Raw genomic sequence first — 57,671 nt, 5'->3', positions numbered from 1 at the left:
TAACCGCGATGATTATCCGGTTATCGTTGATCTTTATAATAAGCTCTATTTGGAGAAATACTCGCAGCACAACCCGCAATTTAGTGAGAAGCTGATTGAATATTGGCATAAAAATCACTTGCTAACGATGTTTGGCTTGAGAGACCAAGCTGGTGTTTTGCAAGGGATTATCGGCATTTTTGAAAGCGAAAAAGTCATTACTGCGCCCCTGGTTGGATACAACACTCATCTACCGAATCAAAACGCACTGTATCGAATTTTGATCTATTTGATACTCGATTATAGTGAGAAAAAGGGATGCTGTTTAAATCTAAGCTCTGGTGCCTCGGAGTTTAAATTATTACGTGGCGGTCAACCCTTCATAGAATATTCAGCGATCTACATCAAGCATTTACCACTTTATAGACGGTTCACCTGGAAAGCCATAAGGGTGCTATTAAATTGGCTCTTTGTCCCCATTGTGAAAAGGTACAAATTATGAACTTATCGCAATTAAAAACCCAATGGTTGCCAATTGGGCCTGTCAAAAAAATTTCCTCTCGTCCACAGCGCTTTTTATTGCTTGGGATCCCCTTGGTTATCTTCCGTGTGAAGGAAAAAATTGTTGCCTTGCAGGATTTTTGTCCGCACCGCGGTGCGCCTTTATCCGCCGGCAAATTGAATGGTGAAGTACTGCAATGTGCCTATCACGGTTGGCGTTTTAATACTTCTGGCGACTGTATCGATGTTCCGGGTTTGGCTAAAGCAAACTGCACCAATAAACGTGTACCCGCTTATCCCACGCAAATTCATTTAGGTTTGGTTTTTGTTTGCCTGGAAAAAAATGAGGATACCTTACCTCTTTACGAAATTCCTGCGCTACAAACAGAACGATACCATTTGCATTTGCTTCAATTAAAATTAGAAGGCGATGTATTAAACATTCTGGAAAACGTATTGGATGCGACGCATACTCATTTTGTCCATGCGGGATTACTCCGGCATGATGACCAAAGACAACCTGTCACAGCAACGCTGAATGTCAATCAAGTGAGTGCTGAAATTCGCTATGACAATGAATCGAAACAATCCGGTTGGATAAGCTCCCTTTTTGAAAAAAATCGCCAATTTTCCATCGGGCGTTTTCATTTACCCTTAATTGCTGAACTTGAATACCACGGCCATCAGCATTTAACGGTTGCCTTTACCTTTTTCTTAAGCCCGATGACTTCCACCGATGAATATCAGGTTTTCTTCCTTATCAGTTATCGAAAAAACTGGCTCCCTGGCTGGATTAAGAAGTTATTTTTCCTACCGTTTGTGAAACTGGCACTCAAACAAGATAAAGCAATATTAAAGAAACAAGCGGAGAATCGTAGTTATTTTCCTGATAGTCGTTTTAAATCAACGGAGCTAGACATTATACGCCCGCATATCGAACGGCTATTGGATGGCAAAGCCATAGATTATCAGAAAGTATTTAAAATTAATTTATAGGTCTATTGAGAATTTCATAAATTTTTGATTATGCTGCCAAGCCATATCAGGATTTTCTCTAAAATTTGGGTTTCGGGGTCGTGGACTCCATTTCTGATTCTTCAGGTCCATCTTGCCGCTCCCCTGTCTTTTTAGTAGGTATTGGACCTACTCCTAGCAGTTTCATTGACTCGGCTTCCTTGCCCTGTGCCAACAAATCCCATGCTCTCTCTCCCTTAGCCCTATCGTTAGGATCGTCACTAAGTAATAACTTATTAGCGGCTTTACAATACGCCCCTGCTGTAGCGAAATCCATATCAACAGGAATACAGACGGATCCGCGACAAATTGCTAAGGAAAATATCGGCTCCTCTTCCTTTTTCTCTTCCTTATTGTTTCCTTTTTTCTTAGATTGAATATAGAATTCGTCCTGCATGGGTAGTTTGGATTTGTCGACTTCCTCTTCTTTTCCTTTCACTGGTTGGAGGATAGATGGGTTTTTAACTATCTCATGACCATATTGGGCTAGAAGTTGGTTATATTCCTCATTCTGCTGTTGATCTCTTTTTTCATTTTCTTGAAGTAAAATAAATTTCTTAAGATCCTCTTCTTTTTTCAGTTGCTTTTCTAAATCTTCTTTTGAAGTGCCCATGCCTATCTCTATCGTTCCTATCATTATTCTTGCAATATAACATTGTTTTTTTCAATCGGATTCAGGCTTAATTGGAATTTACATAATTTTTTCAAAAGCCATCTTTATGTACTATTAAGAGTACGCTGATTAAGTCAGTCCCTAAGCGCTCTATAGTAGATTGACCCATCATGGAAAGACGTTGTTTGATTTTACAAAATTTTTTAAAGTGTTTGATTACAGAAATAGTCAGTGAAAACTATGTGGTTGGATAGTAAGCCAATCTACAATACTATATGATTTTAGTTTCATTATTTATCGAGAATTATACCCAATGTTTAGCAAAGCGTTATTAAATGCAACCTATAAAAATGGCAAACCCGGTCAACTTACTGCGGAACATGAGCGGGCTGAGCATCACCATTTTAAATCGGAGTATCTGTTTAAAAATAAAAAGATACCCAAGGATTTATATGCCTCACGATTGATCCAACAATTTTTGATTATCAAAGCTATAGAGACAAAATTACAGAGACTGGCAAACGCAGACAAAATAGAGATTAGTGCATTTTTTGCGTTATCTTATCTTGGGCAATTATGGCGTACTCCAGCCATGGAAGAGGATTTAAGACAATTAGGGGTTAATCCTGATGAAATTTCCAGGGACGAGATAACAGAAACAACTGAAAAATATCTTGGGGACATAGAAAAATTAACACCCAAAACCCTGCTCGCACATTTTTTAGTGCATGTTGCCGGTTTTATGCATGGCGGGTACATTGTTCAATCGAAATATATTAATCCCAGTAATCGTTTAACTGCTTATCAAATACCGGCAAAACAATATGATTTTTCCTCTTCGATTCCCTTTTTATCCACAGGAAAACGGTCCTCATTAGGACTTTATCAGGACATGATGGAACACGTCGATAAGATAGAGATAAATGGTGATGAGTATGTAGAGGTTTTTACTCAATGCAAGGGTATTTATGCAACCATGGCAAGTATCTATGATAATTTGTGTGATATGCATGCTCAGCAGCCAACACTATCGACTCGTTCCATTGCTGTTTTTGGTACCAGTCTCCTGGTTCTTGCAGTAATTATAAAATTACTGGCAGATTTCCTAAATCCAATGACAAATCATATTTCCTATGATCTTAGGCCAGCCCCGTAAATTGGTTGGCTCTCTGTCTACCCACTTGCCAGATTCCGCAGTTAAATTGAAGTAAACGAATTTGAACCTGCGGGATCGTTTTTATTATTGATTCAATGTTAATTTTAAAGAAAAAGCATCGCGAGACGCTCTATTTTCACCATGAATGAAATTCCTGCCAGTGATAATATTGATCGTTTGATTTTGAATAAATGCATGAGCAAAACTGCCATCAATTGTAATTGTTTCAGAGAAGTCATAACCCATTGATGCGCCTGCAATAATCCCGTTACCCGTGGTTATCTGATAATGACTGTTGCCTGGAGTTTGATTGTAATTCGCCGCAACTCTGATGACCCATTTGGGCGTTATACGATAGTGGCTACCAATCGTAAAAAGCCAGGTATCACGAAAATGATAAGGTACTTTGGCATTTAAAATAGTTGGCGTAGCACCCGCTCTTGCGGCTATGCCACGAACATCTATTTCATTGAATATACTCCATTGAATACGTTGAACAGTACCGATAAATCCTAGAGAAGGTGTTACAAAGTGATTGATAGAAAGCACACCTCGCGCTGGAGTCCAAAAAGTAAACGAATAATCATTAGAAACAATGTCAGGATTGCCTGCAAGGACACTTCTGCCGCGGAAGCGATAGGTAACAGAACTGCGGTAATTAAATCCAATCAGGGTTGCTTTGTTTGGCTTTAGTAAAAAACCAATATCTCCTCCCAAACCATAACTATTCGCTTCATTATGATTTTGCGCATCAGGGATGTTTAAACTTGGAAATCCAAAAATGGGCTTTAAAATAAAATTCACATGGGATAGCGAGACCCCTAAACCGACTGAAAAAAATTCATTGAGCTTCAATCCTAATGCGGGAACCACATCGATGTCCTGAATCCTATTACCGGATTGGGCATAGCGTAAAATGGAGTGTTCTTCGATATTCCTGTTAAATGAATTCGATAAAACAGCAACGCCAAATGTCAGCTTCTTTTTAGTGGGTAACCCTGAATAAAAAGAAGGTAAATAATAATTTGTTTGGGTGGCCGAGCTACCAGATTGAGTGAATCCTGTTGCTGCTTGTATTGACTGGCCCGTAAAATGAGTATGAAAAGAGGCAGCTGAACCCAGTGCTATCAATTGAAATTTGCTTAAAAGTGTTAAAGCGGCTGGATTGTAATAAGCCGCCGTCGCATCATTAACAACGGCTGTTCCAAGGGTTGATTCGATAAAAGAAGCATGGAGTGTTAAGGGTAATAACCACAGGTAAAGGAAAGGCTGGATTTTTATAACCCATTGGTTATACATGTAAATCCTTATACTAGGTTCATAAGTGTTACTAATACTCATATTAAATGCTTTGTTAAAAAGATGTAATAAATTTCTGGAAATATCAACAATAGATGCATTTTACTTGGTACTGATTTGGAGGGAGCAAAATTACTTGCCAAAATCTTAAGGCGGGCAATCGGTGCTGTTGCATTCCCATCAAGACTATTAAAGGATGCTGATACTGCGCTGTATCCGGCAAAAAAGCCTGGATGCAACCGATGGGAAGCCAAATAGTCCTACCACCAATTGGGAATGCAAATAGCAATCGAGTCTGTTGAGTAAAATCGGCCATTCGTGGAGGCTGCCAATGGCCAATTTAAGCTTTGTTTCTTTAGGATAACTTATGCAGCGGTTGCCTCCCTTCGCTGTGAAGAGTCAGTTTGTTATGTTCAATGCACCAGGATTCCAACATGCTTGTTCGCAGTGCTAATTGCTCTGCCATGACAGAGTTTGTGCTATCCACACCTGTTTGATTGATTGTTTTCATCGCATGCTCAATTAAATCGTTAAAAGAGATTGTCTTATCTTTTAGTTGAATTTTTGCTATTACATCCCCTCTGGTTAACGCAACACCAAAATGGAGCGTATCGAAAAGAAAATGAGAAATCCTGGGATTTAAAACATGCGTCGTTGAAAGAAAATCTTTCATGAATTGATCAAAAGATACTTCAGCGACTATCAACGTATTAGTATTTGGATTTATTCCAACATTCACACCGGGATAGAGCGCCTGAATGAGGAGCAATAAACCTTCCTTGACCTCAGAGGGAATATTAGGGTTGGCGCAAAAATCATCTTTACTAACAGGGTTATAGATAATTTCCAATCGAGACAGATAATCATCATCCTGCCATCGTTCGGGAGTGTAACGAGCATCATCAGTCATTACAAAGCCCTCAAGATTAATATCCGATTCGTAAGATTTACATAAATCGACTAGTGTTGCCTCAATCTTCAGAAGAAGTTTTTCTGTAAAGCATTTTTGTTTAATGTAGGATCTTAAGGCAAGCGCTTCATCAGGCTTATCGCATTTTGTATTGAGTGGACACGATGCAATAAAGGATTGTGGCAGCGCTAATGCACTGGATAAAATACTGCCGAGGGTGTAATGGATGATTTCACCAGACTGCTGACTTTTAGCACTGCGGATAAACGTGGCGTCACAAACTCCAGATTCGTTTTCTGCCTCAATTTCAAATGCCAGAATAGCAGCCAGCAAAGCCTGATTTTTTCCCGTTAGTGCAGCAATCACCTCAGGATTTGTCAGTATTTCCTGCATTTTGGCGTTATTACCGGTATATTGTACATTGGCATATAGCCCCCTTAGCTGATCACGCAGTGCTATTACTTCTTTCTCATAAGTTGCCATCAGTTGTTTACGCGTTGCGGCAAATTCATTCCCTGCCAATCTTATTTTCAAATGCGAAATTAATTCTGCCAGATCAAAATGCGTACCATGATGTCCACGTAAACTTGATTGCATCACTCTCTGTTTGAGATTTTTTGAATTTAGCGTATTCAGTTCAATTAAATTTTCTGTAAAGGATAAATAACTCGTTGGATAGATAGCGTCCAGTATTTGCGTGATTTCATGAAGGCGATAAGGTGGAGCCAGGGCCACGATTTCTCTCATCACAAAAGGCAGGTCTGAGAATTGCGGGTATTTCCTAAAGAACTCTTTAAAATCGCTGATATTCCCTTTTTCAATCAAGGCATACAATTCATCAACTTTGAAGGTTGTTTGAGTCTCAATAAAGTGGATTGAATCAATGTATTTGAAAGACAAAGGTAATCCGCCTGGAAAATCAATTTCCATATATTGATTAAGCGTTATGAAAAGAGAATCTAACTCGCCCTTCAATAATCCTTGTGCATCCAATTGAGCGAAATGCTCAATTATTTTTGATTTAATCAAGTTTCCCTCGGGAGTTGCCGGTATAGAATTTATGACATAGAAAAGATGGCAGAGACTTTCTTTAAATCCGTTGATACCATGGTAAATTTCATCCGATCCCGGGGTAGTAACAGTGACTGAGTGAAGGGTGCCACTTCCCTCTTTGTAAGTAAAAATATAGTTACACATTCCGTAGTTTTGATAATCATTGTCAAGTGTAATTTCCGGTGTTAATTGAATGTGTACAGGGACTTGCTGTCTCGCTACATAATCGCCTAACTTAATGACAACGTGGCGAAGATAGGATGGAGGTATCTTTCCCAGATTAAAATTGACACTGCAATAATGCTTTTCGGTCGTAAAGGCTGTTTTAAAGGGAGCGGTGCAAACCAAATCCTGATCTTGCATGGCCCTGTCTCTCTTATCAAGCTTGGTAGGCATATTATTCATTCCTACATTGGAGCGCGCTGTTTCTGACAGTAAATACGCAGTGCCCATAATACCCTGATAGTTTTCCTGTTTTTTGACATATTGACTTGTACCCTGGACTGGTAGAAAAAGGGGAACGCCATAGGGATAATCCGGGATATAGTGTAAGTCCGTATATTTGAGCGCCAGGTATGCCAAGCCAGGCGTTTTAAGAAGTTCGTCATAGCGTGCCTGGGGTTTTGCATGCATCCAATAATCATACTTTTCTTGTTTAGCAAAAAAAGTTGAATAGACGCTATTGGCTCTATTATATATTCGTAATGCACCCTGCAGATGGGTGATATCTTCAATTTCAACTTCAGAGTATAAGGGGTTATCCGCTTTATGTGCTTGAAGATGCTCATACAAGGCAGGATTGTTTAATTTTCTTGCCAGGAATACGTGGATATTAGTAACGATAAGGGATTGTTGATCCGCACTGTTTAAAAAAGAGTTTATAGTTTCTACGCTGAATTGACTGCCGGGGTAAGAGGCTGCAATTAACAGAATACTTAGCCAGTCATAGTTATTTTTAGTGGCTATTCCTTGAAGGACAACCGCCTCTACACCAGAAGCAAGTGCACAACTTAAAAATACGACACTATTATCGTTTGTAACTAATGAAGCTATTTCTTTACCCGTAAACGCTGCCAGACGCCTCATTATATTGGTTCTTGCCTGATCCGAGCAGATGAATAAATCCAGGAGCAAAGCATGATCCAGTAAATTTTTGAGCTCACGTCCAGCTACTGTGTTTACAAGCGCTTTGAAATCTTGGGGAAAATAAGTAATGATAAATTTAAGACTTTCATTGGTTAATGCTTCAAGAGAAAAAGTGGGCAATAGAAGGTTCGGATTTGTTTTGATCAATGCATAAAGTTTAGAATGAGGAATCTGTTTTGCACATAAATTAAGCAATTCATGGTCACTCATCATACCCAATTCTGTCATGCGCCGTGCGATAAGAAGAATCGCTGAATGGTTATTTCCATCGATGGCAAAATGTAATAATGGCTTGATTTTATTACTATTAGCCGGAGAGTTTATATAACCACCCAGAGAGGATAAATCTTCATTGCAAATAGCGTACTTCATGTACTCATCAGCTTTCCGTTCATCTTCAAGTTGTTGTCTCTCGCTATTAATCCGCATTATTTCATTGCATAGCGCGTGTCCTTGTTGAAGGGCTAATTTTGCATCAGGATCGTTTTCTCTCTCTACCAAGTGCTCCAGTGTTGATAAAAATTCTGAGGTCAAAATGCTATCAAAATTAGCAAGGAGACACATTGCTTGAACCAAATTAATAATGAATTCGGCTCCGCTTTTTACAGCACTAATGCTGAGACTTTCTTGATCAGGAGCAGGGAACTCAAGCAGATCCAGCATCGCGTAATTAGGTAATTTAAATATAGAATCCTGGGCTGCTATTGCTACAGTCTCGCTGCCAGACCTGATAATTAAAGTGACTAAACTATATCCTTGATAAGAGGCCAATATATCGTGGTGGTTTCTTATTAATTCGGCTAACTGTTGTTCCAGTTTCTGTTTTTCATTGGAGTTTTTATTAACGGCTAGCCACAGGAAGGCCTGTACCATAACAAATAGTGAGTCATCCTGATTTTCTTGAGGCTCAATGGGAATGAAAAATCCCATATCATTTCCGGGCATTTCGTTATTCGCATGGAGTGGTTGCTTCGCCTCAGGCAATTGCAGGGGATTAAGTTTAATGCGTGCTATGGCATCACCAAAAGTTCCTGATGCAATCGAAACGCCGCGCAGCCTTAATAGTTCTAATGCAAGATGACTTAAAAGAATATCAGTGGTGGATATCATGATTTTAATTCTCCAATTGCGGCCCTGAAAATCAAAAAAGCCAGTTACTACCAGGTAATCGAATTTGTTTTTTATGTGTTCAAACAATGATAAGGGGCGCGACTTAAGAGAGAATTTTTTGTTATACGCATTTTTTGCAAACAGGAAGGCTCGAGCTGCCCGAGAAATAGAATCACTATTAGGAACTGTCAGATGAGTACAATTTATGGGAGTATGGCTACATGAATCGGTTTTGAGCCTCTGGTAAATTATCAAGCTTAAATGATTAATCGGAGCAAAAAATGCCTTATATCGATTTATTAAAAAATATTTGGAATTTTATTTATGATCCCGAAACGGATGTTGTTGAAAAAATAGAGAAATTCTTTCATAAAGAGTACGAACAATGTATTAATGGCGTTAGAATGAATCGTGCTGAATACACTCAGCATGTACTTGCACAAAGGCAAACGATGACAATCGATTCGATTGATTACAAACATGTCCTGGAAAAAGGAAATGAGCTGTTTGCCATTTATTATCCCCTGGGAAAGAATAGAGAGGGTCTTCCTTTAGAAGCCGAAGTGATTGCCTACTTTCATTTTGAAAATCAGCAGTTATATAGAATACATGGGCAGGTTCGTTTGATTAAAGGGGATCTAACGGATGTTGATATGAATGAATAAAACCACCGTGAAATAACAGGAAGCAATCTGGGTTTTAATGTAATGTAGAGAATCACGATTGAGAGTTAAAACTAAAGTAAGTGGATTGGTTTGGTAAGTTGCAAATCCCACTTCCTGTGGTCAACACATCCTTGTGCTGTTTCCATTTTTAAGGACGTCATGTCCTGGTATCTGCAACTTCCAATGAGGTTAGTATGACTGAATTGCTCATACACGTCATTAAGATATACCCAGTAAATATTGTAAGAAATGTCTTACAAATAATCACAGAGATTCCTACAAAATCTTAGCGAATGTTATTTACCATTTTCATCGTCATCGCTTTTATCAACCCAATAATCGGGAGGGCCTCCTCCGGGTGTTGGTCTCGTAGGTAAAGGATTTAGCGTTGGACTTTTCTTGTTACCGCCTGCTCTGGAACATTCTTTTTGTCGATGTGCAATGATAATTTTGTTCGCTGTATCAATTAGCATGTTCTCTTTAAATGTAAAAAATAAATCACTATCACGAATCGTCTTGTCAGTTTCAATTTTGCATGCGACAAATAGTTTGGCATCATTTTTATCATTGAATTGTGCAATGGTTTCTTTTTCTAAAGACTCGGTGGTCTTAACCATGACTTGGAAAATAAAGGGGGCTGCGTTATTCAAATCGCCGTTGCCTTCTGCATATTGGGCATGGGTAATAGAAATGTTTGTTTGATTTAATTCATGCAATAACTCATTGTTGTCGTAGAGCCTATAAATAATCTTTTTTTGGGCTTCCTCATCAATGGATGCTTTTTGAGCCATAAAAAGTCTTGCTTCATTTAATTTATTAAAGGCAGCAATCAGTTTTTCTTCGCCTCTTGCATAGTGTTCGGTAATTTTATAGCGCATCTGATTTCCAAATACGTAGCTATTGATAATGTAGTATATGGCTCTATTAAGGAATTTTAGCAACCCTGGAGGAGGATTGTTAAAAGCCAAAATCAAGTGAGCCCAATGCCATTAATGCTTCAACTTAAACAAACACCTAATAATAGCCAGGCATAGGATGGATATGGTTCTACACGCCTGTTTGCCGAAATTAATCCGCACAGACCAGGGAAATTTTTTCCAAAATTTCCTCAATGGGTAACCCCATAACATTGTAGTAAGAGCCACGGATTTCTTTAACAAACGTATCCCGTACCTGCTGGATACCATAGCCCCCGGCTTTATCAAAAGGTTCCCCCGAATTGATATAATTCTCTATTTGCTGTTCTGTAAGAGGGTGAAACCTAATGTTGGTTGTTACGTAATTAACATACCATTGTTGTTCTGGAAGAAAAATTAATGCATACCCAGTATAAACGTCATGGGAATTGCCGCTAAGCATGCGCAGCATTCTATAAGCATCGTTATGGTCAGCTGGTTTTTCCAAAATATGATTTTGATAAGCAACCGTGGTATCGGCTGCCAGAATGATATCAGCAGCGCCTGTTGGAACCTGCGATAAAATAGTTTGAGCTTTTTCTCTGGCAAGCCGAGTGACATAGGTTTTAGCATCCTCGCTTTCTTGCAGGACTTCTTCAATATTGGCGGGCATAACCACGGCAGTTAATCCATGTTCTTGCAATATCTGCAAACGTCTTGGGGATGCACTGGCCAGAATTATCTTTAATAGATGATTAGGTTTCATTAAAAATAGTTCATTACTTTAATCTTATTGCAATTCTATACTTCTTTGGCAAAAAATCTAATTATAGCCTGTTAAACGTTCCTCTGAACAAGGCGCATCGCTGGGCCAGTCCTGGCAGAGGTCTTTTCGCCGTTAACAACGGTTCTTTTGACCCTGTATGCGCTTCTATTCTGTGCCCTTTGATGGATGGTCCAATAGCCTATATAATCTTTATTACAAGTTCAAATCAATGGTGGACGAGGGCTCAACCATTGTCAGGTTAAGGATACCAATGGTTAAATCAGCTTTAATAATCGCACTGATGGCTTTTAGCATCATCACGGAAGCAGCCCTGCCTGCTGATCCAATCCAACGCTGTTTAGATGTTAGAAGGCTTGTAGACTTTACCTCAAAACAGAAAATGGCTGCCAAAGAGGCGCCTGGTGTCCTGCCCTTTAAATTTCATAAAGTTTCAGCCTCTGAGTTGCCGTTAGCTAACCCTGTGGGCAATATGGATGAAGTTATCCAGGCCTTAAATAATCAAATTGAGAACTGCAATAAAAACCAGGGTGACTTTCAGACAGTGACTATTGCCGGCCGTCAAATTAAAAGGCAGGAATGGTGCCTGAATACCAATAAGAAAATGCTCAGCCTTGCAAAGGCTGCTCAGGGTGATTTTAAAAAATATTTAACCAGTATTAAAACCGAATTTGACTGGTATAAAAGCGATGGCTGGCCTGTAAATCATGCAGGATTTAAAAAGGGCGAATTTCAGTTTACTGCCTATTACGCACCAGCCCCAGTCGAGGCACGCAGTAAACGCGGTGGATCATTTCTACATCCGATCTACAGTAACCCCGGTGTAGTAAGTGTCGCTTTAGAGTCCAGAAAACTTAATTTGAAAGCCCCTCTTTGCGGGGTTGAGCCGCTTACTAAAATGGTGCGGGGATTTTGTTTGAAAAATGCCGATGGTACCTATTCCATAGCGCCAGACCGCGAAGAAATTGCTCATGAGGCTTTGCATCCTAAATATGTCATCGGCTATGTCGAAGATCCAAACGACCCGCCTTTTTTGATGCTTCAAGGGTCTGGTTCATTAATGCTTGACGGCAAATTATTTCACATCAATTATGATGGTGCTAACGGCAGGCCACGCACGATGCTGGGCCGTATCGTCCAATGCGCGCAAGATCCCACCTGCGGGGGCAACCTTGATACAATGGAACGTTGTGCTAAAGATCCTAAATGCCATGATGAAGCAAAGTTACGCTGTAACCTATCCCAAAAAATTAAACTAAGCGGGGCATCGGAAAAGCAAATTCGTCAGTTTTTAGATCACCCGCTTAACCAGGCGAAAGCGGCCGATTTACGAAATCGCGATCAAAGCTATGTATTTTTTGCCAAAGAGGATGGTGGGCCTTATGGTTCAGAAAATATTACTCTAACGCCACATGTATCCTGTGCAACCGATCACCGGGTAATACCTATCGGAATGAATTTTATTTATAACAGCAAAAAATCGACTTCATGGTGTGTGGCCCAAGACGCAGGGGGTGCCATTGTGGGGGCTCATGTTGACGTCTATAAGGGGGAGGGAACCCAAGCGGGTATAGAAGCAAATTCACTCAATCATGCAGGCTCGCTCTATGTGGCACTGCCCAAACGTCAATAAGCCCAAACAGCCTTTGCGACACAGACAGCCTACGTATAACCAGGGTTTTTATTTGCCGTATGAAAACCTTGGGACGTTTTATCCATGAAAATGGAACACAGTGCTCCAAATAACTGCAATTCCAATGGTTTTTATACTATCCGAGTCCAATAGTATTGCTGTCTTCTTGCCACTCCTTAATAATGAACGACGGCATTCAGCATCACTCTGTTGATGAGGTGGAAAGGGTTATGGTGGAGGCGGCGGTCACCGTGAAACATAGGGATTAATAACAATTGAGGGATACAACATGCTCATTACGTTGATAATGGCTATTCTTACTCTTGTAGTAACCAGTTTCGTTGTTTTCGGTATTGTATTTTGGCACAAGGGTGAGCACCAGCATTTAGCGAGGAGTTTTCTTGTTATTACACTTTCAGCCTTCTTGATATTTTTTGTTATCCTAATCGCTTTTTTTATAACTTCATTTTCTCAGCACTATTTCAAGTAAAGCTATTTGCTGGAATCTTTTTTAAGCACTTCACGGTGTTGACTCAAGATCATTGCATTCAAGAAAAAGGCAATACACCAACAGAGGGCATTTGGCCCATGGCTAAAAATTATCCAGAATTTTGACCAATAGGCAAGAACAAGAAGACCAGGTGGGATTTTTATCGATGAATTGATAGAAATGGCTTATCATCTTCATAGAACCAATTTTGATATCGAAGGAAAAATTAATTTTAGTGTCCATTCTATTAATTGAATACGATTGAGAGTCTTTAGGATGACTGCCCTGTAAAATTAATTCCAAATACAAAGAGATAGTGAAGAATATTAAATTGTCATTATCAAATAAATAACAGGATAGATAATGCGCTTAGGATTAGCTGTAGTTTTCTTTATCAGCATTTTAAATACTGCCCTGGCCAGTCCGTCCTTCACGTTGCGTGAAGCGTTGAATTTAGCCTATCGTAATAATCCTGAACTACAAGCTGAAAAAGATAAAGCGTGCGCAATGAAAGGGCTGTTTATTCAAAGCGGCCTTTTTCCAAATCCTCAGCTCGCTCTAACTGCAGAAAATATGGGTGGGTCTGGCCAATATACAGGGTATGAATCTGCGGAAACCACCCTTGCGATTACGCAACCTATCCCTCTTGGCCATCGCCTTCACTATTTGAAGCAGGCGAGTTTTGCTGATTATTTAACGTCTTTAGCAACCATTAAAGTGCAGAAGAGTGTGTTATATATTGCGGTGGCCACCGCTTATGTCGATGCGTTATATGCTGAACAGTGGCACCAGGTCACAAAAAAATTGATTCAACTGAATGAGGAAATTGTTTCAGCGATTAAGCGCCGGGTAGATGCAGGAGCAGCACCTGAACTTGATTTAAGGTTAGCTGAAGTGCGGCTGGGTAAGGCCCTTATTCAAGAAAAGGCTGCAGCTCAAATGGCTTTAACTGCGCGTGCCAACTTGGCCCGCCTGGTAGGTAATGAGTTGCGGATTGATAGCCCTTTGTCTGACAAAGAGTTAAAACATACAATCTGGCACTGGCCAAATTTACTTAAAAAATTAAATCAAAGTCCCCAGATTATCGCTACGGCAGTACAAATTAGAGCAAAGCGAGCAGGTATTGTTGCTGCTAAAAAATCAGTATGGCCTGATTTAAATATTCAGGTCGGGGCACGTCATTTTTCCGATGATGGCAGTAATGCGGCGGTAGTTTCCGCTTCGTCTCAACTCCCTCTCTATAATCGTAATCAAGGAAATATCCTTTCTGCAGAAGCAGGATTAACTCAAGTCATTCATCAATACCAAGGTGTTCGTCTTGAAGTAAGAAAAAATTTATACATTGCGTTTTTACAAGCAGAACAAAGTCGTTTTGAAGCGAATTTAGTGACGAATTCCTTATTACCATTGGCACGTAAATCGATAAAATTAGCCCAAAATGGTTATGGAATGGGTAAATTTACTTATCTGCAATTATCGCTAGCCCTCAATACACTTTATGAAGAAGAGCAGCATTACCAACAAGCGCATGCCGAGTACCATAAAGCGCTAATTCAAATTTCTGGTCTATTGGGGCTACAGGAATAAGGAGAAAAATTGAAAGTGAAATCCCCTAACTTAACGTGGTTATTTTTTCTGTTTTATTTTTTACTCATGGTGGGAATGGCATCATGCTCCTCCGATAAAGAAATAAAGCAAAACACGGAAAAAGGACCGCACCATGGCCGTTTGTTGAGACAAGGGCCATTGACTTTGGAGTTAGCCGTTTTTGAAAAAGGAATGCCGCCGCATTTTCGAGCTTACCTTTATAAAGATGGCAAGCCTCTCAGTGTGGATGGAACACATTTAACCATCAAGCTGCGCCGTTTTACGGGGGCAGTCGATACCATCACTTTTGAACCGGTCAATGATTTTTTACAGAGCCAGCAAATTATTCAAGAGCCGCATTCCTTTGATGTAACCGTTGATCTTATTAACCAGGATAAGAAGTATGAATGGCAGTATGCAAGCTATGAAGGCAGAATGCATCTTGGCGTTCCTATTCTTAAGGCTGCGGGAATAGAAACCGCAGTCGCTAAAGAAGAGACTTTAAAAAAACAATTAAAAGTTGTAGGGAAAATTGTACCTAACCGCGATACATCCGCACCTGTGTATCCTCGCTATTCCGGTATTATCAAATCCATGACAAAAAAATTGGGTGATAAAGTAGCCAAAGGAGATGTCTTAGCCACGATTGAAAGCAATGAAAGTTTACAAAACTATACCGTTTCAGCACCGATTAACGGTATTGTTGTACAAAAGCAGGCAACATCCGGGGAACTGGCAAAGGGAGATAGGCCCATTTATGAGTTGGCTGATTTAATGAATGTATGGGCTGATTTAACACTTTATCGGAAAGAAGCCCCATTAGTAAAAGCGGGCATGGAAGTCATTGTTACAGGTGATGAAGGCATACCAAGGGCTGTCAGTACAATCAGTTATATTTCCCCTCTTGGGATTGAGGACAGTCAAACGGTTCTGGCTCGTAGCATCCTGTCCAATGAGTCGAATGAATGGTTGCCTGGTATGTACGTCAATGCAGCCATTGTTATTCAGGAAAAGACCGTTGCTGTAGCAGTGCCTCGTGATGCGTTACAGCATTTAGGGAAAACGGATGTTGTTTTCGTGCAACAAGGGGATGATTTTGAGGCAACACCGGTCGTGATAGGCGACGAGGATGACGCCTGGGTTGAAATACGGTCGGGACTGAAACCAGGGCAGCGGTATGTCAGTAAAAACAGTTTTTTTCTAAAGGCGGAACTCGGTAAATCGGGAGCAAGTCATGAGCATTAAGGAGTAATAATGCTGGAAAAAATACTAGAGGTTTCCTTAAAGCACCGCTGGTTTGCTTTGCTATTCACCCTGATTATCGCCCTTTTAGGCGTATATAATTTTAATAAATTACCCATTGATGCAGTGCCTGATATTACCAATGTGCAAGTGCAAATTAATACACAGGCAGATGGCTATACACCCTTTGAAGTAGAACAACGCATTACGTTTCCCATTGAAACCGCCATGAGCGGCTTACCTTCGCTAGACTACACCCGTTCCCTTTCACGCTACGGCTTATCGCAAATTACGGTTGCCTTTAAAGATGGGACGAATATTTATTTTGCCCGTCAATTAATTAATGAGCGGTTACAAGAAGTAAAAAACAAACTGCCGCCTGATATAAATTCCACTCTGGGTCCCATTTCTACAGGCTTGGGCGAAATCTTTATGTACACCGTTAACAATAAAGCGAATGTCCCGGCTAATAAACAATATAACGCAACAGAGCTTCGCACCATACAAGATTGGATTATCAAGCCGCAGTTGCGTAATGTGACCGGCGTGGCTGAAGTCAATTCCATTGGTGGTTTTCAAAAACAATTCCACATTACCCCGTTTCCTGCGAAGCTCGTACGTTACCGTTTAAGTTTAAATGACGTGTTGCAGGCATTGGAGCGTAATAATGCCAATATCGGTGCTGGTTATGTTGAGCGTTATGGCGAACAATATTTGATTCGCGTGCCGGGGCAGGTAAAAAATATCAATGATATCAATAATATTGTGATTGCAAGTTTTGAAGGAACGCCTATTCGCATTCGTGATGTAGCCAATGTCCAATTAGGAGAGGAACTTCGGGCAGGTGCCGCCACGGTAGGTAATAAAGAGGTCGTTTTAGGCACGGTTTTTATGTTGATGGGAGAGAATAGCCGCACTGTTTCCGAACGGGTAGCAGAAAAATTGAAATTAATTAATAAAACGCTTCCAGCAGGTATTGAAGCAGTGCCTGTTTATAACCGTACGACCCTGGTTAATGCCACTATTAACACAGTCAAAAATAATTTACTTGAAGGGGCTTTGCTTGTATGCATTATTTTATTTCTCTTTTTAGGTAATGTACGAGCCGCCCTGATTACAGCCCTGGTAATTCCTTTATCGATGTTACTAACGGTTACAGGCATGGTAACCAATAAAATCAGTGCCAATCTTATGAGTCTTGGGGCTTTGGATTTTGGGTTGATTGTGGATGGTGCGGTGATCATTGTTGAAAATTGTTTAAAACATCTTGGTCAGGCCCAGCATGAGTTGCAGCGAGTTTTAACGACTGAAGAGCGTTTGGCGGTCATTAAAGAAGCGACCACAGAAGTTATCCGCCCAAGTATATTTGGCGTATTCATTATTACGGTAGTGTATTTACCCATCCTTACCTTAACTGGTGTGGAAGGAAAAATGTTTTTGCCTATGGCAGAAACGGTCATTATTGCTTTAATGGCTTCCATGCTTTTTTCACTTGTCTTTATACCCGCAGCAGTCGCTGTTGTCTTGCGGGGAAAAATACAGGAAAAAGAAAATAAGTTAGTCCATTATCTTACTTTGGGCTATGAAAAACTTCTCCGGTTATGTTTTAAGGCACGCCTGCAAATATTAAGTGCGGCTTGTATACTGGTTGTCCTAAGTTTATTGCTGGCATTTCACCTCGGCGGTGAATTTATTCCAAGTCTGGATGAAGGTGATATCGCCATGCATGCCATGCGCATTCCTGGAACCAGTTTAACGCAAGCATTGAAAATGCAAAATTTGGTGCAACAGCGCGTCAGTGAGTTCCCAGAAGTAAAGCAAGTGTTCTCCAAGATGGGAACTGCGGAAATTGCAACTGATCCTGCGCCTCCCTACGTAGCTGATACTTTTATTATGCTAAAACCCCGCAAGGATTGGCCAAATCCTAAAAAAGAAAAGAAAGTTTTAGTCGAGGAAATTGAAAAAGCGGTGACCCAAATTCCCGGTAATAATTATGAGTTTATGCAACCCATTCAAATGCGGTTTAATGAATTAATTTCGGGGGTCAGGAGTGATATTGCCGTTAAGGTATTTGGCGACGATATGCGCACGCTCCAAAAAACAGGGGAATTAATCTCCAGGCAAATGGAAAAAGTACCCGGGGCTTCTGATGTTAAAGTAGAACAGGTCAGTGGTTTGCCTTTACTAACGGTAGTGATTGATCGCAACGCGTTGGCTCGCTATGGATTACAAATTAGTGAGGTACAAGATGCCGTTGCTATCGCTATAGGGGGAAAAAAAGGAGGGGAGCTCTTTGAAGGCGATAAACGATTTTCACTGGTTGTGCGTTTACCGGAAGCATTGAGAACAAAATCGAATGTACTTCGCCAAATTTTTATCCCGCTCCCTTTGTCCAAAGATGGAGAACGCCACTTTATTCCTTTGAGTGAAGTAGCCTCTTTAAAGCTTGATGAAAGCCCAAATCAAATTAGTCGCGAAAATGGCAAGCGGCGTATTGTCGTTACTGCAAACGTCCGTAATCGCGATTTAAGCTCGTTTGTGATGGATGCAAAAAATAAAATAGAACGAAATGTAGAGCTACCCAGTGGATATTGGATAACCTGGGGAGGGCAATTTGAACAGTTAGAGTCTGCCGCCGCACGCTTAAAAATAGTAGTCCCAATTACATTAGGCATTATTTTTTTATTATTGTTCATGAGTTTCAACAGTGCAAAAGATGCTTTATTAGTCTTTACTGGTATTCCTCTGGCGTTAACGGGTGGTGTGTTTTTCTTGTGGATGCGAGGTATCCCACTCTCTATTTCTGCGGGAGTTGGTTTTATCGCCTTATCAGGGGTTGCTGTATTAAACGGTTTAGTCATGATCAGCTTTATCAATAAATTACGTGAGCAGCACATTCCTTTGCACGAAGCTATCTTTCAAGGCTCGGTTGCACGATTGCGGCCTGTATTAATGACTGCACTAGTCGCCTCATTGGGATTTGTTCCCATGGCACTCGCGACGGGGACAGGCTCAGAAGTCCAAAGGCCCTTAGCAACGGTGGTCATTGGAGGCATTATTTCCTCTACCTTTTTAACCTTATTGGTTTTGCCAGGACTTTATTATTTGTTTCATAGGAATAAAGAGGAAACCTGGCGAAAGAATTGACTCTTTGTGATAGTTATTATCGATTGCCCAGGTTGTTTAGCTTGGATCCCAATAGCTTGCTATGAGAAATAAGAGCTTCTTTTGGCTTTCATGGCTTACCTCTTCAGTCCTTTTCTGTCCGTAATGAATCATGTATTTTCCAGGTATACATATTGACGTTAAGCCGCTCGTAAGGAGGCGTGGGGAACTCAAAATTTTTCTTGGTAATCAGTTCAACACAACATGCAACAACAGCCGAGTCATAGCGTTTTCCAGCGCCTTCCTGCAACTCATTTAGCGTTGCTTCAATTGAATTTTTAGGGCGGTAGGGCCGATGAGAACTCATGGCTTCGAATACATCGGCGACTGTCACAATCTTTGTTTCAAAACGAATTTCATTCGCTTTTAATCCATGGGGATAGCCGGAACCATCCAACCGTTCATGATGATGTAAAATAATGTCGAAAATGGTTCGGTTAAAGGCGACCCTTTTGGCAATTTGAGAACCTACTTCGGGATGGATTTTTATAAAATCATATTCCAATGGGGTAAGCTTTGCGGGGGAAACCAGAATCTCCATTGGCACCCGAGTTTTACCTATATCATGGATTAATGCACCTAAATAAATTTCATGTACTTTTTTAGCGCTTAGGCCAAAATTTTTAGCGATTTCTTCGGCTAGTTTCGCGACACGAAACTGATGTCCTGCCGTAAATGGATCGTGTTGTTCTGTAATGGAGGCTAAGGACTCAATCGTTTTGTCTAAAATATCCTGCAGTTTGCGCTTTGCTTGCCGTAGAGATTGAGTCTTTTTTTTCACTAGTTCCGACAAATGCTCCCGGTGCATTATCAATTCTTTATTGTTTTTTTCCAGGATGGATTTTTGACATAAATTTTCTAGAATAATGGAAGTGGAAATTGTAAAGCTATTAACGATGGAGTCAAATAAATTGAATTGGTTAAAATCGCTAATTTTTATGATAATTAATCCATAAAATATATCTTTTGCAAAGAGGGAATACACTTGTATTTCCTTATCTTCAATTGATTCGCAAAGTTGGAAAAAATCAGTCATGCTAAAGGTTCCATGTTTCAAATCGATGGTTCCAATAAGCTTGGATTGCAACTCTTTATTACTATTTTTGATGAGACACACCTCACATTCTTTTACGCCAGGTATACTGCGGATAATTTTTTCAAGATAAGGTTTGATTTGATCCGTATTGGTAAAAATGAAGAGCGCGCTATGCGCAGCATAAAGTCTAAATAGAATTTGCTCATTATGTGTTAACTGATTTTCATTCTTCATTTTTTGTAGTATTCATACGGTTATGCAAAAATTCTTCTGGTCTGACATAGGCGGGGTTTTTAACAATTTGTCCATGCACAAACATGAGCGGGTGAACTTGCAGGACATCGTATATCAATCCCCCATCGAATTTATTGACATCATATTGGCAAACAACAGTAACCGGGTGTGTATCAAAGATGGTATTGATGAGGGCTTCATAAACTATTAACTGATCTGAGCCAGGAATATTTCTGCAGGACCATGTCATTTCCCCTGAAAGACGACTCCCGGAAAACCCTGCGGCGATAGCCTGATCATAGTGATTTTTAAGACGAGAAAGCATTTGCTCGGGTACAAATTTTCCATCTGGACAATAGACTGAGACAGCAGGAGAAATTTCAACCTGCCTGGTTTGGGGTAGCTCTACATCCAGTTCGGCAAGCCATGCCCTTACTTCTTCGGGTGTCATCGTATCGACGAAATATCCAATTTGTTCATTGTTGGCTATTCCTGATTCGATATATTTGGAGATGACCCGACGTTTCTCAGATTCATCTCGATAAATAAGGCAAGCATGGGCACCATGTTTGAAGTGCTTATAACTAAATCCTAAAGAGATGTCTTCATCACGGTTCCTGGACATTCTAAAATTTCCTTATTAGCTTGTCAGATCTCTATTAGAGTATAGCTCTTGCCTTTTGTTTTTTTGTATCTGGCTTTCACACTGCCCAATGGCTGCAAGTCAATCAAGTCTGATCCCGTGGTGAATGTGGGTAGTTTTACCCATACCGCCTCCATTATGGATGCCCTATAATAAATCAATATGAATATTAAATGTGTTTGGTGCGCATGGCGTGACTAATCGATTTTTCAGGAGATAACTATGCCGGGCCTATTAGACGAGTATATTGAACGCCTTCGTGGTGGTGACATTAAAACGTTTCTAACCTATCAAGACGCACTCATTAAAAAATATGGCAAACTGTCGTCCGAGCAATTGGCATTGGCAACCATGCATGAACTCCTTTTGGCGGATAATCTGCAAGGAGAGGATTTAGTTACAGCATTTAATACACAAATGTTGCTGGAACAATTATTGGAGCAATGTTCCCCAGACGGAAATGTGCAACATTATAAAGCAGATCGTTTTTATAACACGGCTAAAGGACGGGTGCAGGGATTTATCGTTTATCTTGAAGATATCTTACTGTATAAACATTATCAAAAAGATGAACTGGTAAAACTGCTTAAACAGGATGACTTTTTACAGCATGAAGCCGCTATAAACAAGCATCGGGAAGCAACAAGCAAAATACATAGAGACGAGGTTTATGCCTACAAAGGCTCTCTGGGAATCCCAAGATCTCGAGATATCGATACCTACAAACAGTCTAATCAAGGCTATGTGTCATTTGTACAGCGCTTCCGAAATAAACTGGTAACGGCACCTGTTGATGACAGCTTTAACGAGAAGGAACGAGATGCCTTTTCAAGAATTTATTTTGACGATCCGGTTGCAATTCCTCGAAAATGGCATCATTACGTGGAAATTGCCAGAACATTCCTGGAAACCAGTCCCACTCAAAAAATGTTGTCTCTATTTCAAAATGCGAGTCTTCCAAAAGCGTTTAAAGAAAAATTTTCAGCCTTACTGGGAGAAGCGCAATTTAAAAATCAACAATTGGCTGTAATGATGGCTATGGTATCGGTGATGCAAACATCACAATTGACCGTAGCTGCAGACTCCCTGGCGAAACAAATGGGATTTACCAATATCACAGCGCTGCAAACGGAATTAAACCTCCTGTTTAAACGACTTGAATCCGGTGCACAAGAATCTGTTAATGCGGTGATTCAGGCAATGACGAATACCAACAAATCAGTCGATGAGCTCAAGAAGGATTTGAAATCGGTCCAACAAGTTCGCTTTGAGGGAGTAGAACCAGCATCTACCGAACCCAAGTCAACCCTTCAAGAAACGCATGCCTCCGAAGAAGATGATGAATTAATCAAGGAATTAATGGCTGGAATGGAAGGCAATAGGGATATTTTATATAAGAATACCCATAATTTAGTCAATGAATTGCATAAACAGGGTTATGATCAAGGCTCCAGCGAATATAAATTATGTTTATTGGTCATTCAGAGCTTGCAGAGGAACCCCAAAACCGCTTCTTTAGATACAAGTGAGCAAAAAACAATTTTTAATTTTGTCATCAATAAATTTGTCAAAAAACTGAATGCGGATCAGGCAAAATACATGCTAAGTCTCAGCGGAGTGGACATAGACATACAAATTGGTAAAAAAATTGGTAATTACTTTGATCGTCCTTCTGCTACAAATTATGGCTTGTTTACCACAGAGGTTTATCCCAAAATAAGTGATTACATTGAGAAAAGCGACCACACCAAGCAGTTTTCCAATTTCGGTTCTATTCTAAGAGGTCCTTTAACTGAATACCTAAAACAGTGCTATACCTCCGAAGAATTTGAGGCGCAAAATCTCGACGGTTTTATGGTAGAGCGGGTAAATTCCTTTTTTGCTGGCAAGGCTGATGAGATATTAGGGAAACATTTTCAACTCATGGCGAAGCAACAAATACAAGATTATTTAGCGGATATAGCCGATCTTCCGGAGCCTGCCAAAGAGAAAATTGAGCGCGAATTCCTGGCGCATATGCAACGCTCTCCTCATCATCAATATAAGGAATTAAAAGATTTCTTGCTCTCCATATCAAAACCTGAACGAGTAATTCCCTATATGGAACACGTTATTGATAATGCTATCCATCAATTTATGGATAGCCATAAAGATCTGTTGCCTGATCGCGGCAGCCAAATGAGTATTTAATGCTTTAACATTTCTGAGGAAGTATCCCGTAAATTGTCTGGCGAACTACGGGGTACGCCAGTTAGCCTTGACTGGTTCAAGGGGTTCGGTCAATTAAGCCAAGCTAAAAACCTATTTCTCTTACCCAGGCTAATATCACTTTTAATGCCTGTTTAAATTTCTCTAAATTTGGCTTAAGTAAAGAATTCATTAGGATTAAGATGGATTTTTTGGCAGGCCATGATTAAAGTAAGAAAGGCTGGAGGTCGATTTTATTCAAGCGAGTTCCCTCCCGCCTCCTGCTTACTGAAAATTGGAAAAACGAATCTATGTTAAAGGGCTTAAAGGTAATTGACCTCAGTTCGGTCCTCGCAGGTCCATCAGTCGCTACTTTTTTTGCTGAGTTGGGTGCCGCAGTGATTAAAATTGAGCATCCCCTTCATAAGGATGTTACCAGAACGTGGAAGCTTCCGGATGAAGATCCTGATTCGGAGATTTCAGCCTATTTTGCAAGTGTTAATTTTCGGAAGGAATACCTGTTTTTAGATCTTGGGAATGAAGAAGACTATGTCCGTTTTCTTAACCTCATTTCAGACGCTGATATTTTAATAATGAATTTCAAAAAGGGGGATGATGTAAAGCTTCGAATACAGGATGAGTATCTTCTCAGTATCAACCCCCGTTTGATCATTGGAAAAATAAACGGTTACGGGGAGGAAAACGACCGCGTCGCCTACGATCTGGTACTTCAAGGTGAAAGCGGGTTTATGTCAATGAATGGCACCCATGATAGCGGACCCGTTAAAATGCCAGTTGCGCTAATCGATGTACTCGCAGCCCACCATCTGAAAGAAGCTATCCTTCTTGCGCTCTATAATCGGGAAAAAAGCGGGGAAGGCAAGGTGGTTTCTGTCTCCCTTTACGATGCTGCGATTAGCAGTCTTGTTAACCAGGCATCCAATTACTTAATGACTGGACAGATACCACAACGTATCGGATCAATACATCCCAATATTGCCCCCTATGGTGAAGTGTTCCGTACAGCAGATGGCGCCCAGGTAGTCTTTGCGATAGGTTCTGATCAGCATTTTACAAAGTTATGCACTATCCTTGGCCTGAAAGACCTGCCGGGAAAAAATGAGTTCAGGAATAATCAAAACAGAGTAAAAAACCGAGAAAAGCTAGCTTCACTAATTACAGAACAAACAGCGAAATTACATAGCGATAAGCTTCTCGAAATTCTGCACCGTGAACATATTCCAGCCGGAAAAATTATGGATCTCAAGGAAGTTTTTGATAACGATCAGGCGAAAGCGCTCATCCGGGAAGAAGTCATCGATGGCATCCCGACAGCACGAATGGCCTCGTTCATTTTCAAATAACCACGTCGGGTCAAGGGCTGATATCCAACCTTCATTCAATAATGCCCTGAAGGACATCCTTTGCCTCTTTTGATAGCTGGCCAATAGCCTATATAATTATTGTTATTACCAATTCAAATCCAAGGTTAGACGCAAGTCCAACCTTGTTAGGCAAAGGATACCAATGTTTCAATCCGCTTTAATAATTGTACTAATGACTTTTAGCATGATCACCCAGGCAGCCTTGCCCGTTGATCCAATTCAGCGTTGTCTGGATGTTAGACGATTGGCAGACTTTACCACAAGGCAGAAGATGGCTGCCAAAGAGCCCGGGGTATTGCGCTTTAAATTCCATAAAATTTCAGCCTCAGAGCTGCCGTTAAATAACCCTGTTGGCAATATGAATGAAGTGATTAGGGCATTAAATAATCAGATTGAAAACTGCACTAAAAAGCGTGGTGAATTTCAGAGAGTAACTATTGCTGGCCGTCAATTCAAACGCCAGGAATGGTGTCTTAATACCAACAAAAAAATGCTTGCTCTTGCAAAAGCCGCTCATGGCAATTTTCAAAACTATTTAACCAGCATTAAAAACGAATTTGACTGGTATAAAAGCGATGGCTGGCCTGAAAATCATGCAGGATTTAAAAAGGGAGAGTTTCAATTTACTGCCTATTACGCGCCCGCCGCTGTGAAGGCCAGCGCCAAACGCGGGGGCTCATTTTTGTACCCACTCTATAGTAACCCGGGTGTAGTCAGCGCAGCTTTGGAACGCAAAAAACTTAATTTGAAAGCCCCTCTTTGCGGAGTAGAGCCGCTTACCAAAATAGAGCGGGGATTTTGTATGAAAAATCCCAATGGCACCTACTCAGTAGTACCCGATCGTAAGGAAATTGAACAGGGGGCTTTACATCCAAAATATGTCATCGCTTATGTTGAAGATCCCAATGATCCCGCTTTTTTAATGGTTGAAGGTTCCGGCTCACTAATTATTGATGGCCAAGTATTCCATATTAACTACGATGCTGCTAACGGCAGACCACGTACCATGCTTGGCCGTATCGTCCAATGCGCACAAGATCCAACCTGCGGCGGCAACCTTGATACTATTGAGCGTTGTGCTAAAGATCCTAAATGCCATGATGAAGAAAAGTTACGTTGTAACGTTTCTAAAAAAATTAAACTAAGCGCTGCATCAGAAAAGTTGATTCGTCAGTATCTGGATGACCCGCTTAACCGCCATAAAGCGGCCGACTTGCGAAATCGCGATCAAAGCTATGTATTTTTTGCCAAAGAGGATGGCGGGCCTTATGGCTCAGAAAAGATTACTCTAACTCCCCATGTATCCTGCGCAACCGATCACCGGGTAATACCTGTCGGAATGAATTTTATTTATAACAGCAAAAAATCGACTTCATGGTGTATAGCCCAAGACTCAGGCGGCGCTATTGTAGGGGCTCATGTTGATGTCTATAAAGGCGAAGGGGAGCAGGCTGGCATAGAAGCAAATGAACTAAATTACGCCGGCTCATTATTTGTAGCACTACCAAAACGCAAGTAAAACGTAAGCAATCCCATCTCAAATGATACCTCCGCATCATTCAATAGTCCCAGGTTGGGTCTCGACCCAACCTACATAAGGTGGTGTAGTAGGTTGGGTCATGACCCAACAAAAACGTCTGAGTTGAAGTAGGTTGGGTCATGACCCAACAAAAACGTCTGAGTGAAGTAGGTTGGGTCGTGACCCAAAAAAAACGTCTGAGTGAAGCAGGTTGGGTCGTGACCCAACAAAAACGTCTGAGTGAAGCAGGTTGGGTCGTGACCCAAAAAAAACCTCTGAGTGAAGTAGGTTGGGTCATGACCCAACAAAAACCTCTGAGTGAAGCAGGTTGGGGCGTGACCCAACAAAAACCTCTGAGTGAAGCAGGTTGGGTCATGACCCAAGAAAAACGTCTGAGTGAAGCAGGTTGGGTCGTGCCCCAACAAAAACGTCTGAGTGAAGCAGGTTGGGTCGTGCCCCAACAAAAACGTCTGAGAGAAGTAGGTTGGGTCGTGACCCAACAAAAACGTCTGAGAGAAGTAGGTTGGGTCGTGACCCAACAAAAACCTCTGAGTGAAGCAGGTTGGGTCGTGACCCAACAAAAACGTCTGAGTGAAGCAGGTTGGGTCGTGACCCAACAAAAACGTCTGAGTGAAGCAGGTTGGGTCGTGACCCAACAAAAACGTCTGAGTGAAGCAGGTTGGGTCGTGCCCCAACAAAAACGTCTGAGAGAAGTAGGTTGGGTCGTGACCCAACAAAAACGTCTGAGTGAAGCAGGTTGGGTCGTGCCCCAACAAAAACGTCTGAGTGAAGCAGGTTGGGTCGTGCCCCAACAAAAACTTACTCTCCGTATAATCCTTCATTTCGATCATCCGTATAAGCCCAATTCTCAGACAAATGTCCTAATCTGATTGCGCGATGAATCCTTGAATAGGGCCAGTCCGACGGCCTCTTTACATAGCCATGCTTAACCGGGTTATAGTGTATATAGGTGAGATGATGCTCATAATCTTTTTCATCACGGATTAAATGCTCCCAAAATCTTCGCTGCCAAATTCCCCTTTCCTTTTTGCTCTTTCGTACCGGACTAATGAATTCCCCTGAAACAATTTGTTGAGAAAAATATCCTTTAACTAACCGTATACGTAATGGATAATTTTTATCTGCAGCGGGCAATGTCATCATGATGTGAAAATGATCGGGGAGAATGACGACTCCATCTATTTCAAACGGATAGCTATTTAACACCTTTTTAAAAGAATCTCTTAACTTATTAATTTGTTTAATTAATAAATCACTCTTTCTATTTAATAAATTGACGGTAAAAAAATAGGTGGCACCTGGGATTGCTATTCTTCTATAGTGCATGAGATTGGACGTCAGTATATTCCTTTATAAAAAGGCTTATAACCTTAGTTTATGATATTTGCAATGTCTGCGATTAATTGGGTTAGGTTGGACTATTTGAGCTGGGGTATTAACTCTCATGTTGGGTCACGACCCAACCTACCAGACTTGATGATATTTACTATGTCTGCCGATTAATTGGGTTAGGTTGGACTATTTGAGCTGGGGTATTAACTCTCATGTTGGGTCACGACCCAACCTACACAAATCGGCGGTTGTGTGAGCCACTCCAGGTTAGTCGAGGCGCTATGGTTCACCGTCCCACGAATATTTTTTTAAATCAACATAACCATTGCTAATGACAATACCTTCTTTTTCTAACAGTTCTTTCTGCAGTAAAAAGTGAGGGCTTCCGCCGGGAAAAGGAAGTGCTCCTCCGGATTTTAGCACGCGTTGCCAGGGAAGATTATGGCTGATGGTACAGGAATGAAGAAGCCATCCGACCCCACGTGCCCCTCGCGGACGCCCTGCCAGCCTGGCAATATCTCCATAGGTTACAACCTTCCCGCGAGGGATTGATTTAATCAACTTTAGCACTTCTTGTGAAAACTCAGTTTGTGTGTTCATTCTGCACGCCAGTCCGTAGGTTGGGTCGCGACCCAACCTAAAAAGGTCGACGAATAAACCCATATAACCCTTTGAAATTTACTTCCGGGATATCATTGCTTGGTACTCTCAGAGACTGGTGAAGGTGATTCCAAAGGCATGCTCTCTGCCGGGCGGTGATAAGAATAAAGAAGATAAAACCCAATAAGAGCCAGAATAATAATAAAAACAATGGTCGCAATTCCAATACCTTCATTTTTGATATCTTCGTCCTTTTTCATAACTGTCTCCGTATAAACATCGTTGCGTAGTTTTTAACTTGAATGTTGGGTCGTGACCCAACTTACCGTTATAAGGTCTTGAGTCCGTCCTCAATGATAGAAAGGCCAATTTCCAAATCGTTTACATTCGTAGAAAGCGGCATGAGAAGACGGATTACATTTCCATATCCTCCGCAGCTAAGAATGACCAGTCCATGCTCTAAACAAAATCTTGTTAATCTGTCCGCCGCTTCTTTATTGGGTGCCTTCGTGCTTTTATCTTTCACGAGCTCGATCGCACACATAACACCCAAACCTCGAGAATCACCTACTACATCATAGTGTTCTTTAAAGCTGGAAAGCCTGGCGTGAAGTACTTTTGAAAGATGAGCTACATTTTTTAAAAGGGCTCCTTCTTCAAAGAGTTTGAATACTTCAAGCGCTGCGGCGCAACTCAGTGGATTGCCTCCAAAGGTTCCGCCCAACCCGCCTACCATGGCAGCATCCATCATCTCAGCTTTTCCTGTTACCGCAGCGATGACTGTCCCTCCACCGAGACCCTTTGCTGTGGTAGTCAGGTCAGGGTCTACGCCCAGGGCCTGCATTGCAAACAGATTTCCACTACGCCCAAAACCAGATTGAATTTCATCGGCAATGAAAACAATTTTGTTTGCTGTACAAAACTCACGGAGTTTTTGTAAAAAGGGGACTGGAAATGGGATGAATCCCCCTTCCCCTAATACGGGTTCTAAAATCACTGCTGCGGTATTTTCAACGCCCACGCGATAATTAACAAGTTCCAAAAAATCATTGAAACATTCTTCTACACAATTGTTTCCCTGCCAGCGATACTCATACGGAATGGGCGCTCGATGGATTTCTGAAGGAAAGGGACCAAATCCATGCTTGTAGGGTTTATTCTTTGCTGTCAGTGTCATAGCCATGTAAGTGCGGCCATGGTAAGCATGATCAAAACAAATCACTGCTTGCTTTCCGGTATAGGCACGAGCAATTTTAATCGCATTTTCTACCGCTTCAGCCCCTGAGTTCAACAAGAGTGACTTTTTTTCAAAACGTCCAGGCGTATGATAATTTAATTTTTCACAGACCTTGATGTAGCTTTCGTAAGGAAGAATATTAAAACTCGTATGAAGGAATTTTTCGGCCTGGGTTTTGATTGCATTGACTACCGCATCGGGACAGTGCCCTGTATTCACCACACCAATTCCCGATGAGAAATCCAAAAATACGTTGCCATCGACATCCTCTACAAACGAACCTTTTGCCCGCTCCACAAAGAGGGGGGTAGTATGAAACGGACCTCGCGCAACGTGTTTATAACGCTGTTCCATCAATAGTTTTGATTTTGGGCCCGGTATTTCTGTTTTAATATGAATTCGATTCATTAGTACCATCCAATTGGCGCCTCATCCAGATTAATATTCACTTGCTTGATTTCAAGATAGCTTTCAATTCCATACAAACCTAACTCACGACCTGAGCCACTTTGCTTGTACCCACCCCAAGGCATTTCATTATGCGTTGGATGGTAGTGGTTTACCCAAAGAATTCCGGCACGAATTTGAGAGGTCACGCGATGGGCACGAGTCAGGTCCTTCGTCCACACAGCAGCTGCTAAGCCATACTCGGTATCGTTTGCAATTTGAATGGCTTCTTCTTCCGTATCAAAAGGGATGACTGCGAGTACCGGCCCAAAAATTTCTTCCCGAGCGATACGCATACCGGGTTTTACCTCATCAAAAATAGTTGGCTCAAAGAAATTTCCTTTTTCAAACGCTTCGCCTTCAGGGCGTTTTCCGCCACAGAGCAGTTTTGCCCCTTCATCAATCCCTACCTTAATGTAATATTCTACTTTTTCGCGGTGGATGCGCGAAACCAGGGGACCCATTTTGACGCCATCGTCTAAACCATGACCTAGCTTGATATTGGAAATTTTTTTCAGCATTCCGTCCACTATTTTTTTGTGAATAGAACGCTCAACGAGCAAGCGGGAGCCAGCAGAGCACACCTCGCCCTGATTGGCAAAAGCACCAAAAAGAGCGCCGTCAATGGCCATCTCCGGATCACAGTCTGCAAATACAATGTTTGGATTTTTTCCGCCAAGTTCCAAGGAGATTCGTTTCAAATTTACTGTGGCGGCCTGCATTATTTTTTTTCCGGTCACTGTCCCGCCAGTAAAGGCAACTTTATCCACCAGCGAATTCGTTGCTAATTCTTCACCCGCTCCTGCACCCGGACCAGTAACCAGATTGACTACACCCGCTGGAAAGTCACATTGATCAATCAGTTTGAATAACTCAAGGGCTGTGAGCGGTGTCAGTTCTGACGGTTTTAAGATGACGGTATTTCCTGCTGCAAGTGCTGGGGCAAGTTTCCAGGCAGCCATAAGCAGCGGGAAATTCCAGGGAATAATTTGTCCGCATACACCGATTGGCTCACGTACAACATAACTGAACGAGTTCGCTGGAACTGACATGGTTTCGCCATGAATTTTGGTAGCGAGCCCGGCGTAAAATTCAAAGCAATTCGCTGCATCGGCCACATCAAATTCTGCTTCTGCCAGAGGCTTTCCACAGTTTCGTGTTTCCAGCTCGGCTAACATTTTTGCATTGGCACGAATCAAATCAGCAACTTTGAATAACAGTTTGCTTCGATCAAGCGCTGATGTTTTTCTCCAGCTACCTTCATCGAAGGCCTTCCGTGCAGCCTTGATCGCCAGCACCACATCTTCCTTGGCACTTTCGGGAACTTTTGCAATTAATTTGCCATTACCAGGATCAATAATATCGCGAGTGGCCCCGCTTTTAGCTGACGTAAATTTTCCACCAATATACATTTGATAACTTTTCATTTACTGAGTCCCTAGTTTTATTGCGTGTCATCAGTTCCTTTGTCAGCCGAATGGTTCTGTTGCAAACTGGTTTCCAATCTCCCAACGAAGTTAATCTGGATAAAGTTAAAAAGAAAGGTTCATCAAATCTATTATAGATATCAAATCCAAGCCAGTAAACGCGGTTCCCTTTTCATTGCCAGGGATGGGGATTATTTTCAACGAACTCTTTATTAAGTTAAAAATTTTAAAACTTTTAAAACAGATTATTTTTGTGAACTATACTTAAGACAAAGTAAGGTAAGCTAAATTTAAACCGATAAAAATTCTGAAGTGTGTTGTTAAATCCATACTTTAAATAATTATCAATAGAGCTTCTATTTGAAGGATAATTTATGGATAAATCCGTGACTCAAATAGGTTATAAAAATAAAATTCTAATTCTTGGATTCGGCAGTATTGGCCAAGCAATATTACCTCTTTTATTCAAATATTTTAAATTAGAACCCTCCCAAATTCACATTCTGTCAAAACATAATCTTGGTGCAGAGGTGGCAAAAAATTATAGCGTCCCATTCAAGGAAATTGCTGTTACCGAAAATAATTACCAGGAACTGTTGTCATCTATTCTTACGCCAGGTGATTTTTTATTAAATTTATCCGTAGGCGTATCCAGTATTGATTTAATTAAATATTGCCATTTAAATGGAATATTGTATTTGGATGCAGCCGCTGAATGTTGGGAGGAAAGGTATAGTGATAACAGCCAACTCCTTTCCAATTATGCGTTGCGTGATGCGACCCTGCAACTTAGAAAGAAGGGGCCTACCGCAGTCGTAAGACATGGAGCCAATCCCGGGTTAGTATCCCACTTCCTTAAACAAGCTTTATGGAACGTGGCAAAAGATAATAAGCTGGAAAGGGAGCTGCCAAAAAAAGCGGTGGAATGGGCGCAATTGGCCCACGATCTTGATATAAAAACCATCCACATTTCTGAACGTGATACGCAAATTTCCTCTCGAGCTAAAAGAGAGGATGAATTTATCAATACATGGTCAGTCGATGCGTTAATTTCTGAAGCGCTGCGGCCTGCTGAATTGGGCTGGGGAAGTCATGAGCGGCATTGGCCTCATGATGCCAATCATCACAACTTTGGTTCAAAGTGTGGAATATATCTTAGTCAGCCAGGCGCAGAGACGAAAGTCCGTACCTGGACCCCTAACGCTGGTCCTATTAACGGGTTTTTAATTACTCACGCAGAGTCTTTATCGATTGCAGAGTATTTAACTTTAAACAAAGATAATAAAGTGTATTACAGGCCAACAGTCCATTATGCATATCATCTCTGCCCTGATGCGATTTTATCTTTAAACGAGCTCGTGCAAAGACAATACCTCCCTCATAATGAAAAGCGAATTATTTTGAATGACATTGTTGATGGCTCTGATGAACTCGGCGTGCTGTTAATGGGGAATAAAAAGGGAGCTTATTGGTATGGCTCTCATCTCTCCATCCATGAAGCGAGAGAGTTGGTTAACCACAATAATGCGACCAGTTTACAGGTGGCCGCTGGCGTTTTAGCGGGTATGATTTGGGCGATTAAAAATCCGGAACGTGGAATTATAGAGCCTGAAGATATGGACCATGAGTATGTATTGAGTATAGCCTTGCCTTACCTTGGTAAAGTCGATGGTTATTATACCGATTGGACTCCCCTGCGAGACAGAGGCGATTTAAATAATACCTATATTGACCACAGTGATCCCTGGCAGTTTATTAATATTCGAATTTGATTGGCGAACTGTTTCCCCAAAGACTATCGAATCGCCCTCCCCAGTATTTTCCAGATACGCCTGCAATTATCCAGGGCTTTGGGGTGCATTCCATGCAGAATGCAGTTATCATGAAAGATCAACCTATTGAATTCAGAAGTTTATTTTCTAAAACAGGAGAAGATACCGATGACAGGGATGAACAGAAAGTTAAACACAACCAAAAAAATTTTCCTCTTAACGACCGCAATTTTTCTTTCACATAGTCAGGCAATTCATAGTGCGACACAACTTGGTAAAGGGATTTATTACGACGATCAACAAATTCAAAAGCTCGCACAAAAATATCCCGGGCGTGTCTCAAAGGATGCGGGTTATCCCCTAATCAACAACTATTCGACCTTAAAGTCAGGATTTCAGGGGAGTCAGTTTGGCTTGGCTAATAAACCCACAACAACGGGGCTTTGGTGGACGCCGATGTTAGCAGTGGATAAGGCGTCTGGACAAATACAGGATAGTGATTATCTCAATCCCTTATTATTAATTCCCAATCCGCTTTCTGTACGTTTGACAGAAAGAGGCGTTTCTTTAGGGATTCCTTTGCAAAATGCCAAAGTGGACAATGTGCATGTTGACCGTGGTTATGACAATACACTCGATGTAACAGTGACTACCGGCGATTTGATGGGGACTGCCCCTTTAGTTGCTGACTATTCTGATTGGATGGTCTCTGTAGGCTGGGCACGTAATAATACACCTCTTCTCGTTGCCAATATGGTAGAGGGCTCCCCGTTCATTTTTGTTGAGAAGAAAAACAAGCAAACGACCTCTTATCTCCAGTTTACTAATTCGCAAGATGCAAAATTATTAAGCCAGGACAAGGGGATTAGCGTATTTAAAACAAAGAATGCCTCTGATTCGGGCTACCGGTATTATGCTTATTTCTCAAATCCTGATACAGCAGTCGTACCCTGGAAAACTACCTCAGGGTCTGTGATTGTCCCGGTTAATCAGGGAGGAAGCGGCAATATTGTTCCGAGTACTACCATTCAGACCGCAGAAGCTAATCGTTATTTTTCGCTGGCTGTTATCCCTGCCTCTTCGGATTCAGCGGCGGTTGAGATGGCAAATCAATTTAAGCCCTATGCTGCTACCTTTATCAAAAGTACATCTGTCACTTACGACTACGATAAAAATAATGCAAAAGTGGTTACCCATTTTAATTTTGATTCACAAACGGTCTATCCGAATGCCTCACTAAAGAACCAACCACTGGTTTTTCTCTATCCCTGGCAGATTAAAAACATGAGTGACAGCGAAAAAGCAGGATGCCTGTTCCAGGATGAATGTGCCAGTGATAAAGGCACCATTCAGACATTAAAAGGGACCATGCATGCTTATGTGGTGCCTTCAGGAATCAGCGATAAGTCTTCTTTTTCTACTGAGGTAGGGTTTCATGGTGTATTGCCTGTGCTACCCAACCGGTTAAGCCAGACTGAGCTGGATAAAATCGCAAGTTATTCCTTTACACTCCCTCCGGACCCTCACCTCGACGCTAAAAATCCCTGGACAGATACCTATGCCACAGGAAAATTATTAGGTAGGGAAGCCCAGCTGATAAAAATAGCCAATGTGTTAATGGGAACAGCCCCTGCTAATCCCAACTATCAGAAAATTCGTGATAGCTTGCTAACTGATCTAAAAAATCAGGTGACCAGTTTTCTCACTGGCCTGAATTATACCGATCCTTGTCCCGGTGGTGTCGGGGATTGCCCGCGTGCTGAGGGTGCCTGGTTTTATGCCTATAATAGCCAATGGTATACGATGATGGGGTTTCCCAGTGGTTTCTTCACTGCGACTACCTTAACCGATCATTCTTTTCACTGGGGTTATTTAATTGATGGTGCGGCGACCATTGCGCAATTTGATAAAGCATGGGCACAAGCCTATGGCGGCATGGTTAATTTGCTTATTCGCGATATTTGCAATTACAAGTATGGGGACGAGGCCGAAGCAACCAGGTTTCCGCATTTTAGAAGTTTTGATCCTTATGCAGGTTTATCCTCAGCGTTAGGCATGCCTTATAGCTTTGATAACGTCAATGAGGAAGACAGTGCTGAATTTATGAATTTAGCCCAAGCCATTATTTTATGGGGCTTAAATACGGAAGGGATTAGTTTTGATGGCGATACGACTTCCCCTCAAGAGGTACTGGAAACAGGCTTGTATCTTTATACTACTGAAGAACAAGGGTTGAATCATTATCATTTTAACCAAAACCCTGGCTCCGGTGTTTTCCCTACAGGATGGTCAAATAGCAGCACCGGACAAAACTATTTGCTGGTCGGAAATGTCTGGGGGGGTAAGCTGGATCGCTCAACTTATTTCTGCGCTGGCCAACCTTGTTACTATCAAAATCTTGCTTCCAATACATTACCCATCAATGCCGGATCGTTTTATCTTGGTTATGATCCCAATTTTGTGACCAAGGTCTATAGGGAGGATGCTAAAAATCCCTGTTCTGGTGATGCTTCAAATTCTGCTTATTGCGGTACTTTGTTGAAATACCTGGCTTTAGGCGATCCGGTCAAGGCATCGCAATATTACACCCAGTATTTCGATGTGCAAGGGAACACCCCCGATCCTGGTGAGTCTAAACCCAGTATTTATTACTGGATTCAAAACTTGAAAGCGCTAGGATCGTTAAATACCTCTTACAGCGCAGATACACCAGCGTATGCCGTTTTTGGTGCCGGGGAGAATACCTATGTGGTCGCATACAATCATGGAACGTCAGTAAGAAACGTGAATTTTTATCAGGAAGGTGGTTTTGTTTGCCGTCTGGAGAATATACAACCCGGAGAAATGAAGGGTGGTCTTTGCGGCAAAGAGGAGCCCCCGCCACCGGCTGACCGGTTTTCCTACGTAGTCTATGTGGGTTATCCTTTTAAACCGGTGCTGATCAACAATAGTATTACCTGCCCTGATCCGGCCACGAAGAACCCAGCCTGTCTGGTGAAGAATGTTGCAGGCCCTTCGGTGATGACCATCACAGGCAGCAATAGCAACCTTTGTACTTTGGCAATTGGCAAGGATGGAGTCGTCTCTACCATCAACGACAAATCAAAGGGCTGTTTTATTAATTCATCCCCTGCAACAGCGGATAAAGCTGGAAGCATTAACCTTCCCGGTGGTTTTTAATTGATTCAATAATCAGTTAGGGAGTTGCATGAGCGAGTCAAGACTGTTGTGTCATGACTCGCTCACGGTTTCATCGGTGCACGCCTTGAGGCGTATGAGCATTTTTGCGAGAACCCCATTATTTGCTTTCTTTAGGGGCCGCTTCTTTTTTAGGTTTAGGTGATGCTTTTTTCACGGTCTTTTTTGCGCCTGTCTCTTTTGAAGCAGAGGCCTTTGTGGTTTTTGCTTCTTTTGCAACTGACGAGTCAGCCGCTTTTGCGGTTTTTTTAGGGGCTGCTGTTTTTGCGGCGGTTTTTTTCGCCGGTTTTTCACTTTGAGCCTTCTTGCTGTCGTGTGCATGCAGGATTGAATTTGCTTTTTCTTTTAATGTACGTCGTATGGTTTTGAACTCGTCGGTACGAATTTTAGCAAGATCCTTTTGATGTGCAGCACCAATTAAAACATTTCTCTCGATCTTTTCGGATAATAAGGCGTATTTTCTCAGCAGGTGCCGTGCATTTTTAGCCTGCTCTGCGGAATCAATCTTGGTTGGAAATTCTTGAATCTCAGCAACGATTTTTTTAATTTTTACCAATTCCATTGGAGTCCCTTGTCCCATGATATGTGTCTCACTTTTGATAACAGTAAAAAAAAGTATAGCCTATGGCTGGGGGTTCTTCCATAGGCTTTCCAAGTGACTCGGTGAAGATTAATAAATGCGCTTAATTAGGGCGTTTAACCTATGAATACTAGTTTAGATTAAGGTCTAATGGACCCAATAATCAGGCAGTTTTATACCGCTATGCCCAGAAGGGAACCAATACCCGCACTCACAATCATTGCCAGACTTCCCCAAACCACAACCCGTAAGCATCCTACTATTATTCGGGCTCCGCCAACCTTTGCAGCCACGCCTCCCAGTAAGGCCAGAAATAGAACCGCCATCACGGATAGGGTTAAAATAAGATAAGGCTGGGGAGCAAAAAAAAGGGTTAATAGCGGTAATAATGAACCAAGAGTAAAACTGGCAGCGGAAAACAGGGCTGCCTGAAGGGGGCGTGCACTTGTTATTTCGGTAATGCCAAGCTCGTCGCGAGCGTGTGTGCTTAATGCATCGTGAGCCATCAATTGCCTTGCAACGACGTTTGCCAAGTCAGGTTCTAATCCGCGGTTGATGTATACAGCGGTTAGCTCTTCAATTTCATTGGGTAAACTCGTCTCCAGTTCTTTCTTTTCACGTTGCAGAGCCGATTTTTCTGTATCCGCTTGAGAACTGACCGATATATATTCCCCCGCAGCCATCGACATGGCGCCCGCAATTAATCCTGCGCCCCCGGCTACCAATATTCCATGGTATGGCGTGTGGGCAGCAGCAACACCAATCAACAAACTCGCAGTAGAAATAATACCATCGTTTGCACCCAATACCGCTGCGCGCAACCAGCCAATTCGTTCAATTCGATGATGTTCTTTATGTTGCATAGACCTCAGCACTCCTTTGCGAATTAGAGCTAAATCGATTGACCGCCGAGTTACTCTCGTGACCTGTCAACACGATGTTTATACCGCCTTTCAACACTATCCGTAGTTGAATACACGTTTTTATATCGAATGCTTTTCCAAACTAGCATCTTGGCAACTTTTGTCAATGCAAGACGGCTTATCCTCGTTCAACCCCTGTTACCAACATTGGGATAATCGAAAAAAGCTCAAAATTTTAAGCAAAAATTGGGTGCATGAAACAAGCAAGTGTAGCAACTGTAGCCTTGGTGCAGCCGAAGGCGTAACCAAGGTTTTTGCAGGACCAACCTTGATTCCGTTTCACTACAGCAAGGTGATTAGTTGAAGGTTGAAAAGCGCGCAAATAGGCCCACTTTGCTGACTCTCGGAATTGAACCAAATTTGGCCAATACACTGTTCTTCTGTTCGCGAACAGCGAACCCTTATCCAATTTATTTTCAAGGAATTTAAAGTTTACAAAAACATAGTATATAATTGTAAATGTAAACTTCGAGGATTGGGAAATGTTAGGTAATAGAATTCAACGGGCACGAAAAGCATCTGGCTTGTCTCTACGTGATTTGGGAGAGCAAATTGCGCTGAGTCATGCTGCCATTAAAAAATACGAAGATAATGAGGTGACTCCTTCCTCAGACGTTCTTATCAAGCTGGCAAAGGCTCTTCACGTCAAAGTGGAGTACTTTTTTAGGCCTGAGCGTTTTACTTTGCAAAATATCCAATATCGGAAGCACGCTGATATGCCCCCGCGCCAGCTTGAAGAGATCAGCGCAATAGTATTAGATCAAATTGAACGCCGTGTTGAACTTGAAGGATTATTCCCAACTCCACCAGTTCAACCATTTTCAATTAAGAACTTACCTAAGATAGTCAATCAGATTGAGGATGTTGAAAAATTAGCCGATCAGATCCGCAAGCAATGGAATTTGGGCTCGGATCCTATTCCTGATTTAATCGATATATTTGAAGAGAACGGTATAAAAGTATTTCAAATTGACAATGAACAGTATCCAAAAATTGATGGGCTTTATGTCAAGGTCAATGAAATTCCTATTTTCGTTGTTAGTAACCAAAGCCCAGGTGACAGGCAACGATTTACTTTAGCGCATGAACTGGGTCACCTTCTATTAGATAGCCGTCTTGAGGATAGTTTGGATATTGAGAGTTGCTGCAATAGATTTGCAGGTGCATTTTTATTGCCAAAACAGTCTCTTATAAACATTTTAGGAATACACCGCAATTCAATTGAGCCACGTGAACTGAGTTTATTAAAGCAAGAATTTGGGATTAGTATGACTAGTATTCTGCACCGAGCGGAAGAAACTGGCATTATTTCTAATAATATTTATCGTCAACTACGTGCAGAATTTAATGATCGTGGATGGTCAAAAAAAGAACCGGGGGAACAATACCCCAAAGAAATAACTCGCATTTTTGAGCAAATGATTTTTCATGCCCTTGCCGAACAATATATTGGTGAATCGAAAGCCGCTGAACTAATGAATATGCCGCTTGAATCATTTAGGTCTTTGCGTGCTATGGAGAGCCAGGATGTTGCTTGTCATCAGTGATGCATGCGTATTAATTGATATTGAGTATGGCGATTTAACGAGCGCGATGTTTAGCTTGTCATACCAATTCGCAGTACCCGACACCTTATTTGCTGAAGAGTTAGAGGAACAACATGCCCATTTATTGCAGTTTGGATTAATATGCAAAACAATGAGTGGTGATTTAGTTGCAGAAGCTTATAGTCTTCATCAAAAATATGTGAGACCGAGTGTTAACGATATGCTTGCACTAATACTTGCTAAACACGAGGATAGCCAGTTGTTAACAGGTGATAAAGCCCTGCGTGATGCAGCCAAAGACCTGAATGTTGACGTACATGGCACTATATGGCTTGTTAAACAGATGCTTGAGGACAAAAAAATTACCGTTGAAGTTGCACGAGTTGCGTTTCAGAGAATGGAAGAATCTGGCAGTCGATTACCTTGGAAAGAGGTGGAGAAGTTATTAACTAGCTTTAGTTCTGTGGGAGAACTGCTTGTATATTGAAACCGATCAAATCATCTATTCACCCTCCGATTTAACGCTATTTCTTGAAAGCCCATTTGCGTCCTGGATGGAGCATTTCGCCCTGCAGGAACCAAAGGCACTTACGCTTGCTGATGAAACAGATGAATTGCTGTCTGTCTTGCAACAGAAAGGTATGGCGCTTGAGCAAAAGATTTTAAACCATTTTATTGACCGCCAATTAACCGTTGTCCAAATTGAAAAGACGGGGCATGGCTTCGCTGACACTATCGCTGCCATGAAAGCAGGGGCAGATGTAATCTATCAGGCAGTTCTTTCAGCGTTGCCGTTTAAAGGGTATGCCGACTTTTTAGTGAAAGTAGACGGTGAAAGTGGCCTAGGTGATTTTCATTACGAAGTTTGGGATACAAAGCTCTCAAAAACAGTCAAGCCTCATTTTTTGGTACAGCTTTGTTGCTATGCTGACATGCTGGAAATAGTACAGGGACGAAGGTCAGATAACGTAGTGGTTGTGATTGGTACTGGTGAATCGATGCGCTTTTCGACCAATGATTATTTTTTCTATTACCTCAATTTGAAACAGCGATTTTTGCAAACCCATCAAAATTTTTCCCCGGAACATCGCCCAAATCCTGCTGATTCCGGTAGTTGGGGGCGCTGGTCTAATCATGCTCAAACATTATTGATTGAAGCAGATCACTTATCTGAAATTGCTACCATAACCAGACATCAAATTAAGAAATTGAATAAAGCTGGCATTGATACCATGCAAAGTATGGTTGCAACACCTTTGGAGCGGGTAAAAGGGATAAATCCGGACGTATTCGCCAGACTCAAAGCCCAGGCCACCATTCAACAGAACAGCAAAGGCTGTGACACACCACTTTATCAACTTCTGCCGCATGAGTCCGATAAAAAAATGGGTTTGTCCTTACTCCCGCCATCGTCCCCATTAGACATTTATTTTGATATCGAAGGATTCCCTCTCGAAGAAGGCGGGCTGGAATATTTATGGGGTATTGTTTATTTGGATGATAAAGGCATTCGCCAATACAAGGATTTTTGGGCACACGATGAAGATCAGGAGAAGACTGCATTTAGGTCATTCATCGAATGGGCATTTGCGCGTTGGCAACGCGATCCGCACATGCATATTTATCATTATGCCAATTATGAAATAGCCGCATGCCGTAAGCTGATGGGACGATACGGCATTTGCGAAGACATGGTGGATACCTTGCTTAGAAACGAAGTCTTTGTTGATCTGTACAAAATTGTCAAAGGCAGTTTATTGTTAGGTGAACCGCGCTATTCTATCAAAAACGTTGAGCATCTTTATCGCGGCAAGCGCGATACGGAGGTAGGCTCTGGCGGTGATTCTATTGTCGTCTATGAACGTTGGCGTGAATCACCAGACGGTGAGACGTGGGAAACCTCAAACCTATTAAAGTCTATCCGCGATTACAACATTGATGACTGCAATTCAACTCAAGAGCTGGTTGAGTGGTTACGCGAACGTCAGTTGGAAAAGGGTATTACCTACCTCGGAAAAACAGAAATCGTTGCCGCACCGGAAAATGAAAAGGTTACTGAACGCACGATCTTACGCGACAGATTGTTTCAAAAAGTAATTGAATTGAAAGCACAGGGCTTGGAAGACGAAGCTAAAATGACCAGCCTTTTTGCCTGGGTTCTAGAATTCCACCGCAGAGAAGAAAAGCCAGTGTACTGGCGCTTATTTGACCGGTTAAGGGCGAGTGACGACGAGTTATTTGACGATACTGATTGCCTGGCACACTGTGTGCGAACCGAGAGGCCAGCTTATAAATTCAAACCAGGAGATAGAAACCTTTGCTATGAATACTCCTTTGATCCAAATCAGGAGTTTAAAGCTGCTGCGGAGAAATATAACGTCTTGGGACAAGAACGTGCTAATGGCAAAACCATCAGCGTTGAATTCATTAAAGAAGAATCGAATCTTGGTGAGGGGTTAATTGTATTAAAAACGGGCGCACTATTAGAATCTGTGGTGACCTTAATTCCAGATGAGTCTATTAATCCAGAGCCCGTCCCAACGGCGATTGCAGCTGTCGCTGAAGCCTTTGCGCAAGGCCGATTAGAAAATACGGCCATTTATGATTTTCTGACGCGAAGCGCTCCCAGAATTACAGGGTTAACGCATGGTGCGCTAATTGCACCCAGCCATGAGCCCAAAGAGCGGCTGAACCAAATTATTTCCGCCATCAAGAATTTGGAGAATAGTTATCTTACGATTCAAGGCCCTCCTGGTTCTGGTAAAACATACACGGCAAAACATGTCATTGCCGAGCTTTTAAAGCTTGGCAAGCGCATCGGTATTTCATCAAACGGCCATAAGGCCATTAATCATTTATTGGTAAGTACTGCTAAATATTGCAAAGATGAAAACATTCAAGCCAGTTTCGCCTGTACCAAAAATACGGATAATGAGTTATCTGAGCTCGGAATCACTATATTCGAGAACAAAGCGATTGCAAGCAGTTTGCAGGCTGCCTGTGTGGTTGGTACCACGGCATGGGGATTTGCAAGAGCTGAGCTTGAGCAAGCCTTTGATTATCTTTTTATTGACGAAGCAGGGCAGGTCAGCGTTGCCAATTTGATTGGGATGAGCCGGGCAGCCAGGAACATCATTTTAATGGGCGATCAAATGCAACTAGGGCAGCCGTCCCAAGGTAGCCATCCAGAAGAAAGCGGGCTGTCCATTCTTGATTATTTACTGCATTCCACGCCGACTATTCCTGAAAACATGGGAGTTTTCCTCGGAACCACCTACCGCATGCATTCGGCAGTAAACCAGTTTATCAGTGAAGCGATTTATGAAGGTAAACTGGAATCAGATCCTGAGAATGATCGCCGGCATATAGTAGTGCCGGAAGACTATCAAGGAATATTGAATCAGGAGACTGGGATTATCCCTGTTCCTGTTATTCATGAAGGCAATACGCAGTCTAGTGATGAAGAAGTAGAACGCATTGTAGAACTGGCAAACGAGTTACTTGGACGTCAATTTATTGCGAAAGATGGTACAGAGCAGTTGATTGATTGGGATGATATGCTGTTTGTAGCTCCCTATAACCATCAGGTGAATAAGTTACGGCAAACCTTAGGCAAACAAGCCAAAGTAGGAAGCGTAGATAAATTTCAGGGGCAGGAGGCGCCGATTGTCTTTTTAAGTATGTGCGCCAGTAATGCGAATGAATCGCCCCGCGGTATTGATTTCTTGTTCAACAAGAACCGGCTTAATGTGGCAATTTCACGTGCACAGTGCCTGGTGGTTGTAACATATAGCCCGATGCTGCTTGATACGATAGCAAATAGTGTTGGTCAGATGGGGGCTGTTAATTTGTTTTGTAAGTTGGTTATCAAGTAATTAATTTCCGTGAGACTACCGTACTGAGTGTAAGCCCGAAGCTGCTATAAGGTTGGCGCGGCATAATCAAGTAGGTTGGGTCGCGACCCAACTTGCTATTCGCGAATCGCGAACAATGAATACAGGCCTCATCAGCAAAAATTTCATTAATCAGCAAGGGATTGCTTATGAAAACGGCATAATCAAGTAGGTTGGGTCGCGCCCCAACTTGCTATTCGCGAATCGCGAACAACGAATGCAAGCCTCATCAGCAAAAATTTCATTAATCAGCAAGGGATTGCTTATGAAAACGGCATAATCAAGGTAGGTTGGGTCGCGACCCAACTTGCTATTCGCGAATCGCGAACAATGAATACAGGCCTCATCAGCAAAAATTTCATTAATCAGCAAGGGATTGCTTATGAAAACGGCACAATCAAGTAGGTTGGGTCGCGACCCAACTTGCTATTCGGGAATCGCGAACAATGAATACAGGCCTCTTCAGCAAAAATTTCATTAATCAGCAAGGGATTACTTATGAAATGGCATAATCAAGTAGGTTGGGTCGCGACCCAACTTGCTATTCGCGAACAACGAATGCAGGCCTCATCAGCAAAAATTTCATTAATCAGCAAGGGATTGCTTATGAAAACGGCATAATCAAGTAGGTTGGGTCGCGCCCCAACTTGCTATTCGCGAATCGCGAACAATGAATGTAGGCCTCATCAGCAAAAATTTCATTAATCAGCAAGGGATTGCTTATGAAATGGCATAATCAAGTAGGTTGGGTCGCGACCCAACTTGCTATTCGGGAATCGCGAACAATGAATGCAGGCCTCATCAGCAAAAATTTCATTAATCAGCAAGGGATTGCTTATGAAACGGCATAATCAAGTAGGTTGGGTCGCGACCCAACTTGCATGAGTAGATAGTAATGAATTTAAGGTGTTGATTCCCTGTGCTACTTGTTGATATAGATATGCTATCAAAAAGTTACCATTCGCCTGGCGGCAGGAGTAGGCATGCCAGAGCATGGGAGGCATATGGCAAGACGCAAAATAGGACTCGTTTTTGGCAGTGGATCGGCACGTGGCTGGGCCCACATAGGCGTGATCTGTGAATTGGCAAACATGGGCATTAAACCGGATCTGATTGCGGGTTCATCCGTAGGTGCTGTAGTCGGGGGCGCTTATGCCTCAGGTCATCTCGACGAGTTTGAAGAATGGATTTTCACCCTTAAGCGCGTGGACATTCTAAAATTGCTGGATTTCCACATGACGGGCGGCGGTTTTATCCAGGGGAACGCGCTGATGATTGCCATCGAAAAACGGCTGGGCAACCTTAATATCGAGGATCTGAACGTTCCCTTTGCCTGTGTTGCCACATCGCTCTTGAATGGAAAAGAGCACTGGTTACGGGATGGCTCCTTACTCGATGCCGTGCGAGCCTCCATCGCTCTGCCTGGAATTTTTGCCCCTGTTGCGTTACATCAGGATCTTATGCTGGATGGCGGCTTGGTCAATCCTGTTCCTATTTCGCTGGCACGGGCTATGGGTGCTGATTACATCATCGCCGTGAACCTGAATAGTGATCTCGTCGGCAGACATTTTTCCCTCGATCAAAGCGATGTAGCTGCTGACAATCAAGAAAACCAAAAGCAATTGGAAGATGTTGAAAAGGATAATCCAGGCATTGCCGCCTGGGGAGCCAAGCTGAAAGCTGACTTCGACATCAGGTTAGCGTCATTTATTTCCTCCTTACGCAAGAAGAACATCTCGAAACCTGGCCTCTTCGACGTGATCGCCGGCTCAATTAACATTATGCAGGAGCGCATCACCAACTCGCGCATGGCAGAGGATCCGCCTGATGTTCTCATCACACCAAAGCTTAGCCATATCGGTCTTATGGAATTCGATCGCGCGCAAGAAGCGATTCGTGAAGGTCAGGAAGCCACACGGCGCGTCGCAGACCACCTGGAAAAGCTTAAGCTTAAATGGTGATTCCTTAACTAAAAACGGGAGCAATCGGGTCAACCGGTAAACCGATACGTTAGCCCAGCCATGTTTAACCTTCGGGAATCATTCCAAGGATAAGATCGCCTCATCAAAAAGGGGATGAGTTTTATTGGTTGCTTTACCTCTTGAGCGAAAGTGTTTAATGGGTGATCCCAAGGCGCGTTGTTCATGCATTAGCGGATATAAAAAAGAAATGATAATCTAAGATATTCTCAAGGGATTTGAGTTTTTATGATAAAGAATACTACGGTTCTCTGTGTAACCTTGCTACTGGTATTGTGCAATACATCCGCCGTTAGCTCAGAAGTCTCCACGATGGCAGCGCCGAAGTGGGCAGGCTTCTATGCTGGTGCAAATGCGGGTGGCGTTTGGAGTGCGAATACCAAAACCAGTATCTTGTCATCGTTCGTTCCAGGGTCGCAAAATCCATCCTATCCTGACGGCGCAACTTATACAGGTATTCAATCAGCATCTGGGGCGACGGGGACTATCTCTACCAGAAACGCAGGATTTATTGGCGGTGGTCAAATTGGATATAATTTGCAATTTACAGACCATTTGTTTGCCGGACTGGAAACAGATTTACAAGCCATGACCTCTGGAGATGATAGTGGAAAAACTTCCAATACTGCTCCGCTGGTCGGTATTTATGATGGGGGTGCTTATTCTTTCCTTCCTGGCGAATTTTATGCAACCACGCTGAATAGCAATAAACATACGAATTATTTGGGCACTTTTCGTGGAAGACTTGGGGGCTTGATCACACCCTCGTTGTTAGTCATGGGAACAGGGGGCCTTGCTTATGGTGGTGTATCGTCAAAAGCGACAATCACGCAAACTAACAATGAAAGGAGTTTGGTCGATCCCGCCCTTGCTCAATTTACGCTTGATCCACAAACCATTACCTCAGGGCGTTATTCAAAAAATATACGTTTGGGTTGGACTGTTGGCGCTGGAGGGGAGTGGATGTTTCTCCCGGATTGGAGCGCCAAGGTTGAATACCTCTATTATGATTTGGGGCGAGTAAACTATACGATGAGTCCCACAGTAACGAGAATTCCCGCGAACTCCTCGCCTGTAGCAGTCGTTTCGTCGCAGGTTACGACTCATTTCAATGGGAACATCGTCCATTTAGGTATTAGCTATCATGGCTTTTCTTGATCTTGCAATGGTCCGCCTGTCGTTTGGCAAGATCTGGTAATTTGCGTTTATCATTGTGGGCGAAATTCGCCGAAGCTTTAGAAAAATTCAAGGCCTGACCCAAAAACACGAGTAAAGAATGCCTATTTGAAAAGACCTAAAGAGGTAGAACGAGGAAGTAAAAATTCTGTAGTGCCCTGCAATTAAAATTCAATTGCAAGACACTCAAGAATCAAATAGTATAAATCTGCGTTTGACGTGTTTAAATGCAATAAGCGCTGACAGAGGGAACGACGAATTCCCGCCGCCAGCTAACCACAATATCTTCAAGGAGATAATTATGGCTAAACGAATCTTAGTCTATTTCAGTTTTGAATTTCAATGGCATGTCCGTAAGAAGCCGCCAAAATTTCCCATTATTTACACCGGTTGAACCTTAAGAGCATGGTTTATAGCGTGCTTTAATTCGCTATAAATCAAAAATCTTAATCATTTCAGCGACTAAAGATACAGGAATTATTTTTTTCAATAATTCCTGTGCTAAGTCACACCTTTAAAAAAATAAAGGAAGAATAATGGCGACAATAAAGCGAGAAGCCTTAACGGAAACGAATTTAATCGATAGTCCCTTTTTTAAAGTCTTTGCAAAAAATTACCTGGACTATTTAGGGAATAGTAATCCTACTCACAAACAGCTAGCCGAAATCCAGGCCTTACTGTCCAATACCTGGATACGGCTACCGATTTGTTTTGACCTGCGTTTAAGTGAGCAGGAAAAACAATGTCTTTACTTATCCGCCCAAGGCAAAGGACTGAAAGAAATTGCCAGTTTTTTAAATGTCTCCATGCGACGAGTGACTCAATATCGGCAAGCAATCTTTAAAAAACTAGGATGCAGGAATATAACCAGTGCAATTATTGTAGGTATTCGCTACGGTGTGATTAAGAAGGAGAATGTACTGGAAGATTAAATTGGTTTGGTAAGTTGCAAATTTCACTTCCTGTGTCAGCACATCCTTGTGCTGGCTCCCTTTTCACGAACATCATGTCCTGCTGATATTTGCAACTTCCAATAACGCCAGTATGACTTAATTGCTTATGCTCGTCATTAAGACAAACCAGGTAAATAATGTAAGAAATATCTTACAAATCATCAAGCTGATGGTTTAACAAGTATCATTTATGGATACGGGGTCAGGGGCAGGGCTTGAATTTTGAAGACCTCTAAAATATCAAAATAAAATGCAAATCAATCGAGTCTGCCCCCAATTTATTACCTAAGCCTGGTGACTATGTAGTAGTTAAAATTGAAGGGAAACCAGAAATTATTGTTTGTAAATATCAAAAATTGTCTTATGCCTCATCAGATTGGATTAATGACATTAAATGGTAATTGGCCAAACATTAAAGCCCAGAGTGGAATTACTGTCGAAATTGTTGGTAAAGTAATTCAAAATATTAGAGTAATGTAAATATGATGCCAGATCCAGTTAGATTATTTCATATTACAGCATTGGCGAATTTAAATGATATTTGTTGCCAAGGTGCTTTAATCAGTAAAAATAAAGTTGGGCATCATGGTATTAATTATCAAAACATTGCTCACGCAGGAGCGCAGAATTTGCGCTCTCTCCGTGCAGTTTTGGATCCACCCGGTGGTTTATTACATGATTATGTGCCTTTCTACTTCGCTCCCCGTTCCCCAATGCTATCAGCGATACATAATAAAAGAGTGGATGGTTGTTCATTGAGCCAAGAAGAAATTATCTATTTTGAAACAACCGTTGAACAATTAGTTAAATTAGGTTTAGAGTTCATATTTTATGATATGAATGCAACACTTACTTTCAGCAAAGCTTATACTGATTTAGGTCTACTGCCATCAGTAATTGCTTGGGATTTAATTACCGAGCCACCAACTTTAGATGGTTACTGTAAATATTTTCACGATATACAATCCGATCCCAAATACGTAGATAGAAGGGCTAGGCGACAAGCAGAATTTATAGTAAAAGATTCGATTCCATTGAATTGCTTTACCCGTATAGGTGTAATAAATAGTAGTGTAAAAAATCAGGTGGATAGGATTTTATTAACTCATGGGCTAACATTAAGAGTAGATGTTATGACCGATTGGTATTTTTTAGAGCAATAATTATGAGCATAAAAATAACACATGGTGATCTGCTAAAGCAGAAAGATGTGGATGCTATAGTTAATACTGTTAACTGCGTTGGCGTAATGGGTAAAGGTATTGCTTTGCAATTTAAGAAAAAATGGCCAGATAACTTTGCTGAATATGCTAAATATTGTAAGTTAGGGCACTTAAGACCCGGTAAAGTACACGTATATAAATCAGAGCAATCTACCCATCCGTTATTTATTATAAACTTTCCAACGAAAGCCCATTGGAAGGAAAAATCTAAAATTGAATATATTAGAGACGGTTTAAACGATTTAATTCGGAAAGTCAAAGATCTCAACATAACTTCGATTGCAATTCCTCCCCTAGGATGTGGTAATGGAGGATTGTCTTGGGATTTAGTGAGGCCATTAATAGAAGAAGCGTTTAGACAAGTTCCTGAAGTAGTGGTGAGGTTATTTGAGCCTAATTATACGGTTGTTCCCAAAGAAACTGAAAATAACTTGGCCAAGCCCAAAATGACGCCCGGACGTGCTATTTTATTAAAGTTAATCTCAATTTATCGTTCAATGGACTATGGAATATCAAATATTGAAATTCAAAAGCTTGCTTATTTTCTTCAAGAAGCAGGCGCTGATTTAAAATTAAATTTTGATAAACATCACTATGGTCCATATGCAGATAATTTAAGACATGTGTTGAATAGGATTGATGGACATTTTATACGTGGTGTTGGTGACGGTGTTTTTGAATCAGAAATTGAGTTAATAGAAAGTGCTTTACAAGAGGCAGATGACTTTATTCAGAATAGTGGTAATAAAGATTTAGAAGTTCAATTAAAAAAAGTGGCTAATTTGATAGATGGTTTTCAGTCACCTTACGGGATGGAGTTGTTATCCTCCGTTCATTGGCTTGCATCATATGAGCACGCAAAAAGCGCTAGTGAAGTGCTCATAAAAATACAACGTTGGAACGCTCGTAAACGTAAAATTATGCAAGAGTCGCATATCAAAACGGCTTGGCAACGATTAGAAGAATATAATTGGATTCAATAGCTATAAGCCCGCAGATTTTGGCAACACGGAGTTATCAAGGTCAGATCTTGCCCTTTGCCTCTTGTATATAATGTTGTTTTATAATTCTGCTAATTCTTGAGTAGTGAAGCCCAAAATGTTTTCCAATTTCCTTCATAGAATACAATACACTTTTATATGAACTATATATTGCCTCATCTCGATTGCCAGACATTCGTTCATATTCTTCAATTGTAAAACCTTTAACTAAATCAGGCACGTGAGCCCTGGAAATATCTGTTAAATCAATTTTAGGGTCAAGATAGCTCACTACTCTGGAAATAAAATCATCCGAACCAAGATATATTTGATGCTTTAGGTCAAGCAACGGGTTTTTCTTGCTTAACCCAGCATCAACGAATTGTTCATAGTTAATTAGAGCCAAATGATGATAAAAGCCAATCAACTGTCAGCCATGATGGAACTGGTACTCTACCACTTGTTGCTAAATAACTACTCCAGTGCCACTCATCTGCCTTTTCAACCATTCTTGCCCTAACCGGATTTAATACAATGTAACGTGACAACTCCAATAGATAGCTGTCTTTCTCAACCAGTATAGATTTATAGCGACCTTGCAGGACGTGCCCAATACGCTTGTGTGATGTATTAAATTTCTGAGTGTATACCCCGTTTAGATAGCGCATTCCTTTTGAAAGATTACCGAGCGGAGTTTCAATGAGTAAATGGTAATGATTTGTCATCAGACAATACGAATGGCATAACCACCGGTATTTTAAACAAGTATCACCCAAAACAGATAAAAAGTTCTCTCTGTCTTCATCTGATAAATAGATCGCTTCTTTTCTATTCCCTCGACTGGTGATGTGATAGAGGCCACCAGAAAACTCAATGCGCAAAGGTCTTACCATCGCTGATCCTGGACTTACTTAATTCCTTTTGAAGGAAAATTAAGGCATTGGGAAATAATTATCAAGAGTTAACTCCAAGATTGCCGTCTTTTATGGCTTAAGGCAAAAAGCAAGATCTGACCCTGTATGACGGTGACCCTGTATGACGCTGCGGCGTAAACTCACAGTACGAGTATTCACTGCATAATCAACCAGCTCCCGCCTCACAGATGGCTTCACAGCTTTTTTTCGACAATATCCTTCAGAATTTTGTGATCAAGACTTAGCTCAGCATACATCTGCTTTAGACGACGGTTCTCTTCTTCAAGATCTTTCAGACGTTTTATATCGGATGCCTCCATACCACCATATTTTGCTTTCCAGTTGTAATAGGTTGCGTCTGAAATCCCATCTTCATGACAAATTTCTTTAACCAGCCGACCCGCTTCGACTTCTTTTAGAATTTTGACAATTTGTGTTTCTGTATACCGCGATTTTTTCGTTTTTGTTCTCCTCAAACATAGTTTAACTTGGAGAACTCTACTCAGAAATACACCTATTTTAGGGGAGGCTTACAATGATTTTCTTCTGCTAGATTTATACCTCTAGTTGTTTTACTATAAGTAACAGATACAACATCAGAGAGACGTAATGAACTTGAGTATACAACACTCTGATTTCGGTTTAAAAAACACAGATATTACTCCAATTAAATTCCCTTTACCTATGCAATATATGGGAGGAAAAGGTCGGATTGTTGATAAAATTTTAGATGGGATATCCTCGCGATTTACTAAAACCAATAAATTTATTGACTTATTTGCCGGATCTGGGGTGGTTTCCTTCGAAGCTATGCTTAGAGGATATCAAGTTAGTGCAAATGATATTCAACCATATTCATCTGTTGTGCTTTCTTCCATGCTTAACTTTTCTTTGGATGGAATTGATTATCTAATAAATAAATTAAGCAATATTTCAGATAATGAGATATTTAGTCATGCTCGAAATAATTATTTAGCAGATTATAATATTGAAAGAAATTTTATCAACGATTTAAATAAAAATTTGTTTAACTGGGATAATTATCGTAATTTTTGTGAATCTACATTCTTATGCAGTGGGAAGAAAAGTGAGATAGATTACTTAAAAAAACACGAACAATGGAGTCTATTTTTAGCTTATTATAGAAATACCTATTTTGGTATAAAACAATCTGCTGAAATAGATTATTTGAGAGAGCTAAGTGAGGGTTTAGATGAAAACCTTAAATGTCATCTAATGGCAAGCGTTATTTCCTCCTTAACATATTGTGTTTCAAGTACAACTCATTTAGCACAATTTTTAAAGCCAACCACTGAAAAAAACACTATATGTCTATTAAAAAAAAGAGCTTTGAAAATTACTGACATGGTTATCCAACGATTAAAACTGCTCAAAAAACTAAATTTTTACAGAGGCGGTGTAGTATTAAATTCAGATTTCAAAGATGCAATTAAAGATTTAAATCTATCATCAAACTGTATAGTTTATGCTGATCCACCTTATTTTAAAGAACATTATTCTCGTTATTATCACGTACTTGATACTTTTGTATTGTACGATTATCCAGAACTCACTTTTAATAAAAGAATAAATGGCATAACCAAAGGTAGATATAGAAAAAATAGAATAGTCTCTGATTTTGGTAAAAAAAATACTGCTAGGAATGCTTTTTCTGAATTATGTGACTCATGTAATATTTATGGAAACAAGTTAGCTATTAGTTATGCTTGTTCATCAATTGTTGAAAAAGACTTTTTTTATAATATCGCTAAAGAGAAACATTTAGATTTAAATGTATTGGAGTTTGAACTTGTGCATACAGGCCAAGGGCAAGCAAGACATAAAAAAGTTACAGAATTTTTGTTTTTACTTTCAAATGAATAATTTTATAAAAAGTATAAATTCATTAATGCCCGAGCATGATCATCCTGGTGGTCTAATTCATCCTTATTGGGCAAGAAAACCTTTGAACATTATTGAGCTATTAATCTGCACTTATTCAAATAAAAACGACACCATTCTTGATCCATTTATGGGTTCTGGAACATCAGTTTTAGCTGCGGTAAAAAATGATAGAAATATCATTGGCAGTGATTTGAATCCTACATCAAAATTGTTCGTTGATTCAATGTTAAATTCAACAATATTGCCTAATAAATTTAAAGAAATTTTAGATTTTGCAGTCAACGATTGGATAAAATTCACATTAAATTTATATCAATCTAAATGTGGCGATTATATTGAAAGAGAAAGTTTCTGTGTAGAAGGAGACTATGCTAACAGCGATTTTACACTAGTTTTTCAAGAGGCAAAGATAAAATCGCTAAAAGATGGAAAGTTAAAAGGTGCAACAAAAATTGTAAAATATGTTGAATATGAAAATGAAATTTGTGAAGAGCTTTTGAATGCGCCAATAGATTTTTCAAAAATAAGCTTTACAGAAAATACTAGAATTGCCGTTCATAAAAATGTAAAGGCATCAGATTTTTTCACTGAAAGAAATACCATTTTCATAAACTATGTTCATACTTTTATAAAAAAACAACTGACATGTGAAAAAGAGATCAATTTTATTAAATTATTTTTATCGTCAATGATACCACTGCTTCGATTAAGTGATAAAAAAGCGAGTTCTCAATGGCCATATTGGAGACCTAAGAATCATTTAACATCAAGAAATCCTATTGTTGCTATTAATAAACGGTATGTGGCTTTTTTAAATTTTTTCAGTTGGGGAAAACAATATCTAAATAAACCCCAAATTAAGACTAATATTTTTCAGTGCGCTGCCGATTCCATCATTGAAAAACATAAACAGAAAGTTGATTTAATAATAACCGACCCACCATATGCTGATCACGCCCCCTATTTGGAATATTCCGATTTTTATTGGTCAATCATCAGCGGTGAAAGAAACCATAATTTATGGAGTCACGAAATTGTAAAAACGAATGCTGTCGGTAGAGAAAACGACTCTCTTTGTTATGCCATTAGGATGCAAGATTCCATCCAGACTATATTAAAGCTCCTAAAAGACCAAGGATACTTTGTTTTCTTTTATCTTGATAAAAATATTTCTCATTGGAATGCAATTAAAACAGCAATATATTCATCCAACTGCATTATAGAAGATGTTATTGCAATATCGAAACAAAGAAGGTCAATGAAAGCTGTTACTTCTCCAGGCAGGACTTTAGATGGTGATCTTATAATTGTATGCAAAAAAGATGATTCCATACAAAGTTTAAAAACGCCTATCTTAATGAAAGATATTCTCTCTAACATAAAAGGAAATAACTATTTTGAGCGTTTTACAGATTTTATTAAAAAATTTATGATGTCAGAAGTCTCAGATTTATCTAACTGGCGTATAACTGACATATCAAGGTTGATATAAATGTATTGGTTATTTAAGGAAAGTGAACAAAAAAGAATAAGGAAATTAATAGATGACCTAGTAATTTCTTTATCAAGTATTAATCATAAACCACCCCATGCCGACCAAGTATTTCCATTCCAAGGCAGGAAAGCTATTAATCATGCTAAGACCGTAATTAATATTCTTACTAGCCAAGAAGAAACAATTTGTGATCCCTTTCTAGGATCTGGTAGTTTTGCGTATGCAGGAGCAATGCTCAAACGCAATGTCATTGTGAACGAATTTGAGCTATACACAAATCAAATGGCATATAATCCATTTAATCTACCTAATAAAGAAGATTTAAAATCATCATTTGATAGTTACTATAAGCAGGTTAAACCATACATTGATAACTTATACCGTACTAAGTGTAAATGCGGGCAAATACTGCCATTGGATTCATTATTTTTTGACCGAGAGCCTGAAAGTTACACAAAAATAACCAAACATGAAAGATTAGGGCCAAATGGAGAAAATATAACCTTTCGTGGAAAGTTTAGATGCAAAAAATGTGGGGCAACTGAAAAACATTTTGATGATTTTGATCAATCAGTTTTAGATGAGATTAGTTATCTTAATGAAAATTTTTTTGATATTAAGTTAATAGAAAATTCCCGCATTAATTTAACTAAAAATTTCTTAAACTATAAAAATTTGTTTCCTAAACGAAGCCGTTTAGTATTAAGTTATTTATGGGAAAAACTTCAAAAAATTGACATGGATTCCATTTGTAAAAAATTCATGGAAAATACATTCCTATCTATTCTTCCTATGGCAAAATATAAAGACTATAGAAGCAAGAGTCAGGATTTACATTGCCCATCAAAAACGCTAAGAGAATCAAATATTCTTAATGCTTTTTTAATTCAATTTAACAAAAGAATTAAAACACTGTTTGATTACGGGATAGATAGTTATAAAAATTTAATTTTTGAAATGAGTGATTTTAGAAAATTTTTATCAACTATCCCAGACAACAATATTAACCTTATGATTACTGATCCACCATGGAATGATGGAAATGCCTATTTTGAAAGAGCACAGCTTTATCACCCTTGGCTTGGGTACAGTTTGAAAAATGATGTAGATAGATTGCATTATGAGATGATAGTTAGTGATTCGCCTGAAAGAAAAGAAAAACAAGATAAAGAGCAATGGTGGGCTGATATAAATGACTTATTTTATAATACTTATAGAGTTCTTAAAACACATTCATTTTTAGTTTTATATTTTAGACCTGTACCTGCCCAAGAATGGATAACTAATTTTAATCGATTAAAATTAATAGCAAGAATAAATGGATTTGAACCGCTATTAACATGTGATCTTGCTAACAAAGATCCTTCGATGAGAATTCAACAAAGTTCACATTATGCTTTTAGTAGCGATTTAATTTTAACTTTTATTAAATTGGATAAAAATGAGCGACGTAATTACATTAAAGAATATGATTTAGATGAAATATCTTTTCGAGTGGCTGTTGAATTACAAGATTTTTTAGCTAGCTCATTCACATGGCACCAGTGGAAAAAAGCGATATCTGAAAAACTAACTAATCTTGGTTTACATGAATTGTTATTACCCAAAAATACTTCCCTCTTAAAAATGACGTTTGACAGAGTATGTGAAGAAAAATATGACGGATATTATCTACCTAAACCAATAACTCCATACTCAGACGAGTTATTTAACACACCTTATATAGAAAGAGTCTCAATATACATACCATATGTTATTGAAGAGTTATTATCTAAATCTAATAAATTTACTTTTGATCAATTTCTATTAAAAGTAGCTGAGTTTGTAGAAAATGGTACCAGAAGCATTCTCAAAGACATACTAAATGATGGTGAAAACTCTATCTATTCTTTATTGAATCTTTATGCTGAACCTATTGAAGGAGGTCTATATTTCACTAAACGTCCTCTACCCAAAATACCAAGTAATATTGCCAATTTATTAGAATTAAACCCTTATGAATTCGAATCTTTTGTGGCAAGACTTTTAGAATGCGAAGGTTATAAAGATGTAGTAGTTTCCGGTCAGGCGGGAGATCGCGGAGTGGATCTCCGATGTCTAGATAGTAATGGAAATTTAGTAATAGTCCAGTGTAAAAGATATACCAAATCAAAAATTGGATCCACTCCTATCCAAAGATTACATAGTTTTGCTGTAACGAGAGGAGCTTCGAAGAAAATTTGTATTACAACAACAGACTTTACACGAGATGGCTATGATGAAGCAAAGAAGGCAAATGTTGAATTAATCAATAGAGATGAATTAGAAAAACTTGTACACAAACATAATCTTCTGGGATCTTCCAATAATAGCAAAAAGTAAAATAATGAGTTCTTCTCATAGTTGAGACCAAAATTAAGAGTCACCGCATCAAAAACTTATGTATCGCAATTTTCATCACAACATGCTTGAAAATTTAACTCTTTTAAGTTCATTTGAGTTCATTTAATAACACCCTCAAAAACCCATTGACTCCCCCACTCAAACACGCAAATATAAATCACAAATTAACTGAATTAGTTTTGACTTAATATGACACAAGCACTTGAAAAAATGAGAGTTTCCGGTTTTGATAGTACATGGTGATGTAATTCAAAATGTCCTGTTGGGCCTCCCATCGAGTTTGATAATTTCGCCACTGAACTCGCTCTTGTTTTAAGCTGCCAAAGAAGCTTTCAACAACGCTGTTATCCCAGCAATCACCTTTTCTGCTCATGCTACCAATATATCCCTTGCTCTTTAATAAATTGCGGCATTGGTAACTAGCATACTGAGCCCCTCTATCGGAATGAACAATAAGCCCTGATGGAGGTTTTCGCTGCCAAATTGCCATATTCAGAGCATCACAAACCAATGTTGCTTTCATTCCGGAACCCATGCTCCAACCAACCACCTTCCTTGAAAATAAATCCAGAACGACTGCTAAATAAAGCCAGCCTTCCTGCGTCCAGATATAGGTAATATCTGATACGTAGGCTTTATTAGGCTTGTCTGTATGAAATTGCCTATTCAATACATTTTCATAAACCGGTTGTTTATGGTTGCTATTCGTAGTCACCTTATATTTCTTTCGATATCGAACAAAAACTTTGGCTTCTTTCATTAAACTTTGAGCTCGTCTTCGACCTACTGGATAGCCTAATGCATTTAAAGCATTCTTCATCCTGCGGCTTCCATAACAATACTGGCTCGCTTCAGCTATTTTCTTCACCCACTCAACAACCTCTTGATGCTCAGGATCATCTGGTTTATTTCTCTGGCGTTGGTGATAACTGTAATATCCATGCCGTGTAATGCCCAAGAGTTGGCACATTAAGCCAACCGGCCAGGTCTTCTTACTTTGGGCGACAAACGAGTATTTTATTTCGTTTCTTGAGCAAAGAAGACCGCCGCCTTTTTTAAGATTTCCTTTTCCATTTTCAAGCGTTTATTTTCTTCCTGCAGGCGACGTATCTCTAATTGTTCTGAAGTTAACTTGCCATTTCCTCGAAATGCTTGCCCGTCAGGCTCTTGATGCTCTTTAAGCCAGCGACTGAGTAGAGCTTGATGAATCCCCAAACTTTTAGCGGCTTCTGTGCAGCCATAGCCTTGTTCTAATACCAGACTAACTGCATCCAGTTTAAATTCTTTAGAATACTTCTTTCTTGCTACCATTTTTTTCTCCAGTTAAGTTCATTATCTCTTAACTGGGGTGGAGTTATTGTCAATTCTGGTGTATGAGCAAAATATCATCAAGCGGCCTTCCAGTCCGATTGTTCAACAACCTGCACTCCGTCTTCAAAC

The 57,671-nt window shown here is 40.5% G+C and carries 43 protein-coding genes and 2 pseudogenes (1 of these 45 running past the window's edge); 27 read left to right on the top strand and 18 right to left on the bottom strand.

Annotated features, from left to right (window positions below):
• Both Lfee_RS07945 and Lfee_RS07940 read left to right on the top strand, forming a co-directional pair.
• Positions 1-481, top strand: partial view of a hypothetical protein gene (locus Lfee_RS07945; protein ID WP_058445592.1) — the 3' end only. 608 nt of this gene lie to the left of the window's left edge; only the last 481 of its 1,089 coding nucleotides appear in the window; its start codon lies off the left edge, out of view; its stop codon occupies positions 479-481.
• A complete protein-coding gene (locus tag Lfee_RS07940; RefSeq protein ID WP_058445590.1) occupies positions 478-1,476 on the top strand; it encodes an aromatic ring-hydroxylating oxygenase subunit alpha in 999 nt (332 codons plus the stop codon). Before Lfee_RS07945 ends, Lfee_RS07940 begins: the two co-directional genes overlap by 4 nt.
• Before the next feature lie 58 nt (positions 1,477-1,534).
• Here Lfee_RS07940 and Lfee_RS07935 read toward each other — a convergent pair whose 3' ends face one another.
• On the bottom strand, positions 1,535-2,107 hold the full coding sequence (locus Lfee_RS07935) for a hypothetical protein (RefSeq protein WP_058445588.1): 573 nt from the start codon (positions 2,105-2,107) through the stop codon (positions 1,535-1,537).
• Positions 2,108-2,420: 313 nt separating this feature from the next.
• Between Lfee_RS07935 and Lfee_RS07930 the strand changes: the two genes are divergently transcribed.
• A complete protein-coding gene (locus Lfee_RS07930; protein ID WP_058445586.1) occupies positions 2,421-3,263 on the top strand; it encodes a biliverdin-producing heme oxygenase in 843 nt (280 codons plus the stop codon).
• 84 nt (positions 3,264-3,347) lie between these two features.
• On the opposite strand, the gene Lfee_RS07925 is transcribed toward Lfee_RS07930, so the two are convergent.
• Positions 3,348-4,562, bottom strand: coding sequence for an OmpP1/FadL family transporter (locus tag Lfee_RS07925; protein WP_058445584.1), 1,215 nt, complete (start codon positions 4,560-4,562; stop codon positions 3,348-3,350).
• A 355-nt stretch (positions 4,563-4,917) separates the two neighbouring features.
• A complete protein-coding gene (locus tag Lfee_RS07915; RefSeq protein WP_058445581.1) occupies positions 4,918-8,781 on the bottom strand; it encodes a hypothetical protein in 3,864 nt (1,287 codons plus the stop codon).
• Positions 8,782-9,062: 281 nt separating this feature from the next.
• Here Lfee_RS07915 and Lfee_RS07910 point away from each other — a divergent pair, with 281 nt between their 5' ends.
• A complete protein-coding gene (locus tag Lfee_RS07910; RefSeq protein WP_058445579.1) occupies positions 9,063-9,446 on the top strand; it encodes a hypothetical protein in 384 nt (127 codons plus the stop codon).
• Between the two features lie 296 nt (positions 9,447-9,742).
• Here the strand turns inward: Lfee_RS07910 and Lfee_RS07905 are convergent, their stop codons facing one another.
• Both Lfee_RS07905 and Lfee_RS07900 read right to left on the bottom strand, forming a co-directional pair.
• Positions 9,743-10,324 carry a hypothetical protein gene (locus tag Lfee_RS07905; RefSeq protein ID WP_058445577.1) on the bottom strand — a complete coding sequence of 194 codons (582 nt, stop codon included), beginning with the start codon at positions 10,322-10,324 and terminating at the stop codon, positions 9,743-9,745.
• A 190-nt stretch (positions 10,325-10,514) separates the two neighbouring features.
• A complete protein-coding gene (locus Lfee_RS07900) occupies positions 10,515-11,108 on the bottom strand; it encodes a Maf family protein (RefSeq protein WP_058445575.1) in 594 nt (197 codons plus the stop codon).
• 271 nt (positions 11,109-11,379) lie between these two features.
• On the opposite strand from Lfee_RS07900, the gene Lfee_RS07895 reads away from it, so the two are divergent.
• The 4 genes from Lfee_RS07895 to Lfee_RS07875 all read left to right on the top strand — a co-directional run bounded on the left by Lfee_RS07895 (position 11,380) and on the right by Lfee_RS07875 (position 19,225).
• Positions 11,380-12,759, top strand: coding sequence for an MltA domain-containing protein (locus Lfee_RS07895; RefSeq protein ID WP_058445573.1), 1,380 nt, complete (start codon positions 11,380-11,382; stop codon positions 12,757-12,759).
• Between the two features lie 853 nt (positions 12,760-13,612).
• Positions 13,613-14,836: a TolC family protein gene (locus tag Lfee_RS07885; RefSeq protein WP_058445569.1), complete on the top strand. Its 1,224-nt coding sequence runs from the start codon at positions 13,613-13,615 to the stop codon at positions 14,834-14,836.
• A gap of 66 nt (positions 14,837-14,902) precedes the next feature.
• The gene (locus tag Lfee_RS07880; protein ID WP_058446273.1) at positions 14,903-16,081 is read left to right on the top strand and encodes an efflux RND transporter periplasmic adaptor subunit; all 1,179 of its coding nucleotides are present in this window, start codon (positions 14,903-14,905) and stop codon (positions 16,079-16,081) included.
• 9 nt (positions 16,082-16,090) lie between these two features.
• The gene (locus tag Lfee_RS07875; RefSeq protein ID WP_058445567.1) at positions 16,091-19,225 is read left to right on the top strand and encodes a CusA/CzcA family heavy metal efflux RND transporter; all 3,135 of its coding nucleotides are present in this window, start codon (positions 16,091-16,093) and stop codon (positions 19,223-19,225) included.
• 103 nt (positions 19,226-19,328) lie between these two features.
• On the opposite strand, the gene Lfee_RS07870 is transcribed toward Lfee_RS07875, so the two are convergent.
• Both Lfee_RS07870 and Lfee_RS07865 read right to left on the bottom strand, forming a co-directional pair.
• Positions 19,329-20,513, bottom strand: coding sequence for an HD-GYP domain-containing protein (locus tag Lfee_RS07870; RefSeq protein WP_058445565.1), 1,185 nt, complete (start codon positions 20,511-20,513; stop codon positions 19,329-19,331).
• Entirely contained in the window at positions 20,503-21,138 is a 636-nt protein-coding gene (locus Lfee_RS07865) for an MEDS domain-containing protein (RefSeq protein WP_058445563.1), read from the bottom strand. The genes Lfee_RS07870 and Lfee_RS07865 overlap by 11 nt, the downstream gene beginning before the upstream one ends.
• A 240-nt stretch (positions 21,139-21,378) precedes the next feature.
• On the opposite strand from Lfee_RS07865, the gene Lfee_RS07860 reads away from it, so the two are divergent.
• The 4 genes from Lfee_RS07860 to Lfee_RS07845 all read left to right on the top strand — a co-directional run bounded on the left by Lfee_RS07860 (position 21,379) and on the right by Lfee_RS07845 (position 27,137).
• Entirely contained in the window at positions 21,379-23,346 is a 1,968-nt protein-coding gene (locus tag Lfee_RS07860) for a hypothetical protein (protein WP_058445561.1), read from the top strand.
• Positions 23,347-23,654: 308 nt separating this feature from the next.
• Positions 23,655-24,707, top strand: a complete 1,053-nt coding sequence (locus Lfee_RS07855; protein ID WP_058445560.1) for a CaiB/BaiF CoA transferase family protein — start codon at positions 23,655-23,657, stop codon at positions 24,705-24,707.
• Positions 24,708-24,870: 163 nt separating this feature from the next.
• A complete protein-coding gene (locus tag Lfee_RS07850; protein ID WP_058445558.1) occupies positions 24,871-26,247 on the top strand; it encodes an MltA domain-containing protein in 1,377 nt (458 codons plus the stop codon).
• 140 nt (positions 26,248-26,387) lie between these two features.
• Positions 26,388-27,137 (top strand): hypothetical protein, encoded by a 750-nt coding sequence (locus tag Lfee_RS07845; RefSeq protein ID WP_058445557.1) that lies wholly within the window; start codon positions 26,388-26,390, stop codon positions 27,135-27,137.
• Here the strand turns inward: Lfee_RS07845 and Lfee_RS16705 are convergent.
• The 5 genes from Lfee_RS16705 to Lfee_RS07830 form a co-directional block, all read right to left on the bottom strand.
• On the bottom strand, positions 27,067-27,594 hold the full coding sequence (locus Lfee_RS16705) for an REP-associated tyrosine transposase (protein ID WP_082646608.1): 528 nt from the start codon (positions 27,592-27,594) through the stop codon (positions 27,067-27,069). The genes Lfee_RS07845 and Lfee_RS16705 overlap by 71 nt on opposite strands.
• A 285-nt stretch (positions 27,595-27,879) precedes the next feature.
• Complete coding sequence (locus Lfee_RS07840; protein ID WP_058445556.1) at positions 27,880-28,200, bottom strand: MGMT family protein; 321 nt, start codon at positions 28,198-28,200, stop codon at positions 27,880-27,882.
• Positions 28,201-28,292: 92 nt separating this feature from the next.
• Positions 28,293-28,460: a hypothetical protein gene (locus Lfee_RS16995; RefSeq protein ID WP_156413377.1), complete on the bottom strand. Its 168-nt coding sequence runs from the start codon at positions 28,458-28,460 to the stop codon at positions 28,293-28,295.
• Positions 28,461-28,528: 68 nt separating this feature from the next.
• Positions 28,529-29,845 carry an aspartate aminotransferase family protein gene (locus tag Lfee_RS07835; RefSeq protein ID WP_058445555.1) on the bottom strand — a complete coding sequence of 439 codons (1,317 nt, stop codon included), beginning with the start codon at positions 29,843-29,845 and terminating at the stop codon, positions 28,529-28,531.
• Positions 29,845-31,311 carry an aldehyde dehydrogenase family protein gene (locus Lfee_RS07830; protein WP_058445554.1) on the bottom strand — a complete coding sequence of 489 codons (1,467 nt, stop codon included), beginning with the start codon at positions 31,309-31,311 and terminating at the stop codon, positions 29,845-29,847. The genes Lfee_RS07835 and Lfee_RS07830 overlap by 1 nt, the downstream gene beginning before the upstream one ends.
• A gap of 374 nt (positions 31,312-31,685) precedes the next feature.
• Between Lfee_RS07830 and Lfee_RS07825 the strand changes: the two genes are divergently transcribed.
• Both Lfee_RS07825 and Lfee_RS07820 read left to right on the top strand, forming a co-directional pair.
• Positions 31,686-33,083: a saccharopine dehydrogenase C-terminal domain-containing protein gene (locus Lfee_RS07825; RefSeq protein WP_058445552.1), complete on the top strand. Its 1,398-nt coding sequence runs from the start codon at positions 31,686-31,688 to the stop codon at positions 33,081-33,083.
• Positions 33,084-33,251: 168 nt separating this feature from the next.
• The gene (locus tag Lfee_RS07820; RefSeq protein WP_238584896.1) at positions 33,252-36,263 is read left to right on the top strand and encodes a glycosyl hydrolase; all 3,012 of its coding nucleotides are present in this window, start codon (positions 33,252-33,254) and stop codon (positions 36,261-36,263) included.
• A gap of 118 nt (positions 36,264-36,381) precedes the next feature.
• Here Lfee_RS07820 and Lfee_RS07815 read toward each other — a convergent pair whose 3' ends face one another.
• Entirely contained in the window at positions 36,382-36,843 is a 462-nt protein-coding gene (locus Lfee_RS07815; protein WP_064088246.1) for a hypothetical protein, read from the bottom strand.
• 191 nt (positions 36,844-37,034) lie between these two features.
• Complete coding sequence (locus tag Lfee_RS07810; RefSeq protein WP_058445548.1) at positions 37,035-37,724, bottom strand: VIT1/CCC1 transporter family protein; 690 nt, start codon at positions 37,722-37,724, stop codon at positions 37,035-37,037.
• A gap of 542 nt (positions 37,725-38,266) precedes the next feature.
• On the opposite strand from Lfee_RS07810, the gene Lfee_RS07800 reads away from it, so the two are divergent.
• From Lfee_RS07800 to darG, 10 genes are all read left to right on the top strand, one after another.
• On the top strand, positions 38,267-39,331 hold the full coding sequence (locus Lfee_RS07800; protein WP_058445544.1) for an XRE family transcriptional regulator: 1,065 nt from the start codon (positions 38,267-38,269) through the stop codon (positions 39,329-39,331).
• Positions 39,312-39,818, top strand: coding sequence for a DUF3368 domain-containing protein (locus Lfee_RS07795; RefSeq protein WP_058445542.1), 507 nt, complete (start codon positions 39,312-39,314; stop codon positions 39,816-39,818). Before Lfee_RS07800 ends, Lfee_RS07795 begins: the two co-directional genes overlap by 20 nt.
• On the top strand, positions 39,808-43,206 hold the full coding sequence (locus Lfee_RS07790; protein ID WP_058445540.1) for a TM0106 family RecB-like putative nuclease: 3,399 nt from the start codon (positions 39,808-39,810) through the stop codon (positions 43,204-43,206). Before Lfee_RS07795 ends, Lfee_RS07790 begins: the two co-directional genes overlap by 11 nt.
• A 516-nt stretch (positions 43,207-43,722) precedes the next feature.
• Positions 43,723-43,845: a hypothetical protein gene (locus Lfee_RS17800; RefSeq protein WP_256593779.1), complete on the top strand. Its 123-nt coding sequence runs from the start codon at positions 43,723-43,725 to the stop codon at positions 43,843-43,845.
• A gap of 101 nt (positions 43,846-43,946) precedes the next feature.
• Entirely contained in the window at positions 43,947-44,075 is a 129-nt protein-coding gene (locus Lfee_RS17795; protein ID WP_256593781.1) for a hypothetical protein, read from the top strand.
• Between the two features lie 153 nt (positions 44,076-44,228).
• Positions 44,229-45,185: a patatin-like phospholipase family protein gene (locus Lfee_RS07780; protein ID WP_058446269.1), complete on the top strand. Its 957-nt coding sequence runs from the start codon at positions 44,229-44,231 to the stop codon at positions 45,183-45,185.
• Positions 45,186-45,431: 246 nt separating this feature from the next.
• The gene (locus Lfee_RS07775; protein WP_058445536.1) at positions 45,432-46,361 is read left to right on the top strand and encodes an outer membrane protein; all 930 of its coding nucleotides are present in this window, start codon (positions 45,432-45,434) and stop codon (positions 46,359-46,361) included.
• A gap of 554 nt (positions 46,362-46,915) precedes the next feature.
• A complete protein-coding gene (locus tag Lfee_RS07770; protein WP_058445534.1) occupies positions 46,916-47,311 on the top strand; it encodes a response regulator transcription factor in 396 nt (131 codons plus the stop codon).
• 503 nt (positions 47,312-47,814) lie between these two features.
• A complete protein-coding gene (gene darT, locus Lfee_RS07765; protein WP_058445532.1) occupies positions 47,815-48,495 on the top strand; it encodes a type II toxin-antitoxin system toxin DNA ADP-ribosyl transferase DarT in 681 nt (226 codons plus the stop codon).
• A 2-nt stretch (positions 48,496-48,497) separates the two neighbouring features.
• Complete coding sequence (darG, locus tag Lfee_RS07760; RefSeq protein ID WP_058445530.1) at positions 48,498-49,538, top strand: type II toxin-antitoxin system antitoxin DNA ADP-ribosyl glycohydrolase DarG; 1,041 nt, start codon at positions 48,498-48,500, stop codon at positions 49,536-49,538.
• A gap of 40 nt (positions 49,539-49,578) precedes the next feature.
• Here darG and Lfee_RS17660 read toward each other — a convergent pair whose 3' ends face one another.
• From Lfee_RS17660 to Lfee_RS07750, 3 genes and pseudogenes are all read right to left on the bottom strand, one after another.
• On the bottom strand, positions 49,579-49,962 hold the full coding sequence (locus Lfee_RS17660) for a hypothetical protein (protein WP_238584895.1): 384 nt from the start codon (positions 49,960-49,962) through the stop codon (positions 49,579-49,581).
• The gene (locus tag Lfee_RS17655) at positions 49,928-50,428 is read right to left on the bottom strand and encodes a transposase (RefSeq protein ID WP_238584894.1); all 501 of its coding nucleotides are present in this window, start codon (positions 50,426-50,428) and stop codon (positions 49,928-49,930) included. Before Lfee_RS17655 ends, Lfee_RS17660 begins: the two co-directional genes overlap by 35 nt.
• 147 nt (positions 50,429-50,575) lie before the next feature.
• Positions 50,576-50,925, bottom strand: a pseudogene (locus Lfee_RS07750) (transposase); the annotation flags it as partial.
• 133 nt (positions 50,926-51,058) lie between these two features.
• Here Lfee_RS07750 and Lfee_RS07745 point away from each other — a divergent pair.
• Genes Lfee_RS07745 through Lfee_RS07735 form a run of 3 tightly spaced genes read left to right on the top strand, consistent with a single transcriptional unit; the run spans position 51,059 to position 56,210 of the window.
• The gene (locus Lfee_RS07745) at positions 51,059-52,333 is read left to right on the top strand and encodes a DNA adenine methylase (RefSeq protein ID WP_058445526.1); all 1,275 of its coding nucleotides are present in this window, start codon (positions 51,059-51,061) and stop codon (positions 52,331-52,333) included.
• A 25-nt stretch (positions 52,334-52,358) separates the two neighbouring features.
• Complete coding sequence (locus Lfee_RS07740; protein WP_162262675.1) at positions 52,359-53,846, top strand: DNA methyltransferase; 1,488 nt, start codon at positions 52,359-52,361, stop codon at positions 53,844-53,846.
• Positions 53,847-56,210, top strand: a complete 2,364-nt coding sequence (locus Lfee_RS07735) for a restriction endonuclease (protein WP_058445521.1) — start codon at positions 53,847-53,849, stop codon at positions 56,208-56,210.
• Positions 56,211-56,445: 235 nt separating this feature from the next.
• Here Lfee_RS07735 and Lfee_RS07730 read toward each other — a convergent pair.
• A pseudogene (locus tag Lfee_RS07730) lies at positions 56,446-57,542 on the bottom strand (IS3 family transposase); the annotation flags it as partial.
• Positions 57,543-57,671: the final 129 nt, after the last annotated feature.

The organism is Legionella feeleii (assembly GCF_001467625.1).
Classification (GTDB): Bacteria; Pseudomonadota; Gammaproteobacteria; order Legionellales; family Legionellaceae; genus Tatlockia; species Tatlockia feeleii.
Note: the sequence above shows the minus strand (reverse complement) of the source record. Positions and strands in the feature narration are given on the sequence as shown.

Excerpts from the sequence above, each read along its gene's own strand:
- Lfee_RS07940 (WP_058445590.1), top strand. The coding sequence starts at position 478 with ATGAACTTATCGCAATTAAAAACCCAATGGTTGCCAATTGGGCCTGTC.
- Lfee_RS07935 (WP_058445588.1), bottom strand. The coding sequence starts at position 2,107 with ATGGGCACTTCAAAAGAAGATTTAGAAAAGCAACTGAAAAAAGAAGAG.
- Lfee_RS07930 (WP_058445586.1), top strand. The coding sequence starts at position 2,421 with ATGTTTAGCAAAGCGTTATTAAATGCAACCTATAAAAATGGCAAACCC.
- Lfee_RS07925 (WP_058445584.1), bottom strand. The coding sequence starts at position 4,562 with ATGTATAACCAATGGGTTATAAAAATCCAGCCTTTCCTTTACCTGTGG.
- Lfee_RS07915 (WP_058445581.1), bottom strand. The coding sequence starts at position 8,781 with ATGATATCCACCACTGATATTCTTTTAAGTCATCTTGCATTAGAACTA.
- Lfee_RS07910 (WP_058445579.1), top strand. The coding sequence starts at position 9,063 with ATGCCTTATATCGATTTATTAAAAAATATTTGGAATTTTATTTATGAT.
- Lfee_RS07905 (WP_058445577.1), bottom strand. The coding sequence starts at position 10,324 with ATGCGCTATAAAATTACCGAACACTATGCAAGAGGCGAAGAAAAACTG.
- Lfee_RS07900 (WP_058445575.1), bottom strand. The coding sequence starts at position 11,108 with ATGAAACCTAATCATCTATTAAAGATAATTCTGGCCAGTGCATCCCCA.
- Lfee_RS07895 (WP_058445573.1), top strand. The coding sequence starts at position 11,380 with ATGGTTAAATCAGCTTTAATAATCGCACTGATGGCTTTTAGCATCATC.
- Lfee_RS07885 (WP_058445569.1), top strand. The coding sequence starts at position 13,613 with ATGCGCTTAGGATTAGCTGTAGTTTTCTTTATCAGCATTTTAAATACT.
- Lfee_RS07880 (WP_058446273.1), top strand. The coding sequence starts at position 14,903 with ATGGTGGGAATGGCATCATGCTCCTCCGATAAAGAAATAAAGCAAAAC.
- Lfee_RS07875 (WP_058445567.1), top strand. The coding sequence starts at position 16,091 with ATGCTGGAAAAAATACTAGAGGTTTCCTTAAAGCACCGCTGGTTTGCT.
- Lfee_RS07870 (WP_058445565.1), bottom strand. The coding sequence starts at position 20,513 with ATGAAGAATGAAAATCAGTTAACACATAATGAGCAAATTCTATTTAGA.
- Lfee_RS07865 (WP_058445563.1), bottom strand. The coding sequence starts at position 21,138 with ATGTCCAGGAACCGTGATGAAGACATCTCTTTAGGATTTAGTTATAAG.
- Lfee_RS07860 (WP_058445561.1), top strand. The coding sequence starts at position 21,379 with ATGCCGGGCCTATTAGACGAGTATATTGAACGCCTTCGTGGTGGTGAC.
- Lfee_RS07855 (WP_058445560.1), top strand. The coding sequence starts at position 23,655 with ATGTTAAAGGGCTTAAAGGTAATTGACCTCAGTTCGGTCCTCGCAGGT.
- Lfee_RS07850 (WP_058445558.1), top strand. The coding sequence starts at position 24,871 with ATGTTTCAATCCGCTTTAATAATTGTACTAATGACTTTTAGCATGATC.
- Lfee_RS07845 (WP_058445557.1), top strand. The coding sequence starts at position 26,388 with ATGACCCAACAAAAACGTCTGAGTGAAGTAGGTTGGGTCGTGACCCAA.
- Lfee_RS16705 (WP_082646608.1), bottom strand. The coding sequence starts at position 27,594 with ATGCACTATAGAAGAATAGCAATCCCAGGTGCCACCTATTTTTTTACC.
- Lfee_RS07840 (WP_058445556.1), bottom strand. The coding sequence starts at position 28,200 with ATGAACACACAAACTGAGTTTTCACAAGAAGTGCTAAAGTTGATTAAA.
- Lfee_RS16995 (WP_156413377.1), bottom strand. The coding sequence starts at position 28,460 with ATGAAAAAGGACGAAGATATCAAAAATGAAGGTATTGGAATTGCGACC.
- Lfee_RS07835 (WP_058445555.1), bottom strand. The coding sequence starts at position 29,845 with ATGAATCGAATTCATATTAAAACAGAAATACCGGGCCCAAAATCAAAA.
- Lfee_RS07830 (WP_058445554.1), bottom strand. The coding sequence starts at position 31,311 with ATGAAAAGTTATCAAATGTATATTGGTGGAAAATTTACGTCAGCTAAA.
- Lfee_RS07825 (WP_058445552.1), top strand. The coding sequence starts at position 31,686 with ATGGATAAATCCGTGACTCAAATAGGTTATAAAAATAAAATTCTAATT.
- Lfee_RS07820 (WP_238584896.1), top strand. The coding sequence starts at position 33,252 with ATGACAGGGATGAACAGAAAGTTAAACACAACCAAAAAAATTTTCCTC.
- Lfee_RS07815 (WP_064088246.1), bottom strand. The coding sequence starts at position 36,843 with ATGGAATTGGTAAAAATTAAAAAAATCGTTGCTGAGATTCAAGAATTT.
- Lfee_RS07810 (WP_058445548.1), bottom strand. The coding sequence starts at position 37,724 with ATGCAACATAAAGAACATCATCGAATTGAACGAATTGGCTGGTTGCGC.
- Lfee_RS07800 (WP_058445544.1), top strand. The coding sequence starts at position 38,267 with ATGTTAGGTAATAGAATTCAACGGGCACGAAAAGCATCTGGCTTGTCT.
- Lfee_RS07795 (WP_058445542.1), top strand. The coding sequence starts at position 39,312 with ATGTTGCTTGTCATCAGTGATGCATGCGTATTAATTGATATTGAGTAT.
- Lfee_RS17800 (WP_256593779.1), top strand. The coding sequence starts at position 43,723 with ATGAAATGGCATAATCAAGTAGGTTGGGTCGCGACCCAACTTGCTATT.
- Lfee_RS17795 (WP_256593781.1), top strand. The coding sequence starts at position 43,947 with ATGAAATGGCATAATCAAGTAGGTTGGGTCGCGACCCAACTTGCTATT.
- Lfee_RS07780 (WP_058446269.1), top strand. The coding sequence starts at position 44,229 with ATGGCAAGACGCAAAATAGGACTCGTTTTTGGCAGTGGATCGGCACGT.
- Lfee_RS07775 (WP_058445536.1), top strand. The coding sequence starts at position 45,432 with ATGATAAAGAATACTACGGTTCTCTGTGTAACCTTGCTACTGGTATTG.
- Lfee_RS07770 (WP_058445534.1), top strand. The coding sequence starts at position 46,916 with ATGGCGACAATAAAGCGAGAAGCCTTAACGGAAACGAATTTAATCGAT.
- darT (WP_058445532.1), top strand. The coding sequence starts at position 47,815 with ATGATGCCAGATCCAGTTAGATTATTTCATATTACAGCATTGGCGAAT.
- darG (WP_058445530.1), top strand. The coding sequence starts at position 48,498 with ATGAGCATAAAAATAACACATGGTGATCTGCTAAAGCAGAAAGATGTG.
- Lfee_RS17655 (WP_238584894.1), bottom strand. The coding sequence starts at position 50,428 with ATGGTAAGACCTTTGCGCATTGAGTTTTCTGGTGGCCTCTATCACATC.
- Lfee_RS07745 (WP_058445526.1), top strand. The coding sequence starts at position 51,059 with ATGAACTTGAGTATACAACACTCTGATTTCGGTTTAAAAAACACAGAT.
- Lfee_RS07740 (WP_162262675.1), top strand. The coding sequence starts at position 52,359 with ATGCCCGAGCATGATCATCCTGGTGGTCTAATTCATCCTTATTGGGCA.
- Lfee_RS07735 (WP_058445521.1), top strand. The coding sequence starts at position 53,847 with ATGTATTGGTTATTTAAGGAAAGTGAACAAAAAAGAATAAGGAAATTA.